At 68.3% G+C, this 54,414-nt stretch carries 55 protein-coding genes (2 of these 55 running past the window's edge); 33 read left to right on the forward strand and 22 right to left on the reverse strand.

Features of this window, described 5'->3' with window-relative positions; all coding sequences use genetic code 11:
* On the forward strand, positions 1 to 552 hold the 3' portion of the coding sequence (locus CEW88_RS06160) for an AraC family transcriptional regulator (RefSeq protein WP_159099565.1). The gene continues 324 nt to the left of window position 1, outside the view; 552 of the gene's 876 nt are visible here — the last part of the coding sequence; its start codon lies off the left edge, out of view; it ends in the stop codon at positions 550 to 552.
* 40 nt (positions 553 to 592) lie between these two features.
* On the opposite strand, the gene CEW88_RS06165 is transcribed toward CEW88_RS06160, so the two are convergent.
* From CEW88_RS06165 to CEW88_RS06180, 4 genes are read right to left on the reverse strand one after another with little or no spacing between them, the layout of a single operon-like run.
* Entirely contained in the window at positions 593 to 1,642 is a 1,050-nt protein-coding gene (locus CEW88_RS06165) for a dihydropteroate synthase (protein WP_108965168.1), read from the reverse strand.
* A gap of 24 nt (positions 1,643 to 1,666) precedes the next feature.
* The gene (locus CEW88_RS06170) at positions 1,667 to 2,317 is read right to left on the reverse strand and encodes an HAD family hydrolase (RefSeq protein ID WP_108965169.1); all 651 of its coding nucleotides are present in this window, start codon (positions 2,315 to 2,317) and stop codon (positions 1,667 to 1,669) included.
* A gap of 41 nt (positions 2,318 to 2,358) precedes the next feature.
* The gene (locus CEW88_RS06175; protein WP_108965170.1) at positions 2,359 to 3,279 is read right to left on the reverse strand and encodes a 5,10-methylenetetrahydrofolate reductase; all 921 of its coding nucleotides are present in this window, start codon (positions 3,277 to 3,279) and stop codon (positions 2,359 to 2,361) included.
* Positions 3,276 to 3,602 (reverse strand): virulence factor, encoded by a 327-nt coding sequence (locus tag CEW88_RS06180; protein WP_108965171.1) that lies wholly within the window; start codon positions 3,600 to 3,602, stop codon positions 3,276 to 3,278. The genes CEW88_RS06175 and CEW88_RS06180 overlap by 4 nt, the downstream gene beginning before the upstream one ends.
* 270 nt (positions 3,603 to 3,872) lie before the next feature.
* Between CEW88_RS06180 and CEW88_RS06185 the strand changes: the two genes are divergently transcribed.
* From CEW88_RS06185 to CEW88_RS06210, 6 genes are all read left to right on the forward strand, one after another.
* Positions 3,873 to 4,985: a Ppx/GppA phosphatase family protein gene (locus CEW88_RS06185; RefSeq protein ID WP_108965172.1), complete on the forward strand. Its 1,113-nt coding sequence runs from the start codon at positions 3,873 to 3,875 to the stop codon at positions 4,983 to 4,985.
* Between the two features lie 146 nt (positions 4,986 to 5,131).
* Positions 5,132 to 5,848 carry an RlmE family RNA methyltransferase gene (locus CEW88_RS06190; protein WP_108965173.1) on the forward strand — a complete coding sequence of 239 codons (717 nt, stop codon included), beginning with the start codon at positions 5,132 to 5,134 and terminating at the stop codon, positions 5,846 to 5,848.
* 83 nt (positions 5,849 to 5,931) lie between these two features.
* A complete protein-coding gene (locus tag CEW88_RS06195) occupies positions 5,932 to 6,405 on the forward strand; it encodes a lipocalin (RefSeq protein WP_108965174.1) in 474 nt (157 codons plus the stop codon).
* A 133-nt stretch (positions 6,406 to 6,538) separates the two neighbouring features.
* Entirely contained in the window at positions 6,539 to 8,254 is a 1,716-nt protein-coding gene (locus CEW88_RS06200; RefSeq protein WP_108965175.1) for a hypothetical protein, read from the forward strand.
* The gene (locus CEW88_RS06205; RefSeq protein ID WP_108965176.1) at positions 8,251 to 9,519 is read left to right on the forward strand and encodes a glycerate kinase type-2 family protein; all 1,269 of its coding nucleotides are present in this window, start codon (positions 8,251 to 8,253) and stop codon (positions 9,517 to 9,519) included. Before CEW88_RS06200 ends, CEW88_RS06205 begins: the two co-directional genes overlap by 4 nt.
* Before the next feature lie 461 nt (positions 9,520 to 9,980).
* Positions 9,981 to 10,946, forward strand: a complete 966-nt coding sequence (locus tag CEW88_RS06210) for an isopenicillin N synthase family dioxygenase (protein ID WP_108965177.1) — start codon at positions 9,981 to 9,983, stop codon at positions 10,944 to 10,946.
* 26 nt (positions 10,947 to 10,972) lie between these two features.
* Here CEW88_RS06210 and CEW88_RS06215 read toward each other — a convergent pair whose 3' ends face one another.
* Positions 10,973 to 12,496, reverse strand: a complete 1,524-nt coding sequence (locus CEW88_RS06215; RefSeq protein WP_108965178.1) for an MDR family MFS transporter — start codon at positions 12,494 to 12,496, stop codon at positions 10,973 to 10,975.
* Between the two features lie 171 nt (positions 12,497 to 12,667).
* Between CEW88_RS06215 and CEW88_RS06220 the strand changes: the two genes are divergently transcribed.
* Complete coding sequence (locus tag CEW88_RS06220; RefSeq protein WP_254694453.1) at positions 12,668 to 13,288, forward strand: MarR family winged helix-turn-helix transcriptional regulator; 621 nt, start codon at positions 12,668 to 12,670, stop codon at positions 13,286 to 13,288.
* Positions 13,289 to 13,558: 270 nt separating this feature from the next.
* Entirely contained in the window at positions 13,559 to 14,170 is a 612-nt protein-coding gene (locus CEW88_RS06225; RefSeq protein WP_254694454.1) for a 2-hydroxychromene-2-carboxylate isomerase, read from the forward strand.
* A gap of 10 nt (positions 14,171 to 14,180) precedes the next feature.
* On the opposite strand, the gene CEW88_RS06230 is transcribed toward CEW88_RS06225, so the two are convergent.
* Together CEW88_RS06230 and CEW88_RS06235 are read right to left on the reverse strand one after the other, a co-directional pair.
* Positions 14,181 to 16,793 (reverse strand): AAA family ATPase, encoded by a 2,613-nt coding sequence (locus tag CEW88_RS06230; RefSeq protein WP_108965180.1) that lies wholly within the window; start codon positions 16,791 to 16,793, stop codon positions 14,181 to 14,183.
* Positions 16,790 to 17,926, reverse strand: coding sequence for a metallophosphoesterase family protein (locus CEW88_RS06235; protein ID WP_108965181.1), 1,137 nt, complete (start codon positions 17,924 to 17,926; stop codon positions 16,790 to 16,792). Before CEW88_RS06235 ends, CEW88_RS06230 begins: the two co-directional genes overlap by 4 nt.
* 226 nt (positions 17,927 to 18,152) lie before the next feature.
* Here CEW88_RS06235 and CEW88_RS06240 point away from each other — a divergent pair, with 226 nt between their 5' ends.
* Genes CEW88_RS06240 through CEW88_RS06275 form a run of 8 tightly spaced genes read left to right on the forward strand, consistent with a single transcriptional unit; the run spans position 18,153 to position 24,174 of the window.
* Positions 18,153 to 18,332: a hypothetical protein gene (locus tag CEW88_RS06240; protein ID WP_108965182.1), complete on the forward strand. Its 180-nt coding sequence runs from the start codon at positions 18,153 to 18,155 to the stop codon at positions 18,330 to 18,332.
* Positions 18,332 to 18,490 (forward strand): hemin uptake protein HemP, encoded by a 159-nt coding sequence (hemP, locus tag CEW88_RS06245; protein WP_370457288.1) that lies wholly within the window; start codon positions 18,332 to 18,334, stop codon positions 18,488 to 18,490. Before CEW88_RS06240 ends, hemP begins: the two co-directional genes overlap by 1 nt.
* Positions 18,491 to 18,544: 54 nt before the next feature.
* Complete coding sequence (locus CEW88_RS06250) at positions 18,545 to 19,807, forward strand: imelysin family protein (protein WP_108965184.1); 1,263 nt, start codon at positions 18,545 to 18,547, stop codon at positions 19,805 to 19,807.
* 14 nt (positions 19,808 to 19,821) lie between these two features.
* A complete protein-coding gene (locus tag CEW88_RS06255; RefSeq protein ID WP_108965185.1) occupies positions 19,822 to 20,118 on the forward strand; it encodes a (2Fe-2S)-binding protein in 297 nt (98 codons plus the stop codon).
* A complete protein-coding gene (gene bfr / locus CEW88_RS06260) occupies positions 20,066 to 20,551 on the forward strand; it encodes a bacterioferritin (protein WP_108965186.1) in 486 nt (161 codons plus the stop codon). The genes CEW88_RS06255 and bfr overlap by 53 nt, the downstream gene beginning before the upstream one ends.
* Positions 20,511 to 22,085, forward strand: coding sequence for a di-heme oxidoreductase family protein (locus CEW88_RS06265; protein WP_108965187.1), 1,575 nt, complete (start codon positions 20,511 to 20,513; stop codon positions 22,083 to 22,085). Before bfr ends, CEW88_RS06265 begins: the two co-directional genes overlap by 41 nt.
* The gene (locus CEW88_RS06270; RefSeq protein WP_108965188.1) at positions 22,086 to 23,093 is read left to right on the forward strand and encodes an imelysin family protein; all 1,008 of its coding nucleotides are present in this window, start codon (positions 22,086 to 22,088) and stop codon (positions 23,091 to 23,093) included.
* A 4-nt stretch (positions 23,094 to 23,097) separates the two neighbouring features.
* A complete protein-coding gene (locus tag CEW88_RS06275) occupies positions 23,098 to 24,174 on the forward strand; it encodes a DUF1513 domain-containing protein (RefSeq protein WP_108965189.1) in 1,077 nt (358 codons plus the stop codon).
* Between the two features lie 122 nt (positions 24,175 to 24,296).
* Here CEW88_RS06275 and CEW88_RS06280 read toward each other — a convergent pair whose 3' ends face one another.
* Positions 24,297 to 24,845 carry a peroxiredoxin gene (locus CEW88_RS06280; RefSeq protein ID WP_108965190.1) on the reverse strand — a complete coding sequence of 183 codons (549 nt, stop codon included), beginning with the start codon at positions 24,843 to 24,845 and terminating at the stop codon, positions 24,297 to 24,299.
* Positions 24,846 to 25,126: 281 nt separating this feature from the next.
* Here CEW88_RS06280 and lipA point away from each other — a divergent pair, with 281 nt between their 5' ends.
* Entirely contained in the window at positions 25,127 to 26,077 is a 951-nt protein-coding gene (lipA, locus tag CEW88_RS06285; RefSeq protein WP_108965191.1) for a lipoyl synthase, read from the forward strand.
* Positions 26,078 to 26,258: 181 nt separating this feature from the next.
* Here lipA and CEW88_RS06290 read toward each other — a convergent pair whose 3' ends face one another.
* Positions 26,259 to 26,687: a hypothetical protein gene (locus tag CEW88_RS06290; protein WP_159099566.1), complete on the reverse strand. Its 429-nt coding sequence runs from the start codon at positions 26,685 to 26,687 to the stop codon at positions 26,259 to 26,261.
* A 432-nt stretch (positions 26,688 to 27,119) separates the two neighbouring features.
* On the opposite strand from CEW88_RS06290, the gene CEW88_RS06295 reads away from it, so the two are divergent.
* The 5 genes from CEW88_RS06295 (at position 27,120) to mltG (ending at position 32,638) form a co-directional block, all read left to right on the forward strand.
* Complete coding sequence (locus CEW88_RS06295) at positions 27,120 to 27,818, forward strand: YoaK family protein (RefSeq protein ID WP_108965193.1); 699 nt, start codon at positions 27,120 to 27,122, stop codon at positions 27,816 to 27,818.
* Positions 27,819 to 27,941: 123 nt separating this feature from the next.
* Positions 27,942 to 29,225: a DUF3422 family protein gene (locus CEW88_RS06300; protein ID WP_108965194.1), complete on the forward strand. Its 1,284-nt coding sequence runs from the start codon at positions 27,942 to 27,944 to the stop codon at positions 29,223 to 29,225.
* A gap of 85 nt (positions 29,226 to 29,310) precedes the next feature.
* Positions 29,311 to 30,105, forward strand: coding sequence for a glycosyl transferase (locus CEW88_RS06305; protein WP_108965195.1), 795 nt, complete (start codon positions 29,311 to 29,313; stop codon positions 30,103 to 30,105).
* 111 nt (positions 30,106 to 30,216) lie between these two features.
* Complete coding sequence (gene fabF / locus CEW88_RS06310; protein WP_108965196.1) at positions 30,217 to 31,476, forward strand: beta-ketoacyl-ACP synthase II; 1,260 nt, start codon at positions 30,217 to 30,219, stop codon at positions 31,474 to 31,476.
* Position 31,477: 1 nt separating this feature from the next.
* The gene (gene mltG / locus CEW88_RS06315; protein WP_108965197.1) at positions 31,478 to 32,638 is read left to right on the forward strand and encodes an endolytic transglycosylase MltG; all 1,161 of its coding nucleotides are present in this window, start codon (positions 31,478 to 31,480) and stop codon (positions 32,636 to 32,638) included.
* A 92-nt stretch (positions 32,639 to 32,730) separates the two neighbouring features.
* On the opposite strand, the gene rsmA is transcribed toward mltG, so the two are convergent.
* The 6 genes from rsmA to lptF all read right to left on the reverse strand — a co-directional run bounded on the left by rsmA (position 32,731) and on the right by lptF (position 40,214).
* Positions 32,731 to 33,570 (reverse strand): 16S rRNA (adenine(1518)-N(6)/adenine(1519)-N(6))-dimethyltransferase RsmA, encoded by an 840-nt coding sequence (rsmA, locus tag CEW88_RS06320; protein WP_108965198.1) that lies wholly within the window; start codon positions 33,568 to 33,570, stop codon positions 32,731 to 32,733.
* 66 nt (positions 33,571 to 33,636) lie between these two features.
* On the reverse strand, positions 33,637 to 34,620 hold the full coding sequence (gene pdxA, locus CEW88_RS06325; protein ID WP_108965199.1) for a 4-hydroxythreonine-4-phosphate dehydrogenase PdxA: 984 nt from the start codon (positions 34,618 to 34,620) through the stop codon (positions 33,637 to 33,639).
* On the reverse strand, positions 34,617 to 35,843 hold the full coding sequence (locus CEW88_RS06330) for a peptidylprolyl isomerase (RefSeq protein WP_108965200.1): 1,227 nt from the start codon (positions 35,841 to 35,843) through the stop codon (positions 34,617 to 34,619). The genes pdxA and CEW88_RS06330 overlap by 4 nt, the downstream gene beginning before the upstream one ends.
* Positions 35,834 to 38,002 (reverse strand): LPS-assembly protein LptD, encoded by a 2,169-nt coding sequence (locus CEW88_RS06335; RefSeq protein WP_108965201.1) that lies wholly within the window; start codon positions 38,000 to 38,002, stop codon positions 35,834 to 35,836. Before CEW88_RS06335 ends, CEW88_RS06330 begins: the two co-directional genes overlap by 10 nt.
* On the reverse strand, positions 37,999 to 39,093 hold the full coding sequence (gene lptG, locus CEW88_RS06340) for an LPS export ABC transporter permease LptG (protein ID WP_108965202.1): 1,095 nt from the start codon (positions 39,091 to 39,093) through the stop codon (positions 37,999 to 38,001). Before lptG ends, CEW88_RS06335 begins: the two co-directional genes overlap by 4 nt.
* Positions 39,090 to 40,214 (reverse strand): LPS export ABC transporter permease LptF, encoded by a 1,125-nt coding sequence (gene lptF / locus CEW88_RS06345; protein WP_108965203.1) that lies wholly within the window; start codon positions 40,212 to 40,214, stop codon positions 39,090 to 39,092. The genes lptG and lptF overlap by 4 nt, the downstream gene beginning before the upstream one ends.
* A gap of 164 nt (positions 40,215 to 40,378) precedes the next feature.
* On the opposite strand from lptF, the gene CEW88_RS06350 reads away from it, so the two are divergent.
* The 3 genes from CEW88_RS06350 to CEW88_RS06360 all read left to right on the forward strand — a co-directional run bounded on the left by CEW88_RS06350 (position 40,379) and on the right by CEW88_RS06360 (position 43,594).
* The gene (locus tag CEW88_RS06350) at positions 40,379 to 41,851 is read left to right on the forward strand and encodes a leucyl aminopeptidase (RefSeq protein WP_108965204.1); all 1,473 of its coding nucleotides are present in this window, start codon (positions 40,379 to 40,381) and stop codon (positions 41,849 to 41,851) included.
* A 75-nt stretch (positions 41,852 to 41,926) separates the two neighbouring features.
* A complete protein-coding gene (locus CEW88_RS06355; protein ID WP_108965205.1) occupies positions 41,927 to 42,385 on the forward strand; it encodes a DNA polymerase III subunit chi in 459 nt (152 codons plus the stop codon).
* 549 nt (positions 42,386 to 42,934) lie between these two features.
* Positions 42,935 to 43,594, forward strand: a complete 660-nt coding sequence (locus CEW88_RS06360) for a Crp/Fnr family transcriptional regulator (RefSeq protein ID WP_108965206.1) — start codon at positions 42,935 to 42,937, stop codon at positions 43,592 to 43,594.
* A 3-nt stretch (positions 43,595 to 43,597) separates the two neighbouring features.
* Here CEW88_RS06360 and CEW88_RS06365 read toward each other — a convergent pair whose 3' ends face one another.
* From CEW88_RS06365 to abc-f, 3 genes are read right to left on the reverse strand one after another with little or no spacing between them, the layout of a single operon-like run.
* Positions 43,598 to 44,182 (reverse strand): retropepsin-like aspartic protease family protein, encoded by a 585-nt coding sequence (locus CEW88_RS06365; protein ID WP_193989059.1) that lies wholly within the window; start codon positions 44,180 to 44,182, stop codon positions 43,598 to 43,600.
* Between the two features lie 57 nt (positions 44,183 to 44,239).
* Complete coding sequence (locus CEW88_RS06370; RefSeq protein WP_108965208.1) at positions 44,240 to 44,866, reverse strand: MarC family protein; 627 nt, start codon at positions 44,864 to 44,866, stop codon at positions 44,240 to 44,242.
* A 51-nt stretch (positions 44,867 to 44,917) separates the two neighbouring features.
* Positions 44,918 to 46,777, reverse strand: coding sequence for a ribosomal protection-like ABC-F family protein (abc-f, locus tag CEW88_RS06375; protein WP_108965209.1), 1,860 nt, complete (start codon positions 46,775 to 46,777; stop codon positions 44,918 to 44,920).
* A gap of 319 nt (positions 46,778 to 47,096) precedes the next feature.
* On the opposite strand from abc-f, the gene ndk reads away from it, so the two are divergent.
* Entirely contained in the window at positions 47,097 to 47,519 is a 423-nt protein-coding gene (gene ndk, locus CEW88_RS06380; protein WP_066106256.1) for a nucleoside-diphosphate kinase, read from the forward strand.
* A gap of 72 nt (positions 47,520 to 47,591) precedes the next feature.
* Here the strand turns inward: ndk and CEW88_RS06385 are convergent, their stop codons facing one another.
* The 4 genes from CEW88_RS06385 to CEW88_RS06400 form a co-directional block, all read right to left on the reverse strand.
* Positions 47,592 to 48,002: a DUF4112 domain-containing protein gene (locus CEW88_RS06385; protein WP_108967589.1), complete on the reverse strand. Its 411-nt coding sequence runs from the start codon at positions 48,000 to 48,002 to the stop codon at positions 47,592 to 47,594.
* 5 nt (positions 48,003 to 48,007) lie between these two features.
* Entirely contained in the window at positions 48,008 to 48,187 is a 180-nt protein-coding gene (locus tag CEW88_RS06390) for a YqaE/Pmp3 family membrane protein (RefSeq protein WP_108965210.1), read from the reverse strand.
* A 119-nt stretch (positions 48,188 to 48,306) separates the two neighbouring features.
* Positions 48,307 to 48,657, reverse strand: coding sequence for a TfoX/Sxy family DNA transformation protein (locus CEW88_RS06395; RefSeq protein ID WP_108965211.1), 351 nt, complete (start codon positions 48,655 to 48,657; stop codon positions 48,307 to 48,309).
* Positions 48,658 to 48,661: 4 nt separating this feature from the next.
* On the reverse strand, positions 48,662 to 49,849 hold the full coding sequence (locus CEW88_RS06400) for a pyridoxal phosphate-dependent aminotransferase (RefSeq protein ID WP_108965212.1): 1,188 nt from the start codon (positions 49,847 to 49,849) through the stop codon (positions 48,662 to 48,664).
* 331 nt (positions 49,850 to 50,180) lie between these two features.
* Here CEW88_RS06400 and CEW88_RS24865 point away from each other — a divergent pair, with 331 nt between their 5' ends.
* From CEW88_RS24865 to CEW88_RS06430, 6 genes are all read left to right on the forward strand, one after another.
* Positions 50,181 to 50,522, forward strand: coding sequence for a hypothetical protein (locus CEW88_RS24865; protein WP_235939476.1), 342 nt, complete (start codon positions 50,181 to 50,183; stop codon positions 50,520 to 50,522).
* The gene (locus tag CEW88_RS06410; RefSeq protein ID WP_254694455.1) at positions 50,500 to 51,804 is read left to right on the forward strand and encodes a DNA-packaging protein; all 1,305 of its coding nucleotides are present in this window, start codon (positions 50,500 to 50,502) and stop codon (positions 51,802 to 51,804) included. The genes CEW88_RS24865 and CEW88_RS06410 overlap by 23 nt, the downstream gene beginning before the upstream one ends.
* A gap of 273 nt (positions 51,805 to 52,077) precedes the next feature.
* On the forward strand, positions 52,078 to 53,268 hold the full coding sequence (locus CEW88_RS06415) for a phage portal protein (protein ID WP_108965215.1): 1,191 nt from the start codon (positions 52,078 to 52,080) through the stop codon (positions 53,266 to 53,268).
* Complete coding sequence (locus tag CEW88_RS06420; RefSeq protein WP_108965216.1) at positions 53,261 to 53,485, forward strand: GTA head formation protein, RCAP_rcc01685 family; 225 nt, start codon at positions 53,261 to 53,263, stop codon at positions 53,483 to 53,485. The genes CEW88_RS06415 and CEW88_RS06420 overlap by 8 nt, the downstream gene beginning before the upstream one ends.
* 27 nt (positions 53,486 to 53,512) lie before the next feature.
* Complete coding sequence (locus CEW88_RS06425; RefSeq protein ID WP_108965217.1) at positions 53,513 to 54,067, forward strand: HK97 family phage prohead protease; 555 nt, start codon at positions 53,513 to 53,515, stop codon at positions 54,065 to 54,067.
* A 27-nt stretch (positions 54,068 to 54,094) separates the two neighbouring features.
* Positions 54,095 to 54,414, forward strand: the 5' portion of a protein-coding gene (locus tag CEW88_RS06430; protein WP_108965218.1) for a phage major capsid protein. Its footprint extends 865 nt past the window's final position; the window shows 320 of its 1,185 coding nt (coding positions 1–320); the start codon lies at positions 54,095 to 54,097; the stop codon falls past the right edge of the window.

Here is a 54,414-nt window from a genome sequence, read left to right on the forward strand (position 1 = left end):
GTCCTGGCGGCGGACCTTTCGGTGGCGCTGGCTGCGCAGCGCGAGCGCGTTGCCCGGCGCATGGCCGAACTGCGCGAGGAACTGGCCGAGAGCGCGCCGGGGGTCGAGATCATGGCCGGGCACATGCTGTCGATGCTGCTGATCCAGCTCTGGCGCGGGGTGAAGGAGGGCCGGGCGCGGCCCGATGTGGCGACGGGCGGGCTGGTGCAGGGCTTCGTGCAACTCGCGGGTCTGCACCTGCGCGAGCACTGGGAGGTGGGCGATTACGCGCGGGCCCTGGGCGTGTCTCGGGACCGGCTGGCGGGGGCGGTGCGCCGCGCCACGGGACGCTCGCCGCAGACCTGGCTGCACGAGGCGCTGCACCGCGAGGCGGCGGAGTTGCTGACGAACTCGGGGCTGCAGGTGGCGCAGGTGGGGTTCCGGCTCGGGTTTTCCGACCCAGCCTATTTCAACAGGTTTTTCAAACGGATGGAGGGCGTTCCTCCAAGCCGATTCCGGCGCCGCATGGCCAAGCGCAGTGCCCCGGCGACGTCTTACGCGGCCTGGCCGTGACGGAGGGCGCTCGGCGCCGAGCCGCCCGGCTCGCGTTGCGCTAGGCCCGCCGCCGGCGCCCGCCGCGCCGACCGCCACGGGGCTCGCCGGCGCCTTCCTCGCCCTTGTTCATCGCGATCCAGGCGGTGCCGTGCGGGTCCTTGTTCATCAGGAAGTTCGCCGCACGGATCGCCCGCATCTCGGCGCCGGGACCGGCGCTCATCGCCCCCAGCCCGAAGAGCCGCACGAACGCCGCATCCTCCAGCGGCGGCAGGATCACCCCGGCGGCCTCCAGTTCGGCTTTCTTCGCGGCGATCTTTGCCTGGGTCGCCGGCATGGCGACGGGGTTCATGATCGCCGAGGTCATCCCCGCGCCGATCGCCATGGGCAGAAAGGCGGTGTTGATCCCGTGCCGGTCGGGCAGACCGAAAGAGATGTTCGAGGCGCCGCAGGTGGTGTTCACCCCGAGTTCCTCGCGCAGCCGCCGGACAAGGGCAAAAACCTGCTGCCCGGCGCTGGCCATTGCCCCCACCGGCATCACCAGCGGATCCACCACGATGTCCTGCGCCGGAATGCCGAAATCCGCCGCCCGTTCGACGATCTTGCGCGCCACCGCGAAGCGCACGTCGGGGTCTTCGGAAATGCCGGTGTCGTCGTTCGAAATCGCCACCACCGGCACGCCGTATTTCTTCACAAGCGGCAGCACGCGCTCGAGCCGCTCCTCCTCGCCGGTGACCGAGTTCAGCAGCGGGCGGCCCTCGGCGGCCTCGAGCCCGGCCTTGAGCGCACCGGGCACCGAGCTGTCAATGCAGAGAGGCACATCCACCACGCCCTGCACCAGCTCGATCACCTGCCGCATCAGCGGTGGCTCGGTGACATTCGGGTCGGGGTTGGAGTTGTAGACCACGCCCGCGTTCACATCGAGCACTGCCGCGCCCGCCGCCACCTGCGCCAGCGCATCGGCGACAACGGTGGAGAAATCGCCGGCCTCCAACTCGGCCGCCAGCTTCTTGCGCCCGGTGGGATTGATCCGCTCGCCGATCACGCAGAAGGGCTCGTCGAAGCCCATGATCACGGTGCGGGTCTTCGACTCGAGAACGGTGCGGGTCATGGGCTCTCCTCCCTTGGATGTGTCCTATTCCAGCCTGGTCAGCAGCTCGGCGAGCGCGGGGTCGGTGTAATCGGTGATGACGGTCTGCGCCCCGGCGTCCCGCAGCTGCGAGACGCTCAGGCCCGACGAGCGGATCCCGACCGTGTGCGCGCCCGAGGCGGCAGCGGCGCGCATGCCCGAGGGGCTGTCCTCGAAGGCGATGCAGGCGCGGGGAGCCACGTCGAAGGTGCGCATGGCGGCGATATAGGGCTCGGGGTCGGGCTTGGCGCGGCGGCATTCGTCGCCGATCACCAGAAGCTCGATCCGGTCCCGCAGCCCGATGGCGTCCAGCATCACCTCGGCGTTGGCGCGCGGCGCGTTGGTGACCACGGCGATGCGCCAGCCCCGTGCCTGCGCGTGATCCAGCAGCGCCTCTGCCCCGGGCATCGGCGCATGGCCGGCCACAAGCCGGTCACGGAAGCGGGCCTCCTTGAGGTCTGACAGGGCGTGGGCATCCTCGCCGGGGAAGATCTCGGGGAAACTCTCGAGATTGTGCCGCCCGTGGATGTCCGACAGGTACCCCGCCTCTGTCAGCTCGCGCCCGCGTTCGGCGTAGAGATCGGCGAAGACCTCGAAATGCAGCGGGTCCGAGTGAAGCAGCGTGCCGTCGAGGTCGAAGAGGAGTGCCTTGATCATGCCTGTCCCTTGCGCGTTATGTGGCTCGGCGGACAGGCCCCTCAGACGGCGCGTGCGGCCGGCTGCGCGGCGGCGCCGCCGTGGCGGGCGGCCCAGTCCGTCGCAGCAGGGATGCCCCCGAGCGGGAAGAGATGCAACCGCGCGATAGGCAGGTCGGGCTCGGCGGCACAGGCGCGGGCGATCTCGGCGACGAAGTCGGTGGGCTCGTAGGGCAGCAGCAGCTTGCTGACGTCGCGGGCGCGCTTCTGCAGCACCTTCATCGAGGGTCCGACGCCGCAGGTGACGGCGAAGCGGATCAGCGTCTGCAGCTTGGCAGGCCCGGCGATGCCGAGATGGACGGGAAGCGAGATGGTCTCGGCGCGCAGACGGCGCGCCCAGTCCAGCACCGGGGCAGGGTCGAAGGCGAATTGCGTCACCAGCCCCATCTGCGCATCCGTGCGCTCCGCGAAGGCCTGTTTCCAGCGCAGTGCCTGCATCACCGTGCGGTCGGAGCCGTCGGGATCGATGTCGCGGTTGCCCTCCGGGTGGCCGGCGACGTGCAGCCGGGTGAAGCCGGCGCGGTCGAAGAGCCCGGTCTCGAGCAGTTGCATGGAGGCGTGAAAGTCGCCGCGCGGCGCGGGGATGCCGCCGGCGAGGATCAGACCCTCGTTGATCCCGGCTTCGCCCTGGTAGCGGGCGATCCAGTCCTGGAGCGTGGCGGCATCGGGGATCGAGCGGGCCGGGAAATGCGGCATGACGCTGAAGCCCTCGGCGACGAGACGGGCGGCGGTGGCCACCATCTCGTCGATCGGGGTACCGTCGATATGGGCGATGTAGATGCGGGTGGATTCGGGCAGCAGGGCGCGGAAGTCGCCGATCTGCGCCGCGGTGCGCGGCATGACCTCGATCGAGTAGCCCTCGAGCGCCGAGGGTGGCAGCTGCGGGGCGGAGGGGCGTCGGCGACGGAAGTTCAGCAGCGTCATCTGGGTCCTTTCCCCTCGGTCGGGCGATCTGCCCAGCCGTCCTGATCGACCAGCGTGGCGAGACGCTCGGGGCCGAAGTCCTTGTCCAGCCGGGCAGCGAGCGCCGCGGCGATCTGCTGTGCGTCGCCCTGCTGCGGCGGTGCCGGGCCGCGGCGCCAGGCCGACAGGTAGGAGTCGGTTCCCTTTGCGCCGCTGCGCATGGCAGCGCGGTCGATGGCGGCCTCGAAACGGGCGGGCAGCACGCATTTTGCCGCGCGGCGACCGGAGCCGACGATCACCTGCGCAGGGATGTCGCGCCAGTAGAGGAGGGTGATTTCGGTCATACCGCCGGGGTCCGCAAGGCCTGTTGCCATCAGTCTAGGATGCGCGCGCCCGGCGCCGCGGTCGGTTTTCGACGGCATGAGGGCCGGGAGCGACGCAGGACAATTCCGCGCGGGCCGCCGGTGCCGCGCGCGTCCCGCCTCTTGTCCCCGCGAACGAATATGTGAACGCCCGCTTCGACAGACCGTTCAAACCGGGCGGAAGGTTCTCTTGCGCCGCCTCCTTGCGCCGCGTATCCTGAGCGCAACTAGATATACGGAAAGGCGCAGAACATGGCGCCAAGGCGTCCCAGAGGTGCGGGCGCTTTCCCGAAACCGGTCGAGAGCCCCGCGCCGAACAAACCCGATCCGAATGCGCTCTATGCGGCGCTGGATCTGGGGACCAACAGTTGTCGCATGCTGATTGCCCAGCCAAAGGGCAGCCAGTTCCATGTGATCGACTCGTTTTCCAAATCCGTCCAGCTCGGGCATGGCCTCGAGCGGAGCGGACGGCTGTCGCGTGCCTCGATGGCGCGCACCGTCGCCGCGCTGCGGGTCTGCCAGCAGAAAATCCGCCGCCACGAGGTGGTGCGCATGCGGTTGGTCGCGACCGAGGCCTGCCGGAGGGCAAAGAACTCCCGCGACTTCATCCGCCAGATCAAGCGCGAGACCGGCCTCGAGATGGAGATCATCCAGCCCGAGGAGGAAGCCCGTCTCGCGGTGATCTCTTGCGCGCCGCTGGTCTCGACCCGCACCGAGCAGCTTCTGGTGGTGGACATCGGTGGCGGCTCGACCGAGCTGGTGTGGATCGACCTGTCGTCGGTGCCCAACCGCGACCGGCCGCGCGCCATCATGCGGCTCCATTCAGGATTCCATCCGCCGGAAAGCCCGTTTCCCGCCGCCAAGGTGGTCGACTGGATCTCGGTGCCGCTGGGGGTGGCGACGCTGCGCGACCAGTTCAACGATGTGCAGGACGACGCTGCGCGTTACGCGTTGATGAGCTGGTTCTTTGAGGAGAACCTTTCGGAATTCGCGCCCTACAAGGATGCGCAGAGCCGCGAGGGCTTCCAGATCATCGGCACCTCGGGCACGGTGACCACCGTGGCGGCCTCGCACCTGGGGCTGCGGCGCTACGACCGGACCAAGGTGGACGGGCTGCGCATGTCCTCGGACCAGATAGAGGCGGTGATCGGCAAGTACCTCGAGATGGGTCCGGCGGGGCGGCGGCGCGACCCGCGGATCGGCCATGACAGGCAGGCGCTGATCATGTCCGGCGCGGCGATCCTGCAGGCGCTCTTGCGGATCTGGCCGACCGACCGGCTGTCGGTGGCTGACAGGGGGCTGCGCGAGGGGCTGCTCTACGCGCAGATGTCGGTGGATGGTGTTCTGGAGGACGGGCCGCTATAGGAGCGGCTTGACTTCGTGGTCCATGCCCGGAAAAGGGGGCGCTGCCCCCGTCTGCCCGTGGCAGACACTCCCGGGATACGCGGGCCGGGAAAATATCTGTAGAAACGACCCCGGACGATAAGTTTGGCTGCAAGAAGAGCGGGACGATGGCGAAGAAACCGGACGGAAAGAACACTTCGGGACGTGGCCAGCGCGATCTGAAGGTCAAGGTGAAGTCGGCGCGCGGGCGCAAGCTCAGCTCGACCCGCTGGCTGCAGCGGCAGCTCAACGATCCCTACGTGAAGCGCGCCCAGACCGAGGGTTATCGGGGCCGCGCCGCCTTCAAGATCCTTGAGCTTGACGAGAAATACCGTTTCCTCGTTCCCGGCGCGCGGGTGGTGGATCTCGGCTGCGCCCCCGGCGGCTGGTGCCAGGTGGCGGTGCCGCGGGTCAACGCGCTCGGCGAGAAGGCGGGCAAGGCGGTGGGCACCGTGCTCGGGGTTGACCTGCAGGAGGTCACGCCGATTGCCGGGGCCGAGATTCACCAGCTCGACTTCATGGAGGATGGCGCCGACGACAAGGTCAAGGAGTGGCTCGGCGGCAAGGCCGACGTGGTCATGTCCGACATGGCGGCGTCCTCTTCGGGACACAAGCAGACCGACCACCTGCGGATCATCGCGCTCTGCGAGGCGGCGGCCTATCTTGCCTTCGATGTGCTCGAGGAGGGCGGCACCTTCGTCGCCAAGGTGCTGGCGGGCGGGGCCGAGGGCTCGTTGCAGCAAATCCTCAAGCAGCGTTTCGACAAGGTCGCCAACGTGAAGCCGCCGGCGAGCCGTTCGGATTCGTCGGAGAAATTTGTCGTCGCCACCGGGTTCCGGGGCTGATTTCCGCCGCAGGCCGCCCGACCGCTTGCCCTGCGGCTGCCGCTGCGACAGGCTGCGCCCGAGGTTTCGGGAGTGTGTCGGGTATGCGCATCCATCGTGTTTCAAATTCCCTCGCGGCGCTGCTGGCGTTGGCGCTGCTGGGCGCCTGCGCGGCCAAGGCGCCACCCGCGGCGGTGGCGATACCGCTGCGCAATCCGACGGCGCCCGTGGGCTCGCAGGCCGATGCCGGTCTGGCCCGGTTGCAGGGGGATTGGACGGTGACCGAAGGCGCCGGCATGCCCGCGGGGGCGCGGATCGAGATCAACGGCTCCGAGCTGCGCATCGACGGGGTCGCGCTGCCGCTGACCGAGGAGATGCCGGGGCGTCTTCGGGTCGGGCAGGAGGTTCTCTGGGTCCACTGGATCGACGCCGACAACCGCACGGCTGCCCTGGGCGAGCCGGGCGGCGGCCGGGTCTGGATCATGGATCGCCGCGGCGCTCCCGGTGAGCGCAGAGCGGCGGCGCGCGAGATTCTCGACTGGTACGGCTACGATCTATCGCGGATGGGCGCGGGCTGAGGCGGCCTCGGCCAGCGTCGGGCGCTGCAATGCTGCGCGCCACGCCGGGATTGCGGCGGTAAAACCCGGATTTTTCTCGCAATTTGCCAAGGTTTCGGGTGACACTTCCCGAGTAGAAGCCGGTGTCTGTATCATGTCCGAAGCCCTGTCCCGCAGCCTCTCGCCGCGGTCCATCGCGATGATTGGCCCCGCCGACGAGCTGTCGGCGGTGATCGGGGCGCTGCGCGCCTTCGGATACGCGTGGGATCTCTGGCCGGTGACCGAAACAGGGACGGCCGTGGCGGGCCTTGCCTCGGTGGCCGGCATCGCGGCTTTGCCGGGAGCCCCCGATCTTGCCTATGTGGGGCTGCGGGGCGCGGCGCTGCGCGCGGCGCTGGAGGCCCTCGCGGAGCGCGGAGCCGGGGGCGCCGTCTGCCCGCATCTCGACGCCGCGGGCCTTGCCGAGCTTGCCGACCTCGACCCATTGCCTCTGCCGGTCTTTGCGGGGGGCCTGCTCTCGGCCTTGAGCCGCCTGCCGCTCTGGCCCGGCGTGGAGGCCATTCGGCCGAGCGCGCGCGGCCCGGCGCTGCTCCTGTCGGAGACCGGGCGCCTCGCACGGTTTCTGTCGCTGCGGCACGGCCTTCCGCTGGCCTGTGCGGTTCCTTTGGGCGGGGCCGCGGGGCCGGGGCTGCTGCCGCTGGCCGCGCAACTTCTGGCGGACGAGCGGGTGACGGTGCTGGCGATCCAGGCGGACGGCCCGCCAGCGCCGCCGGACTGCCTCGAGCTTGGCCGGCTTGCGCGCCAGCACGGCAAGGCGGTGATTTACTGGAGCCGGAGGCTGGGGCCGGGGCCGGTGGCGCTGCTGCAGCGCGCCGGGATCGCGCATGTCGAGGGGCCCGCGGCGCTGGTCGAGGCCCTGTGGATCCTGCATCTGGTCGGCCCGCTGCCCGCCAATGCGCTGGCCGCCATGGCCTGCGGTCCGGGGCTGGTGGACTGGGCGAAACGGCTCGCCGCCGCGCAGGGGCTGTGCTTTGCGCCGCTGGGGCCGCGGCAGCGCGAGGGACTGGCCCGCGCGCTGCCTCCGGGCCGCGCCGTGGACAATCCGCTCGACTGCGCCGGGCTGACCGATGGCGATGCCGTGGCGCTGGCCCGGGTCTTTACCGAGATGATGCTGGGCGACGCGGTGCTCTCTCTGGCGGTGATCCGCCATGTCGGCGAGGGGGGCTGGACCCGGGCGGCGCAGGCCGCGGCGCTGGCGCGCGAGCATGTCGGCATGCCGCTGGCGCTGCTGGCGCCGAACCGGGCCGAGATGACCGAGGCGCGCGCGCTCGAGCTGCTGAAGGCGGGGGTGATCCCGCTGGCCGGGCTGAGCCCGTCGATCGAGGCCTTGCGCGCCGCGATCGAGGCGGGCCGTCTGGCACCCGGAGGCGAGGCTTTGCTGTTGCCGCGCCCGGGGGCGGAGCCCCCGGTGGTGACGGGCGGCGCGGCGGTCGGGGCGCTTTTCGGTCTTGAACTGCAGCTCGGTGAGCCCGGCGTCGCGCCGATGCATCTTGGGCTGAGTGCCGATCCGGGCTTTGGCTATCTCGCCGAGCTGGTGACCCCCGCGGGTGCGCGCGCCGCGGGCCTCCTGCCGCTTTCCCCGCGCGCCTGCCGCGATCTGGCCGCGCAGCTTGGCCTCGGCGCGGGGCAGGCGGAGGCGCTGGCCGGGCTGTTGGGCGCGGTGCAGGCGCATGTCGCCGCCTCGGACGGGGCGGTGGCGGGGCTGGAGATTGCGCTCGACCTGGGCCACAACGGTCTGGCCCGGGCTCGGCACATCGAATTGCGCGCCTGGAGCGACACGGACCACGCGCGGAGGAGGACCCCCGAGTGACTGACGAAAAGACCTTTCTGACCGGGCTCTTCGAAGCCGCGGTGGCTGCCGCGGATCCCGAGCAGGCCTTGCGCGCCGCGCTTCCCGAGAAGCCCGAGGGGCGCACCGTCGTGATTGGCCTCGGCAAGGGCGCGGCGCAGCTCGCGCGCGCCTTCGAGATGCTCTGGGACGGTCCGATCGAGGGGGTTGTTGTGACCCGCTACGGGTATGCCGTGCCCTGCGCGCAGCTCAGGGTCATGGAGGCCGCCCACCCGGTGCCCGACGCGGCCGGGCTCGAGGCGAGCGCGGCGCTCTTCAAGGCGGTCGAGGGGCTGACCGAGGCGGATTTGGTCGTCGCGCTTGTCTGTGGCGGCGGCTCGGCGCTGCTGCCCGCGCCGCCCGAGGGTCTGACGCTGGCCGACGAGCAGGCACTGAACGAGGCGCTCTTGGCCTCGGGGGCTCCGATCGGGGTGATGAACGCCATCCGCAAGCACGCGAGCCGGATCAAGGGCGGGCGGCTGGCAGCCGCCTGCGCCCCGGCAAGGGTGGTGAGCCTCATCGTCTCGGATGTGCCGGGGGACGATCCCGCGCAGGTGGCCTCGGGTCCGACGGTGCCCGACGCGGTGGACGGGGCCGCGGCTTTGGCGATGATCGAGGCCTGGAACATCGCGCTGCCCGACAACGTCCTTGCGCATATCCGCAGCGCGGCCGCTGCCGCGCCGCGGCCGGACGATCCCGTCTTTGCCCGCAACGAGGTGAAGGTTGTCGCCTCGGCCCGGCTGTCGCTGGAAGCCGCCGCTGCGAAGGCCGAGGCGGCGGGCCTGCCGGCGGTGATCCTGTCGGACGCCATGGAGGGCGAGGCGCGCGACGTGGGACGGGTGCATGCGGCGATGGCGCGAGAGGTGGCGACGCGAAACCGGCCCTTTGCCGCGCCGGTGGTGATGCTCTCGGGCGGCGAGACGACGGTGACCCTGCGCGGCAAGGGCGGGCGCGGCGGGCGCAACACCGAGTTTCTGCTCGCCTTTGCCCATGCCATCGACGGGGTGGAGGGCATCCACGCGCTTGCCGCCGACACCGACGGGATCGACGGCACAGAGGAAAATGCCGGGGCCTTTGCCGATGGCAGCAGCGCGGCACGGCTGCGCGCGGCGGGGGGAGATGCCATGGCGGCGCTCTCGCGCAACGACGCCTGGGGGGCTTTCGACATGATCGGCGATCTCTTTGCGCCGGGGCCGACCGGCACCAATGTCAACGACTTCCGCGCGGTGCTCATCAAGGGGCACTGACGGCGTCCTTCGAAGCACCTTGCAAAAGCCCTTTCGGGGCTGTCTTTCCAACGGGTTGCAGCGTCACCGTACCGTCATTTGGGCGTCACGAATCCGTGATGCCGCCGGGGCATCCTGCGGGTGTCGGGGCAAGGGGACGCCTCGGCGCTTCAACCCCGGGGACACGTGCCATGATGGTCATCGATCCGTTTCGTTTCGTGCTGACCTGCTGCTTCCTGCCAGCGCCGAACGGCCGCTTGGCGCAGCTCCTCCGCCGGGGACGCGGTTGAGCCCATCCAGGCGGCGCATCGCGGGCGTTTGGCCCGATTGCTCGGCCCGGTCCGGGTGAGTTGGCACAAATCCGCGCAACCGTGCGAGCCAAACCGCTTGCGAAGCCCTTCGGAAGGTGGAGAATTGTCGGAACCTGCCCGGACCGCGACCTGAGGCCACCGGGTGGCTCGGTCCACGGAGGGAGAGCGGCGATGATCCCCGTCCTCGATTTCGAAGATCTCAGCGACGATCCCGAGGGATTTGCCTTCGCACTCGGGCAGGCCTGCCGCGAGGATGGCTTCTTTCTGCTGGCCAACCCGCCGATCTCGCCGGAGCTGCTCGCGCGGGTCTTTGCCGCCTCAGCCGCCTTCTTCGCTTTGCCCGAGTCCGCCAAGCTGCCGCTGTCGATCGAGGGCAATCCGCGCAACCGGGGCTGGGCGCGCGTCGGCTCCGAGCAACAGGACGGGGCGGATCATCCCGACCGCAAGGAGGCCTTCAACATCGGGCTCGAACTGGCGCCCGACGACCCGCGGGTGCTCGCAAAGGAACCCTTCCGGGGGGCGAACCTCTGGCCGGCGGTGCCGGATTTCCGCGACTCGATGCTGGAGTATTACGCCGAGATGTGGGCGCTGGGGGCGAAGCTGCACGAGGCGGTGGCGATGGACCTCGGGGTGCCGCTGGATTTCTTCTCGCCGCATTTCAGCGAACCGATGGCGACGCTGCGGCTGCTGCGCTATCCGCCCGGCACCGGGGCCGCGGACGAGCGCGGGGCCTCGGCCCACACCGATTACGGTGCGTTGACCCTGCTCGCGACCGACGGCGAGCCGGGGCTGCAGGTGCGCCCCCGAGGTGGGCACTGGATGGATGTGCCGCAGCTGCCGGGTGCGCTCATCGTCAATATCGGCGACTGCCTGATGCGCTGGACCAATGACATCTATGTCTCGACAACCCACCGCGTTCTGCCGCCGGTCCGTCCGCGCCACTCGGTGGCCTTCTTCCTCGATCCCAATCCCGAGAGTCTGATCGCGGCGCTTCCCGGCACCGGGGCGCCGGTCTACCCGCCGGTTCGGGCGGTGGACTACCTGCGCTCGCGGCTGGAGAGCACCGCGCCCGACGAGCCGTGGTCTGCGGATACGGAAGATGACGCCAGTGGGCAGGCCGCGGGCCTTGCCTCCTGACTTGGGGCCGCGCGGGCTTCGGCGCGTCAGTCCTCGAGCGGGCGCTCCTTCAGCAGGAATCCCACTGCGCAGGCCAGTGCCGCCCCGGCCGCCGCGATGAAGAACACCGGGTGCAGGGCGGCGCTGAAGCCCTCGATGATCGCCTGCTGCTGCGCCGCGGGCAGCGCGTGGACCATCTCGGCGCTCATGCTGCGGATGCCGTCGCCCATGCCTTCGGGCAGCTGCCCCTCGAGGTTGCGCGCGAGGCCGAGGCCAAAGATCGCGCCGAAGCCCGCGGTGCCGATCGAACCGCCGATCAGCCGGAACATGTTGGCGCTGGCGGTGCCGACGCCGATCATGCTGCGCGGCACCGAATTTTGGATCGCCGTGACGCCGACGCTGAACACCGGGCCGAGGCCGAGCCCCACGCCCGCCATGTTGAGCGCCAGCAGCCAGAGCGGCGTGTCGCCCGACAGCCGTGTGAGCGCCAGCATCGACAGGCAGAGCAGCGCGGTCGACAGGATCGGCATCACCTTGTACGTGCCGCGCTTCGACATGATCCGACCGGCGCCGATCGAGCCGCCCAGCAGCCCGCCCATCATCGGCACGAGGAACAGGCCGGACTGCGTCGGCGAGATGCCCTTGGCCACCTGGAGGAAGAGCGGCAGGAAGGTGATCGTCCCGAACATCGCCATGCCGATGAGAAAGCCCATGGAGTTTACCGTCACGAAGGCGTTGTTCCGGAACAGCGACAGCGGCAGGATCGGCTCGGGCGCGCGCCGCTCGACCAGCACGAAGCCCGCAAGCGCGGCAAGGCCGAGCGCGGCCAGCGCCAGCACGCCGGGGTGACTCCATGCCAGCACGCTGCCGCCCATGTTCGAGATCAGCACTGCCGAGGCAAGGATCGTCGCCAGCAGCACGGCGCCTGCGTAATCCACCGATTTGCGGCTGCGGTCCGTGCGCGACGGCAGGGCCATGCCCAGCACCACGAAGGCGAGCGCGCCGACGGGGAAGTTGACGAAAAAGATCCAGTGCCATGACCAGTGCTGCACGATGAAGCCGCCAAGCAGCGGGCCGATCACGGTCGACACCCCAAAGGCCGCGCCCATCAGCCCCTGCGCCTGGCCGCGCTGGCGCGCGGGCAACAGATCACCGACCACGGCCATCGAGGTCACGATCAGGGCGCCTGCGCCCGCGCCCTGGATCAGGCGCCCGGCGATGATCATCCCCATGCCCGTGGCAAAGCCGCAGAGCACGGCGCCGGCAAGGAAGACGCCGATGGCGCTCTGCAGCACCGCCTTGCGGCCGTAGAGATCCGAAAGCTTGCCGGCGATGGGCGCGCCGATGGTCGAGGCCATCAGGTAGGCGGTGATCACCCAGGTGATATGTTCCATGCCGCCAAGGTCGGCGACCATGATCGGCATGGCGGTCGACACGATGGTCTGGCCCAGCGAGGCGAAGAGCAGCGTCGCCGCCACCGCGATCAGCGCAAGTCGCACCACGGCCGGATCGTGCGTGGCGGGGGCGGCGCCGGGCTCGGACAGATCAACGGGATCGGCGCGGTCACTCATGAGCGGGGCTCCTAAGGGCTGGATGGCCCGGCGGCATGGCAGGGCGGGCAGGGCGCGCACGATCGACTGTCGGGCGAGTCACGAGGGCACCTTGCGAAAAATGATTGCTGAGGGCATATATGTGCCGAAGGCATATACATGTCAACAGCACGTAATTTGGAGCGCGCCACCATGCCGGACAAGGACGCGAGAATCCGGGACCACCTGCGGCAGGCGGGGATAGACGATACCTCGGCGCAGGCGGCGATCGAGATCGACGTGGCGCTGCAGAAGTGGCGGCGGCGGGTGATGAAGCGCGAGCTTGGCGAGCGTGCGCTGGTCGATCTCGGGCTGTCCATCGACCTTGCGCAGCTCGACGTCCTGCTCGCGGTGCGTGCTCCCGAGGGAGAGTTTGATGATGCCTCTGCCTGTGCGGAGGATGCCGAGACCATGGTGTCGACTGTCGCCGCGCGGCTGCGGATCGATCCCTCTCGCGCCAGCCGTATCGCCTCGGAGCTTATCCGCATGGGGCTGATCCGCCGCGCGGTGAGCCAGCAGGATGCCCGCCGCTCGGTGCTCGAGCTGACCCCGCCGGGTGCCGAGATCGTCTCTGCGGTGCGGGCCTACAAGTTCCTCGTGCTGGGCAGCTTCCTGAGGGACTGGAGCGCCGAGGAGATCGCGCTCTTCCTGCCGCTGCTCGACCGCTTCAGCGCCTGGTCTGACCGCGCCGGGCAGCACAGCCCGGAGGTCGCCGAGCGCGTTGCCGCATTGCGCAAGGCGCTTGCGGCGCTGCCCTCCGAGGACCTCGGATAGGGCTGGTCAGGGCCGCGCTCAACACGTTTCAAAACTGCGGAGAATGCGGGCTTTCGCGGGCCTCTCTTGGCGGGATCTTGCCGCTCGCCTTGGGCAGTCGCGGTGTCTTGAGCGCGTCACCGGCCCGTTATGAGGCAGCAGCGTTGACCGTTTCGCCGGCATTTGGCCTCATTGACACAGAGTGTCCGGCCCCGCGCGGCCCTGCCAGCCGAGATCCCCGCCGGGCGTGATCGCATTGATGCTGCCCACCAAGCCATCCCGGAGTCCCGAATGAGCCTGTCTCCCGTGATCGACTACTTCTTTGCACCGATGTCGGGCTATGCCTACCTCGGCCACCAGGAGTTGATGGGGATCGCGCGGCGGTGCGGAGCGAAGGTGCGTTTCCTGCCGATGGAGGTGGCGCGTGTCTACGAGGCCGCCGGGGTGACGCCGCCCTACGACCACTCCGACCCGCGCCGCAGCTACCGGATCGAGGATCAGGCCCGCTGGGCGGCGATCCGGGGATTGCGCATGGCCGCCATGCCGCCGAGTTGGCCGACCGACCCGCGGCTGGCATGCCGCTGCATCCTTGCCGCCGGGCGATTGGGGCTGGATCAGGACGCCGTGACCTTTGCCTGTCTGCGCGGGGTCTGGGCCGAGCACCGCAACATCGCAGACCCGGGCGATCTGCAAGAGGCCTTTGAATCCATCGACCTTCCGGCAGCGCGAATCCTCGCATTGGCGCAAACCGAAGAGGTGCGGGACGAAGCCGAGGCGGTGACCGACGACGCCATCTCCAAGCAGATTTTCGGCTCGCCCACCTACCTGCTGCACGGCAAGCGCTACTACGGGCAAGACCAGTTCGACTTCCTGCGCGAGGCGCTGCAGCGCGCGGCCGCCTGACCCTGACGGCCTAGCGCGCTTCTTCGGGAAGCTCCCCGCTTTCGTAGCTCAGCATCTGCCCGCCAAGATCGCGGAAGGCGCGCTGGCGGCAGGTGAGCACGAGGATCTGAAGATCGCCCGCCTGCCGGTGCAGCGCGTCGAACATCCGCTCGATGCGCGTGTCGTCGGTATAGACCAGCGCATCGTCGAGGATCACCGGGGCATGCCGCCCGCCGCGGGCCAGGAGCCGCGCAAAGGCCAGCCGGACCAGCAGCGCGATCTGCTCACGGGTTCCGCCCGAGAGCACTTCCATTGGCTCCTCCTGACCGCCGCGCAACAGCGCACGCGGCAGGGCGCTGTCCTCATCGAAGACCAGCTCGGCCTCGGGCCAGAGCAGGCGCAGCAGCGGCGCAAGCTCGCGGGTGACCGGCTCGAAGTAATGCTCGCGCGCCTCCGAGCGGGCGGTTTCCAGCGTCTCCTTCAGCAGCACCAGCGTGTCGCGCTCGAAGCCGTAGCGCGCCGCCCGCTCGCTGGCCTTGCTCAGGGCTTCCTCGGTGGCGGCAAGCTCTTCCTCGACGCCTTCGCCGGCGCGCAGGGTGATCTCGGTGTCGAGCGCCGCCTTGCGTTCGGAAAGCTCGCGCTGGCGTTTCGCGGCCTGGTCAAGCACCGCCTGCGCCCGGGTCAGCGTGGCCTCGGCACTGGTCAGGTCTGGGGCCTCGCCCTGCAGAGCCGCGAGCGCATCGCGGGCGGTCGCGAGCGCGGACTCGACCTCGGCCTGCGCCTCGGCGAGCGCGGTGGCGGCGGTATCGGGGTCCTCGGGGAGCGTCTCGCGCAGTTCGGCGAGGCGCGTGGCGGCGGCCTCGCGCGTGGTGAGGGCGCGGATCTCGGCGAGCCGGGCCTGTTCGTCGCGGCCCCGGGCGCTCTCGAAGGCGGTCTCGGCGGCGGCGAGCGCGTCTTCGGCCCGGCGCAGCGCCTCTGCGGCGCTCTCGGGATCGGGCGCGCCGACGATCTCGCGCGGGGCGGGCAGGGCGGCGAGAGCATTCTCCAGCGCCCGCAGCCCCTCTGGCGCCACGCCGCGCAGCGCGGCGCGGGTTTCCTGCCGCTGGGCTTGCGCCCTGCGGCGGGCACGGGCTGCCTCGCGCGCGCCCTCGGGACTGTCGCAGCCTGTGGCGGCGAGTGCGGCTGCCAGGGCCTCGCGCGCGATGTCCAGCGCGCCGCTCTGCGCTGCGGCGCCGGGATCGAGCGACAGGCGGCCGATGCCGGGCAACTCGAGCGTTGCGGGGCCATCGAGGGGGCGCTCGCTGGCATCGGGCAGGGGCGTGCCGTCGAGCAGCACCTCGGCAGCGCCGGGGGCGTAGTCAAGCCGCAGCTTGGGGGCGGTGCGGGCGTGGAGTTCCTCCTGTACGCGCAGTTCGGTCAGCGCGCGGTCGAGCGACTCCATCGCTGCTGTGTCCGGGCCGCGCAGCGCGGCGGTGTTTGCGGCCTGCTCGGCCTGCGCCAGGGTGCGCGCTTCGGTCAGGCGCTTTTCCAGCGCCGAGCGCTCGGCCTTGACCCGCGCCTGCTGCGCCGCCTCCTGCGCGGCGGCCTGATCCTTCTGCGCGGCGCGCTGCGCGTCGCGGGCGGCGTCGCGGGTGGTGGTCGCCTCGGCCAGCTTTGTCTTCGCGGCGGTGGCGGTCGCGCTGGCCTCTGCCTCTGTCTCGACAAGCCCCGCAAGCCGGGTCTCGGCCTCGGCGACGGCGGCGCGGGCGAGGGTCAGCGCCACGGCTCTCTCGGCGGCGGCGTCGCGGCGCGCCTCGAGCGCGGCGACCTGTTCGGCGGCGCGTTTCTGGCGCTCGGCAAAGGCGCGGGCGGTCTCGGCGGCGGCGCGCGCCTCGGTGAGCCGCGCCTCGCGGGCGGCCTGCGCCTCGGGGTCCTGCAGCTCGGAAAGCTCGCTGCGCAGCCGGCGGCGGTCGGCGATGGCCTGCTCCAGCGCCTGTGCAGTGTCGGTCAGCGTGTCGCGCCGGGCGCTCAGCTCCGCCACCTCGTCCTCGGCGGCCTTCAGCGGCCCGCCCGCCTTGGGTTTGCCCGAGGCGGTGACCAGCTCGGCAAGCGCGGCCTCGGTCTGAGCCAGCGCGCGATCCATCCGGCGGCCGCCGGTCAGCGCCTCGACCTCGCCCGCAACCGAGGAGAGAAGGTCGCGCCGGGCCTTGTGGGCATGGTCCTGCTCGCGCCTCTCGCCCTGGTCGAGCGCCACGAGCCCTTGCCGCACCCAGAGCAGCCCTGCGGGGCCCCCGTCCTCGGGCGATTGGGTGAGGGCCGAGAGCCACTCTTCCGCTGCCTCGCCCTTGGCGACGAGGCGGGTGCCCTCGTGGACCTCGGCCATGGGGCGCGAGAGCCAGCGCTTGGTGAGCCGGTAGCGGCGGCCGTCATCCTCGATCTCGGCAGAGACCATGGGCGCGCCGCCGGCGTGCGGGCGCAGCGCGGAGACTTCCTTGGCGCGGCTGCGGTGGGGGACAAAGAACAGTGCCTGCAGCGCATCGAAGAGCGTGGATTTGCCGTCCTCGTTGGGCGCGGACAGCACGTTGAGACCTGGGCCGAAGCCCTGCACCGTCACCGGGCGGGCAAAGCGGCGGACGTCCGAGAGGGTGACCGAAAGCAGCTTCATGCCTTGCCCTCCTGCAGCAGCCCGTAGAGGCGGTTGAGCGCTGCGGAGGCGACGGCGCGCTCGCGCGCGGCGTCGTCGGTGTCGTCGGCCGCCGCGGCCAGCCGCTCGGCGGCGATGCGCAGCGCTCCGGCGCGGTCGATGGCATCAAGGTCCGACAGCTCGTGCTCGGTGCCAAGCGCGGTCGTGTCGAGCTCGAAATAGCCGAAGTCGGGGGCGACCTCGCGGGCGGCCTCTTCCAGAGCAGCGCGCCCGGCGAGCGTGGTGCGACCCTCGGCGCGCAGGCGCAGCAGGTGGTCGCGGCGGGCCGCACGGCCCTCGGGCAGGGCGTCGTGCAGGGCCTGAGTCGCGTCCTGAACGGGCAGCAGCGGCAGGGCGATGTCCTGCCAGTGGTAGAGACCGGTCTCGATGGAGTCGATCCGGGGAGGCTCGCCGGGGCTGGTGAGGGTGATCGAAAGGCAGGCGCCGCGGCCCTCGTGACGGAAGCCGTCGCGCTCGGGCGTGCCGGAGTAACGGGTGCGCGGGCCGAGGGCGATCTGCCCATGCCAGTCGCCGAGCGCGAGGTAGTCGAGACGGGCGCTCTCGGCCCGGTCGGGCGGAATCACCTCGGAGGCGCGGGCGTCGTCCTCGTCGAAGCTGCGCACGGCGCCATGCGCGAGACCGATGCGCAGCGCGCCTTCGGGCGTCTCGGCGTCGGGCATCCAGGCGGTGAGATCGTAGCCCGGGAACTTGCGCGGCAGGGGCGCGGGCAGCAGCCAGGCGCCGGGCGCCATCTCGATCGGTTCGGCTGTGTCCAGCAGGCGCAGGTTGGCGGGGGCGCGGGCGGCGACCTCGGACCAGAGTGCCTCGGCCCCGAGGCTGTCGTGGTTGCCGGGCAGCACCCACCAGGTGAGGTCTTCCTCGGCTCCGAAGGCATGGAGCGCCTGCACGAGCACCCGCGGGCTCGGGGTGGGCGTGTCGAAGAGATCCCCGGCGATCAGCACATGCGCTGCGCCCGCCGCGCGGGCGGCGCCCGCGAGCCGCGGGATCGCGCCGTGGCGTGCCTCGGCAAGATGCGGACGGATCTCCTCGGGCATGGCGGCGAAGCGCCGGCCCAAGTGAAGGTCGGAGGCGTGGATGAAGCGGAAGTCGGCCATGATGTCCCCTTTGCGCAAGTGATTGCGCATCTCATCGGCGACCGCAACGCGAACAGGGTGGAATTTCGCCGGGGCTTCTGAACTTGTGATGTCCGACGAAATTTGTCGGATTGACAAACCCGATCTATTTGCTCAGTTTTGTCGGCAAGCAAGCCACCTCGTGCCGATTACGATCCGGTGCCCGGGGGAGCCGACAGTCGAAGCCACTGGAAGAGAAGGGGCCGTCGTGAAGCACGAGATCGGGTATTCGACCACGGCCGAGGCCTGCGGGGCGCGGGCCGACCTTCTCGCCATGGTCTTCGGTGCCTTCTGGCCGGCGGAGGGGGCGCTCGAGGCGCTTCTCGACCGCGTGGAAAATTCGCGCGACGAGCCGCAGGCGCGTTCCGCACGAGGAGTGAGACAATGATGATTGACCGGTTCAAAACCGACGTAGCACAACCTGTAATTCCGCGTCACGATGCGCGCCTGCTGACCGAGAGCGGCAACCTTGCCGAGATCGAACTCGATGGGCAGGTCTACACGCTCCGCATCACCAAGGCCGGCAAGCTGATCCTGACCAAGTAAGACGTCGCCGCCAGCCGCAACACCAATAATAAAGCCACGAGGGGACAGACCTAGATGAAATTCCTGACCACATCCGCACTCGCGCTGACCATCGCCGCTCCGGCGCTGGCCGCGACCGACAAGGCCGCCGTCATCGAGACCTACGCGAACATCGCGCAGGCCGGTTACGAGGACAGCCTGAGCACCGCCAAGGCGCTGCAGGACGCGGTAGCCGCACTGATCGCCGCGCCGTCCGAGGACACGCTGGCGGGCGCGCGCGAGGCCTGGCTGGCTGCGCGCAACCCCTACCAGCAGACCGAGGTCTTCCGCTTTGGCAACCCGATCGTCGACGCGTGGGAAGGCAAGGTGAACGCTTGGCCGCTGGACGAGGGTCTGATCGACTACGTGGACGAAAGCTACGGCGGCGCCTCGGACGAGAACCCCTTCGCGGCCTCCAATGTGATTGCCAACCCGACGCTGGAGCTGGCGGGTCAGGAAGTCGACGCCTCGCTGATCACGCCCGAGCTGATCGCCGACACGCTGAACGAGGCGGACGGCATCGAGACCAACGTGGCGCGCGGCTATCATGCCATCGAGTTCCTGCTCTGGGGGCAGGACCTCAACGGCACCGAGGCGGGCGCTGGGGATCGTCCCTATACCGATTACGTCGTCGGTGATGACTGCACCGGCGGCAACTGCGACCGCCGCGCGGCCTATCTCACGTCTGTCACCCAGCTGCTGGTCTCGGACCTCGAGGAAATGGCGGCGAACTGGGCCGAGGGCGGCGCGGCGCGCGAAGAGGTCAGCGCCGATGCCGACGCGGGCATCGTGGCGATGCTGACCGGCATGGGCTCGCTTTCCTACGGCGAGCAGGCGGGCGAGCGCATGCGCCTCGGGCTGATGCTCAACGACCCCGAGGAAGAGCATGACTGCTTCTCGGACAACACCCACAACTCGCACTTCTACGACGGCAAGGGCATCCAGAACGTCTATCTCGGCAGCTACACCCGCGTCGACGGCAGCACCGTCGAGGGCGCGTCGCTGAGCGATCTGGTGTCCGAGACATCGCCGGATCTCGATGCCGAGATGAAGGCCAAGCTCGACGCCACGATGACCGCGCTCGGTGCGATCAAGACCGCTGCCGAAGAAGAGGGCTTTGCCTATGACCAGATGCTCGAGGCGGGCAACGAGAAGGGCGAGGCGCTGATCATGGGCGGCGTCAACGGTCTTATCGACCAGACCCGGACCATTGAGCGCATCGTCACCTCTCTGGCGCTCGAGGGCATCGAGTTCGAAGGGTCCGACAGCCTCGACAGCCCCACCTCCGTCTTCCAGTAAAAAGGACCGGAACGATGATCGTCTGCCACTGCATGGGTATCTCGGATCGCGACATACATGCGGCGATCGACTGGATGCGGCACTCCGACCCGCAGACGATCATCACGCCCGGAAAAATTTACCACGCCTTGGGTAAAGCTGCCGATTGCGGGGGGTGCATGCCGCTGTTCTTGCAAACCATGCGACGCAACGACAATCTGGAGGTACCCATGCACCTGCGCAACCTGCGCGGAGGCAGATCAACACAGGAAGGCGCTTATGAAGGGCGACGAGAAAGTCATCGAGTACCTCAACAAGGCACTGCGTTCTGAACTCACCGCGGTCAGCCAGTACTGGCTGCACTACCGGCTGCAGGAGGACTGGGGTCTTGGCCACATGGCCAAGAAGAGCCGCGAGGAAAGCATCGAGGAGATGCACCATGCGGACAAGCTGATCACCCGGATCATCTTCCTCGGCGGTCACCCGAACCTGCAGAAGCTCGACCCGCTGCGCATCGGCCAGACTCCCAAGGAGACGCTCGAGGCCGATCTCGCCGCCGAGCAAGAAGCCCGCGCGCTCTACAAGGAAGCCCGCGAGTACTGCAATTCCGCCGGCGACTACGTCACGATGAAACTCTTCGAGGAGTTGCTGATGGACGAGGAAGGGCATATCGACTTCCTCGAGACACAGTTGGACCTCTACGAAAAGCTCGGAGAAGAACGCTATGCGCTTCTCAACGCGTCCAAGATGGACGAAGCCGAGTAGCCTCGCGCTCTGCGCCGTCCTCGCGGGCGGCGCGTCCCTTGTTGCCGAGGGCTCACCCGCTGACGGGACAGCGCCCGGGCTGCAGGACCTGCATCTTCACATCCTTCCCCGCACCGAGGACGAGACCAAGCGCATCGCCGCGGTGACCGCCTGGGCGCAGGACTTCTCGGCCCCCGAGCAGTTCGAGGAACTGCCCGCAGGGGCGGCCACCGTGCGCCCTTTGCGCAGTGCCGAGGCCTTTTCGCAGCCCTCGGGCAACATGGAGTTCGACCGCGAGCTCGAGTTCAAGGTGGGCAACGGGCTCTTTCGCAAGCTCTGGGTGTCCTCGCCCTCGTCGACCCGCGCCTCGGACGGGCTGGGGCCGCTCTACAACGCGCGCGGCTGCCAGAACTGCCACTTGAAGGACGGGCGCGGCCATCCGCCCGCGGGGCCGGACGACGGCGCGGTGTCGATCTTCCTGCGGGTCTCGGTGCCCGCCGATCCCGGTGCCGAGATGCCGCGGATCGCCGAGTGGATCGCCACTGACCCCGACCCGGTCTACGGCAACCAGATTCAGGATTTCGCCACCGTCGGGCAGGGCGGCGAGGCCCGCTTCGAGGTGAGCTACGAGGAACGCCCGGTGCCGCTTTCGGGCGGCGAGAGCGCCTCGCTGCGGGTGCCCAGCTACGCGGCGGGTGATCTCGCCTATGGCCCGCTCGGCGAAGGCGCCATGCTCAGCCCGCGCGTCGCGCCGCAGATGATCGGCCTCGGCCTGCTCGAGGCGATCCCGGCGCGGGACATCCTCGCGCTGGCCGACCCCGAGGACGCGGATGGCGATGGCATTTCCGGCCGAGCCGCGATTGTCTGGTCGCTGGAGCACGATGCCCCCATGCTTGGGCGCTTTGGTCACAAGGCGGGGATGGCGACGATCCGCGAGCAATCCTCGGCAGCCTTTGCCGGCGACATCGGCATCTCGACACCGCTGCATCCCGACAAGTGGGGCGATTGCACCGCCGCACAGACCGCCTGCCGCGCGGCGCCGGGGGGCGACGATCCCGAGCGCGGCGGCTTCGAGGCGGATAACACGGCGCTTGAGCTGGTCACCTTCTACAGCCGCAACCTCGGCGTGCCGGCGCGGCGCGACGTGGACGACCCGCAAGTGCTGGAGGGCAAGCGCGTCTTCTACGAGACCGGCTGCCCCGCCTGTCACACCCCGAAATTCGTCACCCACAGGCTCGACGCTCAGCCCGAGCAGAGCTTCCAGCTTATCTGGCCCTATTCCGACATGCTGCTGCATGACATGGGCGAGGGGTTGGCGGACCATCGCCCCGAGGGCCGCGCCACGGGGCGCGAATGGCGCACCGCGCCGCTCTGGGGCATCGGCCTCACCCAGCGGGTGAGCGGCCACACCACCTATCTGCACGACGGACGGGCCCGCAGCCTGCTGGAGGCGATCCTTTGGCATGGCGGCGAGGCCGAAACGCAGCGTGGCAAGGTGGTTTCCATGGTGCCGGCGGACCGCGCGGCGCTGATCCGGTATCTGGAGAGTTTGTGAATGAAGATCTGCCTGACCCTTTGCGCCGCCCTTCTGGCGGTGCCCCTTGCCGCGCCGCTTGCCGCCCCTGCCGGAGCCGGTGTGCCCGAGGCCCTGAGCGCGCATATCCTGCCCGCCTTCGCCGGCTTCGCGCAGGCCACCGAAACGCTCGCCGGTGCGGCGCAGGCCGATTGCACCGCCGCGTCGCTGCAGGACCCCTGGATGCATGCCTTCGACATGTGGAACGCGGTGGCCGATATCCACATCGGCCCTTCCGAGACTGGGGCCCTGCCCGTGGCCTTCTGGCCCGACAGCCGCGGCTTCACCCCCAAGACGCTGAAGCGGCTGATCGCGGGCGAGGAAGAGATCGGCCGCGATCCGGTGGCCTACGGCGATGTCTCGATCGCCGCGCGCGGGCTCTACCCGCTGGAGTATATGCTCTACGATCCGGAGTTCTCGGACTACGAGAAGGGCAGCTATGCCTGCACGCTGGTGCAGACCATGACCCGCGATCTGGCCCGGCAGGCTGCGTCTCTGGATGCCGGCTGGGAGGGGCAGTTCGCCGACGTGCTGCGCACCGCCGGGCAGGAGGGCAACGCCACCTACATGGCCGAGGACGAAGCGATCCGGGCGCTCTACACGCAGATCCTTACCGGGCTCGAGTTCACCGCCGACACCCGCCTTGGAAGGCCCCTCGGCACCTTCGAGCGGCCGCGCCCGACCCGCGCCGAGGCCTGGCGCTCGGGCCGCAGCCTGCGCAATGTGCTGCAGGATTCGCAGGGCGCCTACGACATGGCTGCCGCGCTGGCTGATTGGGAGCTTCCGCAGAGCAAGGCGGCGCTTGAGCGGCTGTACGAGCTGGCGCAGCGGGTCGAAGATCCGAGCTTCCAGAAGGTCGACGACCCGACGGAGCGCCTGCATGTGGAGATCCTCCAGCAGCAGGTGCGCGCCCTGAGCGATGCGTTGGAGCTCGAGATCGGCACGCGGCTCGGCATCCAGCCGGGCTTCAATTCGGGCGACGGGGACTGATCACATGACAACACGGCGCTCTTTCATCGCCAGCCTTCTGGCCGTCTCTGCCACCCCCGCGACCGGCTGGGCGGCGGTGGGCGATCCCAGCTATCTGGCGGCGGCAAGGCAGGCCGACGGCAGTTTCGTTCTCGTCGGCCTGCGCGAGGGCGGCGAGGAGGCCTTCCGCGTGCCGCTGCCCGCGCGCGGCCATGCCGCCTGCGCCCATCCCACCCGCGCCGAGGCCGTGGGCTTTGCCCGCCGCCCGGGCACCTACGCGCTGGTCATTGACTGCACGTCGGGCGAAGTGCTGCACGAGCTGAGTGCCCCCGACGGCCACAGCTTCAACGGCCACGGGGCATTCTCGGCCGACGGCACGGTGCTCTTCACCTCCGAGCAGGTGGCCGAGGGCAGCGCCGGGCGCGTCGGCATCTGGGACGTGGAGGCGGGCTACCGGCGGGTCTCGGATTTCCCGACCCATGGCCTTGGCCCGCATGAGCTGCGGCTGATGCCGGACGGGCAGAGCCTCGTCATCGCCAATGGCGGCATCCAGACCGATGCCTTCGACCGCAATCAGCTCAACATCGACACGATGCAGCCGAACCTCGCCTACGTGGGCCTTGACGGCGCGCTCTTGGAGATGGTCGAACTCGCGCCCGAGCTGCAGCAGAACTCGATCCGGCACCTCGCGCTGCGGCCCGACGGGCTGGTGGGCTTCTGCATGCAGTGGCAGGGCGAGGCGGGGGCGGCGACGCCGCTTCTGGGGCTGCACCGCCGGGGCGAGGCGCCGGTGCTCTGCGACGCGCCGCTCGAGGATGAGCTGGTGATGAAGGGCTACGCGGGCAGCGTCGCCTTCGCCGGCGAAGGGCGCGAGATCGCCATCACCTCGCCGCGCGGCGGCCGGATGCACCGCTTTTCGGAGACGGGCGATTTTCTCGGGGCGGTGTCGCGCACGGATGTTTGCGGGCTGGCAACCCACGACGGCGGGTACATGGCCAGCGACGGGCTCGGCGGGCTGATGCTGGTGCAGGGCGAGACGCCGAAGCCGCTGCGCCGGGCGGAGGTGGCTTGGGACAATCACCTGGTCCGTATCTCAGGGTGAACCCGTGCGCCCGATGGCTTTGACCTGGGGTCGGCTGGGGCTGGGCTGGCCCGGGCGGGTGCAGCCCAAAATGAAAAAGCGGGCCGCAATGGCCCGCTTTCCGCATCGCTTCGGCGAAGGGCTTACGCCGCCGCTTCGCTCTTTGCGTTCGCCAGGTACTCCAGCAGGTTTTCCGGGCTCGACACGCCGTAGGGATCCTCGCCGTGGTTGTCGCACAGGCCCGGCTCCTCGAACCATGCCTCGACCACGCCGTCGTCGATGATCGCCGCATAGCGCCAGGAGCGCATACCGAAGCCCAGGTTGTCCTTGTTCACCAGCATGCCGATGCGGCGGGTGAACTCGCCCGAGCCGTCGGGGATCACCTTGACCGCATCAAGGTTCTGCGATTTCGCCCATTGGTTCATCACGAAGCTGTCGTTGACCGACATGCAGTAGATCTCGTCGATGCCCTGCGCGCGGAAGGTCTCGGCGTTCTTCTCGAAGCCGGGCAGCTGGTAGGTCGAGCAGGTCGGGGTGAAGGCGCCCGGCAGCGAGAAGAGGATCACCCGCTTGCCCTTGAAGTAATCCGCCGTGGTCATGTCCTGCCAGCGGAAGGGGTTCGGGCCTTCGAGGGACTCGTCGCGGACGCGGGTACGGAAGGTGACATTGGGCAGCGCAACGCCGGTTCTCATTCTGGTGTCCTTTCAGAAACAATCAAAGTCGGGTCTCTTCCCTTGAGGTGGGGATAGGAGGGCCGAGCGGCGGGCGCAAGCAGAAGCCTGGGGTTGCGGCGCCGGCGGGCCCGGAATGGCCGCGGCCTGCCCGCCGATTGCGCTTTGCGCAGGATCGGCGTAGGGGAGGCGGCGATACGTGCAGTCCCGGCGGCGGGACCGAACCGGGGGCGGGGCTGGAACCTCTCGCGGAAGAGGTCTATCCTCCGGGGCAACCTGACCCACATCGCGGGGGAAACGCTTTGCGAGACCTGAAGATCCCGGCGCAGCGCCATCCGGAGAAGGCGCATCGTCCCGACAATGCCCAGCCCAAGAAACCGGACTGGATTCGCGTGAAGGCGCCCGGCGGCGCGGGCTACAACGAAACCCGCCGCATCATGCGCGAGAACAAGCTCGTCACCGTCTGCGAAGAGGCCGGCTGCCCCAACGTGGGCGAATGCTGGAGCCAGGGCCACGCGACCATGATGATCATGGGCGATATCTGCACCCGTGGCTGCACCTTCTGCAACATCGCGACCGGCCGTCCCGAGACGCTCGACGTCTTCGAGCCCGGCCGGGTTGCCGACTCGGTTGCCAAGCTGGGCCTGAACCACGTGGTGATCACCTCGGTGGACCGCGACGATCTCGACGACGGCGGGGCCGAGCATTTTGCCCAGACCATCCGCGCGATCCGGCACCGCTCGCCCGAGACCACCATCGAAATCCTGACGCCCGACTTCCTCAAGTCCAAGCCCGGCGCGCTGGAGATCGTGGTCGCTGCCCGCCCCGACGTGTTCAACCACAACCTCGAGACCGTGCCCGGCCTCTATCCTACCGTGCGCCCCGGCGCGCGTTACTTCCACTCGCTGCGCCTGCTGCAGCGGGTCAAGGAGATGGACCCGCATATCTTCACCAAGTCCGGCATCATGGTCGGCCTCGGCGAGGAGCGTCAGCAGGTCGTGCAGGTGATGGACGACATGCGCGCCGCCGACATCGACTTCCTGACCATCGGCCAATACCTGCAGCCGACGCCGAAGCACCACCGGGTGGACCGCTTCGTCACCCCGGACGAATTTGCTTCCTACGAGAAGGCGGCCTTCGGCAAGGGGTTCCTGATGGTCTCGGCGACGCCGCTGACCCGCTCGAGCTACCACGCCGGCGACGACTTCGCCCGCCTGCGCGCCGCCCGCGAGGCGAAACTCGCCAACGGCTGAAGCGCCGGGCAGCGATTTCGAAAGACAGGGAGGGGCGGGGCCGAAAGGCCGCGCCCCTTTTCCTTTTGCCTGCTCCTTTGGCCTGCCAGCCACAGGAAAGCACCCGATATCCCCTGCAATTCGCTGCGGGGCCAATAGACCCGCGAACTTCACAGACGGTTAATTGGCAGGGGCGCGACTATTATCTTTCGCAGACGAGATCTCTCACGATGGATAGGTCGGTATATCTGTCGTAAAGCGTGATCATATAGCGGACGCTGGACATTGCCTTCTGGTCGCCATGCGACAGCGGATTGCGCGAGAAAGCGCCAAATACTGTCCCGGTGGCGTCGACCACGACAAGCCCGGCGCCTTTCGCGTTCCAGGGGCTGTCCGGGCTGTATTTCGAGCCGAAGGGGCCATGGATGTTCCAGAGGCTTTTCGACAGGTGGCGCGAGCCATAGCTGCCCGTCTCGTTGCAGATGGAGTCCGGTTCCTGCGGGGCGCACGTCAGGCAGCCAGCAAATCTGCTCTGCGTGTCCGCGTCAAAGAGCAGGAGGTCGATGTCTTTCGCTTCGACGAAGGAGGCCGCAAACATGAACAGGAGCGGCAAAATCTTTAATATGGCCATGCAACAAAACCCGAGGCACAGAAAACACAAACTAGCTTACCATATTAGAATTGGGCCTGACCGCGGGGCTGTCCATATTAATTTGGAAGAATGTGAATTGATATATGGAGTGGCGTAATTTTGCGACGCCGTTCTTGGTATTCAGGTTGCAACTTTTTGTCGCAGGGCGGAATTGGAGCTGCCTCGGAGTCGGTCTCGCGAGGGGCGGTTCGGGCGGGCGAAGGCAGCTGGAAAGCTTCCTGGGTGTAAGTATCCGTAACTCCTCCGTAATTCCGATAGATTCCACACCATTGCAGAACCGGGAAATGCCGGGAAACAGCGGCACGGGTCACGTCGCGCAGGATCTTCGGTCAGGCTGACCCGCCGCAAGGTCTTTGCGCTCCGCCACCGCGCGTCCTAGGATCCCGAGGTCACGAGGGGAATGGGTGAGACATGCTGATCCGGGTCGGGGATGATCGCAGCGGGGTCATCGATCTTTTTCTAGCCGGTCTTCTGTCGTCCGTCTCGGGCGCACTGAATGCGGTCGGCTTTCTTATCGCGGGGTCGTTCACCGCAAATATGACGGGCAATATCTCGGCCTTCGCCGATCACCTCGCAAGCGGCGCGGTCCTGCTGGCGCTGTCCTTCCTGGGGCTGGTGGCGGCCTTCATCTTCGGCGCGGGCCTGGCGGCGCTGGCGATCCAGACCGGCGAGGCGCGGGGGCGGCGGGGGATCTATGCGCAGGCCATCGCGGTCGAGGGCATGCTGGTCCTCGCCCTTGGAGCGTTGCTCCTGATCTGGCCCGCCGCGCCGCAGGCGCTGCTGGTCATCGTGCTGAGCTTCGTGATGGGGCTGCAGAACGCGGTGACGACGATGATCTCGCGGTCACGGGTGCGCACGACGCATGTCTCGGGGATGGCGACCGACATCGGCATCGGGCTGGCGGTGCTCTTCACCAATATCGGCGCGCGTCGTGACACGCTGGCGAAGCTGCGGCTGCACAGCCTGACGCTGGCCTGCTTCGCGGGGGGCGGCGTGCTGGGCGCCGTGCTCTTCGGCAGCGTCGGGGCTTGGCTCTTCGCCATCTGTGCCGCGGTGCTCCTGCTGATCTCGGTCCCCGAGGCGCTGCGGGCCCGGCGTGGGTGGGGCTGAGCCGCCGCGGGACTTCAGGTTGTATACGAATGTATTCATTTAATTGCCTGATATAGCAGGATTAATTCCTTTACATTACCTTGGAGCGCGATAGTGTCGCCGCACCATCCCGGAGCCACCGCAATGCCGCCGATCAAAGACCACCCGCTGCGCTACGAGCTTGCCAACGAGCTTCATGCCCGTCCTTTCCCCTCGCTCGACGTGCCCTGCCGGGCGGTCTATCTTGCAGTCAAACGCCCGCATGATGCCGCCTCGCGCGATCGCGACGAGGATATCGCGCATCTGATCGAGCTGCTCGACCGCCACGGCGCGCAGCATCCGAAGCCCGATGCGCGGCACTACGCCGGGCGGATCGGCAAGGCCGAGATCAAGTGGGAGCTGCACACCGAGTTCGTCACCTACACCGCCTTCCTGCCGGGACTCGGCGATGTGCCCTTCGATCCGCGCGACTTCGGCGTCTTTCCCAAGGACTGGCTCGCGGCGATGCCCGGCGTTCGGATGACCTCGGCGATGATCCGCATCGTCGAGCGTCCGGCCGATCCCGCGCGGATCAAGTCCGACCTCGCCGACTGGTTCGTCACCGACAGCGTCGCGGTGAGTTCCATGCTCGACGGTGCGCTGGTGGCGGCGGGGGATTTCCATATCGACCCGGCGGGACACCAGCGCTTCGCCGTCTTCTCCAGCGAGGGCACCGGCGCGCAGCGGGTGGGGCGCGTCGTGCAGCGGATCTGCGAGATCGAGGTCTACAAGACCATGGCCATGCTCGGCTTTACCCGGGTCAGCGCGATCCGCGCCGATCTGACGCGGATCGACGAAAATCTCACCCGGCTATCCACCGAGATGACCAGCGGCGCCACCCCCGAGGAAGAGGTGCTGAGGGCCTTGCTCGGGGTCTCGGCAGAACTCGAGACGGTACAGGCGCAAAGTGCCTTCCGTCTTTCCGCCACGGCCGCCTACGAAGCGCTGGTCAACCAGCGTATCTCGGTGCTTCGGGAAGAGCGCTTCGAAGGGCGGCAGACCTTCCGAGAGTTCATGTCGCGGCGCTTTGATCCGGCCATGCGGACCGTCAAGAGCAGCGAGAAGCGGCTGGCAGAGATGTCGGCGCGGGCGATGCGGGCGGGCGAGCTTCTGCGCACCAGCGTCGAGGTCAAGCGCTCGGCGCAGAACCAGGAAATCCTCGCCAGCCTCGACCGCCGCGCCGACCAGCAGCTGCAATTGCAGACCACGGTCGAAGGGCTCTCGGTGGTGGCGATCTCCTATTATGCCGTCTCTCTGGTGGGGTATCTGCTCTACCCGGTTTCCGAGGCGGTGGGGGTCTCGAAAGGCACGCTCACGGCTCTGGCCGTGGTGCCCGTGGCGCTGCTGGTCTGGGCGGGCGTCCGGCGAATCCGCCATTCGGTGCAATAGCGGCGAAAGCGACTTTTCCCGCGAGAGGTTGGCACTTGCCCGCGCTTTGGTCTAAAGCGCAGGCAAGACCGACCCGGAGAGCATCATGCGCGCCAATATCTTCTGCATCAAATGGGGCACCGCCTTTGGCCCGGAATACGTCAACCGGCTGTATTCCGGCGTGCGCCGCCACATCGACCGCCCGGTGCGTTTCTTCTGCATGACCGAGCACGCCGAGGGGCTGCACCCGGATATCGAAATCATCGACCTGCCGGTGGAACCTTTCGCCGAGCCCATGGCCGCAGCGCTTGCCGTGGCCAACCGACAGGGCGCGATGCGCAAGGTCTCGCTGTTCCGCCCCGGGCTCGTGCCCGACCTCGACGGGCCGGTGCTGGGCTTCGATCTCGATGTCGTGATCACAGGGCCGCTGGGCGAGCTCCACGATCTTGCGCCGGGCACCGTCGCCATGCGCCACGACTGGACCGAAAAGCGCAAGGGACGGCCCACCGGCCACGGCTCGGTGTTCCGCTTCGATCCGGCGCAGCACGGGTTCCTTTACGAGGACCTGGCGGCGAACGCCTATGCCGAGGTCGAGAAAGCCCGCGGATCGGAACAGCGCTACACCTCGCACAAGGCGATGGATTGCGAAGTTTTCACATATATTCCGGACCCTTGGGTCGTTTCGTTCAAGTATGACTGCAACCCGTTCCCGGGAAATTGGCTGCATGCACCGCGCCTCCCCGAGGATGCCCGCGTGGTCTGTTTCCACGGCCATCCCAAGATGTCCGAGGCGCTCGAGGGCTATAACGGAAGCTTCATCCGTCATTCCAAACCCTGCGACTGGCTGCGCGAGCATTGGATCGACCGGGCGCAGGCGGATCTCGGCGCAGACTGGGCCTGAGGGCATTCCGGGTCTAAACCCAGACCGAAATTAACCGTTATGCTTGCCGAGCAAGCCGCCCGCGCGGTATGAGCGGCGTCAACATTGGGAACTTGATAGAGAGGCAGAGCAATGCGTCGCGTTGTGGTTACCGGGCTGGGGCTTGTTACGCCGCTGGCGGATGGGGTCGAGAAAAGCTGGGAACGTATTCTGGACGGGCAGTCGGGCGCCGGGCCGATCAAGGGCTTCGACACCGAGGGACTGACCACCACCTACGCCTGCGAAGTGCCGCTGGGCGACGGCTCTGACGGCACCTTCAATGCCGACACATACATGGAGCCGAAGGAACAGCGCAAGGTCGACACCTTCATCCTCTTCGGCATGGCCGCCGCGCAGCAGGCCGTCGAGGATTCCGGCTGGCTGCCGACCGAAAAGGAAGATCAGGAGCGCACCGGCGTTCTGATCGGCTCGGGCATCGGCGGGCTCAACTCGATCGCCAACACCGCCGTCATGATGCAGGAAAAGGGCCCGCGCCGCGTGTCGCCCTTCTTTGTGCCGGGCGCGCTGATCAACCTGATCTCGGGTCAGGTCTCGATCAAATACGGCTTCAAGGGACCGAACCACTCGGTGGTCACCGCCTGCTCGACCGGCGCACATGCCATCGGCGACGCGATGCGCCTCATCAAGTACGGCGATGCCGACGTGATGGTCGCGGGCGGCGCCGAGGCGGCGATCTGCAGGATCGGGATCGCCGGCTTCAACGCCTGCAAGGCGCTGTCGACCAAGCGTGCCGACGATCCGACCAAGGCCAGCCGCCCCTATGACGCCGACCGTGACGGCTTTGTCATGGGTGAGGGCGCGGGCATCGTGGTTCTGGAAGAATACGAGCACGCCAAGGCACGCGGCGCGAAGATCTACGCCGAGGTGATCGGCTACGGCCTTTCGGGCGACGCCTACCATATCACCGCCCCGTCCGAGGATGGCGACGGCGCCCTGCGCTCGATGGGCGCAGCGCTGAAGTCGGCGGGCCTCGAGCCGGGCCAGATCGACTACATCAACGCCCATGGCACCTCGACCATGGCCGACACCATCGAACTCGGCGCGGTCGAAAAGCTGCTCGGCGATCACGCCGGCAACGTCACCATGTCGTCGACCAAGTCGGCCACCGGCCACCTGCTCGGCGCCGCCGGCGCCATCGAGGCGATCTTCTCGATCCTCGCGATCCGCGACCAGGTCGCGCCGCCGACCATCAACCTCGACAACCCGGCGGTCGAGACGCCGATCGACCTCGCGCCCAATGCCAAGCGCGCGCGCAAGATTGAATATGCGCTGTCCAACAGCTTCGGTTTTGGCGGGACCAATGCGAGCGTGATCTTCGGGAAGGTCAGCTGAGATGTGGCGCAACATCGCCTCCAACGCGATGACCTTCCTGGTCGTGCTCGTCTTCCTCGCCGGGGGTTTTCTGCTCTGGGCGCAGAACGAGTACAGCGCGGAAGGGCCGCTGGCGCAGCCCATCTGCCTGCAGGTGCAGCGCGGCTCTAACTTTGGCCGCGTCTCGCGTGATCTCGCAGAGCAGGGGGCAGTCAGTTCGGACATGCTGTTCCGGCTCGGCGCGGATTACACCGACAAGACCGGTGCGCTGAAGGCGGGCTCCTATCTGGTGCCCGAGCGCGCCTCGATGTCCGAGATCACCGAGATCGTCACCAAGGGCGGCGCTTCGACCTGTGGCACCGAAGTGGTCTACCGCATCGGCGTGAACAGCGCCGAGGTGCAGGTGCGCGAGCTTGACCCCGAGACCGGGCGCTACGTCGAGCGGATCGAGTTCGATCCGGCCAGCGAGGAGCCGCGTCCCGAGGGCTACGATGAGGTCAAATCCGAGGTCGGGACGCGCTTCCGCGTGGCGCTGGCCGAGGGGGTGACGAGCTGGAAGGTGGTCGAGGAGCTGGGCTTGATTGACATCCTCGAGGGCGAGGCCGGCGACCGGCCCGCCGAGGGCTCGCTGGCGCCCGACAGCTACGAGATCAGCCCCGGTGACACGCGCGCCGACCTGATTGCCCGGATGACCCAGGCGCAGGAGGCGATCCTCGCGCAAGCCTGGGCCAACCGTGCCGAGGGCGTGCCCTATGCCAGCCCCGAAGAGGCGCTGGTCATGGCCTCCATCGTCGAGAAGGAAACCGGCGTCGCCGACGAGCGTCCGATGGTGGCCTCGGTCTTCGTCAACCGGATCGAGCGCGGCATGCGCCTGCAGACGGACCCGACGGTGATCTACGGGCTGACCAATGGCGAGGGTGTGCTGGGCCGTGGGCTGCGGCAGTCCGAGCTCCGCAAGCAGACGCCCTACAACACCTACGTCATCGACGGGCTGCCGCCGACCCCGATCGCCAACCCGGGCCGCGCCAGCATCGAGGCGGCGCTGAACCCGGCGCAGTCGGAGTATCTCTACTTCGTGGCGGACGGATCGGGCGGCCATGCCTTCGCGACGACGCTGGATGAGCACAACCGCAACGTCGCCAACTGGCGCAAGATCGAGGCGGAGAAGGCCGAGGGCAACTGAGGGCTGATCGGCGGAAACAGAAAAGGCCGGGCGCATTGCCCGGCCTTTTTCGTTCTGGCATCGCGCTGTGCTGAGCCGTGCGGCTCGAAGCCTCAGCCCTTCAGCACGCGTGCCAGTGCGCAGAATTGCTCGAGCGAGACCTGCTCGGCGCGCTCGGTGGGCTCGATGCCCGCCGCCAGCAGTTTCTCCTCGATGTCCGGTGCCAGCCCCTTGAGCGCGGCGCGCAGCATCTTGCGGCGCTGGTTGAAGGCCATGGCGACGACCCGCTCCAGCGTCTTGGCGTCGGCGGGGTAGCGCGGCTCGGGCAGGGCCTTGAGATGCACCACGGCCGAAGAGACCTTGGGCGGCGGGGTGAAGGCCGAGGGCGGCAAGCTGATCACGATGCGGGCCTCGCAGCGCCATTGCGCCAGCAGCGCCAGACGACCATAGGCCTTGGAGCCGGGCTGCGCCACGATGCGCTCGGCGACCTCGCGCTGGAACATCAGCGTCAGCGTCGACCAGAAGGGCGGCCAGTCGGTCGGGGTCAGCCAGCGCACCAGAAGCTCGGTGCCAACGTTGTAGGGCAGGTTGGCGCAGATCGCGATCGGCGGGGTCAGCTTCTCGAGCGGGTCGACCTGCAGCGCATCGCCGTTGATCACCTCGAGCCGGCCCTCGTAGTGCCGCGCGATTTCGTCGAGCGCCGGCAGACAGCGCGCGTCCTTCTCGACCGCGAGCACCCGGCGCGCGCCCTCGGCAAGCAGCCCGCGCGTAAGACCGCCCGGGCCGGGGCCAACCTCCAGCACGTCCATGCCCGACAGATCCCCCGCCGCCCGTGCAATCTTGGCAGTCAGGTTGAGGTCGAGCAGGAAGTTCTGGCCCAGCGACTTCTTGGCGCTGAGCTGATGCGTCGCGATCACCTCGCGCAGCGGAGGAAGGCCGTCGATCCCGCTCATGCTGTCATCTTTCCTTGAATACTTCGGGGTGGGCCCCAGAGCGAGGGGCAGAGCCCCTCTATACCCTTACCCCCGTGCCACGCCAGCCGAAAGCTCGGCGGCCATGCGCAGCGCCGCCAGCGTCGAGGAGGGATTGGCGAGCCCTTTGCCCGCGATGTCGAAGGCGGTGCCATGGTCGGGTGAGGTGCGCACGAAGGGCAGACCGAGGGTGACGTTGACCCCCTCGTCGAAGCCCAGCGTCTTGACCGGGATCAGCGCCTGGTCGTGGTACATGCAGACCGCCACGTCGTAGCGGGCGCGGGCCGCGGCGTGAAACATCGTGTCGGCGGGCAGAGGGCCGAGAAGCTCCATGCCTTCGGTGCGCAGCCGTTCGAGAAGCGGCGCGATCATCTCGATTTCCTGCCGTCCCATGCGCCCGCCTTCGCCGGCGTGCGGGTTGAGACCGGCGACCGCGATGCGCGGGTGGGCGATGCCAAAGCCCGCCATGGCATCATGGGTGATCCTCAGTCGCGCCTCGAGCAGCGCCGCGTCGAGCGCCTGCGGCACGTCCTCGAGGGCAATGTGGATGGTGGCGGGCACAACCTTCAGCTGGGGGCAGGCGAGCATCATCACGACCTCGGGCACGTTCCCGAGATGGGCGAGGAACTCGGTGTGACCGGGGAAGGCGAAGCCGCAGCCCTCGGCCAGCGCCTGCTTCGAGATCGGCAGGGTGCAGAGCGCCGCAGCCTCTCCGGACTGGCAGAGCTGCACGCCTCGCTCGATCGAGGCCACCACGCTCGCCGCCTGCGCCGGTTGCGGCACGCCCGGCACGCGGGGGCCGGGGAACTCCTGCGTCAGAACCGGCAGGCCGCGGGCCGCGACGTCGGCGGCCTCGGAGGGATGCTCGATCCGCACGTGCGGGACGGTGCCGGGCAGGTGACGCGGCTCGCCGATCCAGAAGAAGGGCAGCGAAGCGCCAAGCTCGGCCCAGCAGGCCTCGGCCAGTTCAGGGCCAATGCCCGCGGGCTCGCCGCAGGAGAGCGCGATCGGCAGGGCCCGGGCCGCGCTCATTTCTCCACGATATGGGCGTTGGCGCGCAGCTGCGACAGGTAGGCCTCGGACATCTGGTTGAGGCGCTGGTTGCGCAGCCCGATGGTCACCTGCTGGCGATCGGCATCGGCGGTGACCGTCGGGGTGCGGTTGCACAGCATGAGCACCATCAGCGTCTGGCCGTTCGAGCGGGTGAGCGCGGTCGAGATCTCGCCCGGGTCGAGCTTCGAGAGCTCATAGGCGACGTCGGTCGGCAGCTCGGACGGGGGGAGCGACTGGCGCTGCAGCACCTCGGCGGGCTGGCCCTTGGCAAAGGCGTAGAGATCGTCGCAGCGGTCGACCTTGCTGGCCAGCACGCGGGCCTTGGCCAGCGTCTCGGGAGTGCGGCCGCCGGCCATGTAGTAGGTGGCATAATCGACCGAGGCGATCTCGGGTGCAGCGTAGCCCGACTCTTCGAGCTGGCGCATCTGGAAGAGCGCCACGGCACCCTGGATCGGGATCGGCGCGGTGACCTCGCCCGGCGAGAGACCGATCACCAGCGGCCGCAGCACCGGCGGCAGCGCCGAGAGATCCTGCCAGGGCAGGCGGCCACCCTCGCCGCGGGTGGCGGTGGCGGAATACTCGCGCGCCGCGGCGGAGAACTCGGCGGTGGAGCGGTAGCGCGAGATGCGCTCGGCGAGGCTCTGCACCTGCGCTTCGGTACCCGGACGGATCGGGATGATGATCTCGGAAAGCAGCACGCGCACGTTGGAACCGGTGCCGCTGCCGGAGAGGGCTCGGTCGACCTCCTCGTCGCTGACGGTGGCGCGGGACTGGAAGCGGACCTGGACAAGCTGGCGCCAGGAGAGGCCGGCCGTCACGAAGTCGCGGAAGGTCTGCTCGTCGACGCCATTCTGGCCGAGCACGCCGACGAACTGCTCGAGGCTGAGATTGCCGCGCTGCGCGAATTCCGCCATGCCGTCGGTGACTTCCTCTGCCGACGGATCGATGCCCGCATCCTTTGCGGCCTGCAGGCGCAGGCGGTCGTCCACCAGCTGCTCACGGGCGAGCTTCATCGGATCAGAGCCGGAATTCAGCACTTCGATCATCCGCGCGCGCTGCTGGATCTCGTAGTTGGTGATCACCATCTCGTCGACAAGGATCGCAGGCGAGAAGAGCCCCTGCGCAAGCAGGGCTGCCGGGGCGAGCGCTAGGCCTGCGGCACAGACGACGGCGCGGAGGAAACGGGAGGGGATCACTTGCATGTGCGTCGATACTCCTTGGCGCTTTCCGAGGTGCCGAAGCCAGTCAGCGCCACGGAGAGGCCGTAATCGGTGGACGGTTCCAGGTTGGTCGAGGACGCGTACTTGCGCGTCACCGAGAAGTCGACCTGGACGCATTCATTGCGGTATTGCAGGCCCATGCCCGCGCGGTCAAGCCGTTGATCGGCAAGGTCGTAGCGCCATTCCGCCGAGCCGGTCCAATTGGTGGCGAAACGGTAGCTGCCTTCGAGCGACCATTCCGACTGGGTCTCGTCGCGTTCCTCGGCGGCGTCCTGCACCAGGAAGAGGTAGGAGGCGCCGAGATCGATCCAGTCGTTGGACCAGTCGACCCGCGCTTCTGCCTTGGTGAGATCGCTGATCCCGGCGAGCAGTCCGCGCGCCGAGATGGTCAGCCCGGTGTCATTGCTGAAGCCGGCGGCGACGAGCCAGTCCGACAGCTGGCTGTCGAGACCGGAGGACTGGCTGAAGTCCGGGTCTGCCTCGTCCTGCCAGACGCGGCCCAGGGTCATCCCGGCGCGCCAGCCCTCGGGCGCCTCGTGCAGCCAGCGCAGGCCGGTGGCAAGGGTCTGGCCGTGCTCGCGCCGGTCGGCGGCGGGAAAGCGCGAAAGCGCCAAAAGATTGGCCTCGTCGAATTCGACGCGGGTGCTCTCGTCGGCGACGATGTTGACTCGCGTGCCGCCCACCAGCCCGTATTGCATCACCGGCTCGAGCAGCGTGTGGCCGCCACCCGCGTCGTGGCGGACCAGCGGCCAGCGCAGCTCGAGCGCGGTGCCGCCCATAGCGCGCGACACATCGCTGTCCGAGCTGCTGTCCTGCCGGTAGGCGTAACGGTCGAACCACAGCTCGGTGGTCAGCCCGAAGCGCAGCCCGCCGTCGAGCGTCCAGCGCCGGCGCCAGCTCGCCTCGGCGGTGAGCCGGGCCACGTCGCGCCCGTCGATGTCCCTGGAAGAGGTGCGGTAGTGCCCGTGCACCTCGGTGCCGAGCCGCAGCTCGCCGCCGAGCCGTCCGCCGGGGAAGAAGCGCTTCTCGTAGGTGCTGTCAAAGATCCACGACGGCAGCAGCGCATCCTTTTCCGAGGCGCGCAGCGACTGGTAGTGCGACAGCCCGAGCCGCAGCAGGTCATCCGAGCGCGCCCGCGAAATCTCGATCGTGCTGTCGAGACGGTCGAGGTCGTCGTAGTCGTAATCGTTGAGATAGGCCTCGTCGCTGACCATCTTGAGGTCGAAGTCGAGCTGGAACTCGTTGCGCAGGCCGAAATTGCCCTCGGCGAAGAGGTAGCCGCGGGTCTCGTCGGTGGTCAGCGTGTCGCGGGTCAGCGCGCCGTTGAGCTCGATATCGCCGTTGGCGAAGGCGCGGCGGTAGCGCGTCTCGAGCGTCTTTGTGACCGGTGAGATATAGGGGGTGAGCGTGACGTCCTGATGATCGCCGATCGGGATGAAATAGGGGACCTTCACGCCGAAGCCGAGTAGGGTGGTCGTGCGGTACGAAGGAACCAGGAAGCCGCGGGTCCGTTCGAGCGTGGGGTCGGGCAGGCGCAGGCTCGGGACCCAGAGGATCGGCACGTCGAGCACCCGCAGCTGCGCGCCCTCGAAGTAGATCTGCTGCGCCTCCTGATCATGCACCACCCGGTCGGCGCGGATCGACCACAGCGGGACCTCGTCGGCGCCGCAAACCTGGCAGGAGCTGACCGCGACGCGGCTGAGCTGGGTGAAGCGCCCCTCGGCCCGGCGCGCCTCGACGGCGGCGAGCTGGAGCTGCTCTTCCATGACCATGCGCGCGCCGGTGAGGATGCCGTCGCGCAGGCCCTCTTCCAGCTCTGCGCTTTCGGCCAGCAACAGGTTGCCCGAGGCGTCGGTGATCCGCACGGGCCCCTCGATATGCAGGGTTCCGGCTTTCTGGTCGTAGACGATCCGGCTTGCCGCCAGCCGCGTGCCATCCTGCAGCGCCTCGACATTGCCCTGCGCGATCAGCCGGTTGCCATTCTCGACAAAGACCTCGTCGGCGACGAGGATCGCCGGGCCCTGGCCCTCAGCGGGGGCGGTCGTGGTGCTGGTCTGGGCGCGCAGCGGCAGGGGCAGCGCGGCGCTGAGTGGCAGGCTCAGGGCCAAGGCCGCCGCGAGCAGTCGGGTCTGGGGGGTCATCCTTCCTCCATCTGGAGCACCAGCCCGAGGGCCAACAGAAGCGCGGCGACGGGCGGCACCCACGCGGCCAGCATCGGGTTGAGCTGGCCATTCTCGCCGAGGATCTGCGCGAAGTTCCGCACGTAGTAAAGCCCGAAGCCGAGCATCACCGCAGCAAGCACCGACAGGCCGGTGTTGGCCAGCCGCGCCGGGCGCATGGTGAAGCCCGCGGCGACGAGCACCATCGCCACGAGGAAGATCGGCTGGGCCAGCTCGGACTGTAGCCAGACGATGTGGCGGCGGGCCGAGAAGCCGGCCTCTTCCAGCCCGCGGATGAAGGCTGGCAGCTCCCAGATGGGGATCGCCGAGGGCTGGCCGAAACGGTCGCGGATCCCGTCCTGCGTCAGGTTCGAGGGCAGGCGCATCTCGTCGAAGGTCTGGGCGGATTGCTCGGGGTTGCCGACATCGCCCAGCGGCCAGACCTTGGCCTTTGTCAGCACCCAGTCTCCGGCCTCGAGCTCGGCGCGCTCGGCGATGATCCGCTGCTCGGGGCCGCCTCCGGGGGCGTAGCTGACGAAGCTCACGTCGAAGAGCACCGTGGCATCGGGGTTGGTGCGGCTGGCACGGATGACGGTCTGCGCGCCGTCGGCGCCCTGCCGCAGCCAGAGCCCCTCGGCGCCGATCGACAGCACCGAGCCGCCGTCGCTGTCCCATTCCTGTTCGAGATCGGCCGCGCGCTTCGAGGTGGCGGCCACGATCGGGTTGAGCATGCCCACCGCGAGCCCGGCGATCACCAGCGCCACGCCCACCGGCCCCATCAGCGCGGCGAGTCCCGAGCGCCCGGCGGCGCGGCTGACCACCAGTTCGGAGCTGCGCGCCAGCGAGATGCACATGGAGATGGCGGCAAGGATCGTCACCAGCGGCAGGATCGAATAGGTGCCGCCGGGCAGGTTCAGAAGGGTCATGTGAACGACCTGCCCGAAGCTCACCTCATCGCCGAACTTGCGCAGCTGCTCGACCAGATCGACGAGGAAGAAGAACAGCGCGAAGATCAGCGCGATGGCGAGGAAGAACCGCAGGAAACGCCGGGCGAAGTAGAAATGCAGGATCATGCCGCGGCTCCGGGAGCGGGGGATTTGCGCGCGGTCCGGCCCGGGCGGCGCATGCGCGAGGCCTGCCAGAGCATGGCGCCGGTGATCGCGAAGCCGGTGAGGCTGGGCAGGTAGATCAGCGGCCAGAGCGCGCCATTGGCCCGCACGGGGGTCGAGACCGAGCTTTCGATGATCTTGATCAGCACCAGCAGGAAGATGGCCCCGATGATCTGCCGGGTGACCCCGAAGCGCGAGAAGCTGCCGGTCATCAGCGCGGCGTAGCCGATCAGCGCGGCCACGACGCAGAGCAGCGGCTGCTCGAAGCGCATGTGCGCCTCCTCGAGCACTTCGCCGACCGAGTCGTTGACCTCGATGGCCACGGCCTCGGTATCGGTCAGCAGCTCGAGCGTGCCGATCTGCCGGGCGCGGCGGCCGGGGCGGCGGTCGGGGGTGATCAGGCTGGAGATGTCGTAGGTCAGATCCTCGAAGGTCGTGGTCGACAGCGCCTTGTCCGAGCGGCGCAGGGTCTGGGCGGTGCCCTCGACCATGGTCAGCATCGTGGTGTCGGACTCGCTGCGCACGATATAGGCGGTGCGGGCGGTGTAGATCACCTCGCGGTCCTTCAGACGGCGGTCCGACAGGAAGACGTCGCGCAGCTCGCCTTCGGGCGAGATCTCGCGGATGTAGAAGGTCACGCCCTTGGCCGGGTGCAGGAAGGTGCCCTCGTGCAGCAGCCGGGCCGAGACCGAGCCCGAGATTTCCGCCTCGCGCTCGCGCAGCTGGCCGTAAGAAAGGGGCACCAGAACATGCGCCAGCACCGCCATCATTGCGCCGATGATAAGCCCGAAGACCAGCACCGGCCGCGCCAGCCGCCAGGGCGAGTAGCCGGTGGCCTGCACCACGGTCAGCTCCGAATCGTTGCTCGAGCGGTTGATCACGTAGACCGAGGCGGCAAAGGCCGCGATGGGCAGCACGATGGCGATCACCGCCGGCAGGCTGAGCAGGGTGAATTCGATGAAAATGCCGCCGGAATGGCCATCGGCGATCAGGTCGCCGAACAGGTTCACCGCGCGGTTCACCCAGTAAACCATCACCAGCACCAGCGAGAAAAACCCGAACAGGACCATGAGCTGCGACAGCATGTATCTGTCGAATCTCTGCACTTCACTTCCCCCGGTTTTCCGTTGGCGACGACCCTAGACGATCGCTCTTCGCGGGAAAAGGTGCCTCTGGTCAAGCCGATTGCGGCGCTCTAGGAGTCTTGGACCGGACACAATGACGACAGACAAGCAGGGAAGGCGGGCGAATGACCCAGTTGCGCACATTCGAATTTTCGGCGGTGGACCTCGACGGGCTGGCGGAGCGGCAGGGCAGGATCGCGCTGCTGGTCAATACCGAAGGCCGGATGAGCCCCGGTGCGCGCCGGCTGAACCGCCTGACCAAGGGGGCGCTGGCGCGGCTGCTCGAAGCGGAGCGTTGGGAAAAGGCCAAGGCGGGCGAGGTGATCTCGCTGGCCTATCCGGCCGGGCTGGCCGCCGAGGCGCTGGACGTGGTGAAGCTCGAGCGCCGTCCCTCTGTTGCCGAGGCGCGCAAGGCGGGCGCGGCACTGGCCTCGGTCGCAGGCGGCAAGGCGCTGACCCTGGTCGGCGAGAGCACCGCGCGGCTGGAGCATCTGGCGCTCGCGTTGGCGCTGCGCGGCCATGCGGTGGTCAATCACAAGTCCGAGAGCGCCGAGGCGCCCGAGCCCGCGACCATCCTCTGTGCCAAGCCTGAAGAGACCGGCAAGGCCGCGGCCTCGCTGCTGGCGGTGGCCGAGGGCGTCGCCTTTACCCGGGATCTCGTGAGCGAGCCGGCCAACGTGTTGACCACCGAGGAATTTGCCGCGCGGCTCGAGGCGCTCACCGAGCTCGGCGTCGAGGTCGAGGTTCTCGAAGAGGAGCGCATGGCCAAGCTTGGCATGAACGCGCTGCTGGCCGTGGGGCAGGGCTCTGCCGCGCCGTCGAAAATGGTGGTGATGCGCTGGAAGGGTGCCGAGGGCGATCCGCTGGCGTTGGTCGGCAAGGGCGTCGTCTTTGACACCGGCGGCATCTCGCTGAAGCCGGGGCCGGGCATGGAAGACATGACCATGGACATGGGCGGCGCGGGCACGGTGGCAGGCGTGATGAAGGCGCTGGCCCTGCGCAAGGCCGCGGCGCACGTCGTTGGCCTCGTCGGCCTCGTCGAGAACATGCCTTCGGGCACCGCGATGCGCCCGGGCGACATCGTGACGTCGATGAAGGGCGATACGATCGAGATCCTCAACACCGACGCCGAGGGCCGGCTCGTGCTCTGCGATGTGCTGTGGTACGCGCAGGAACACGTGAAGCCCGCCGCGATGGTCGATCTGGCGACCCTCACCGGCGCCTGCATCGTCGCGCTTGGCCATGAGAACGCGGCGGTATTCTCCAACGAGGACGGCTTCGCCGAGGACTTCCTCAAGGCCGCCAAGACCGAGGGCGAGGGCGCCTGGCGCATGCCGCTGGGCCAGGCCTATGACGACATGCTCAAGTCGCCGCTGGCGGACATGAAGAACATCGGCGGGCGGCCCGCGGGCTCGATCACCGCGGCGCAGTTCCTCAAGCGGTTCGTCAGGGATGACATGCCTTGGATCCACCTCGATATCGCCGGGGTGGCCAAGTTGAAGTCCGCTTCGCTGCTGGCGCCTGCCGGGGCGACCGGCTGGGGCGTGTTGTCGCTGGACCGGATGATCCGCGACCGCTTCGAGCGCAAGGATGGCTGAGCCAGGCGCGCTGCCGCCCCGGGCGCCCCGCGCCCGGGTGCGAAACATTGATCCGATGACAGGAGGCTGGCGCGCATGGGTGTCGCGATGTTCTACCACCTGACCCAGAGACCGGTCGAAGAGACCCTGTCGATGCTGCTGGAAAAATCGCTGGCGGCGGGCTGGCGCGTGGCGGTGCGCGGCGGCGATCCGCAGCGGCTCGACTGGCTCGACGAACGGCTCTGGTTGGGCCGGGACGACAGCTTCCTGCCGCATGGCCGCGCCGGTGGTCCGCATGACGCGCTGCAGCCCGTGCTGCTGACCGATCGCGCCGAGATGCCCAACGGCGCATCCTGCCTGATGTCGGTGGATGGGGCGGAGGTCTCGCCCGAGGAGGTGGGCGCGATGGAGCGGGTCTGTATTCTTTTCGACGGCATGGACCCGCGGGCGCTTGATGTGGCGCGTGGGCAGTGGCGGGCGCTCACCGGCGCCGGAGTGACCGCACAATATTGGTCCGAGGAAAGCGGGCGCTGGGAAAAGAAAGCCGAGTCCTGAAAGTTTGGCTGTCACGAAATCATCACGCATTTGGCGTGGTGGCAAATGTGTGACTCGCCTTTAGGATGATCCTATTTGACATATGCGCTAATTTCCGCCCATTCTGCCAATTGAGAGGCAGGATTGCAGTCTCTGGAAAAATGGCAAAAAAATAGAAAATTTCTTGAAAAATATGACAGCACTGTCGCCCCGCTTACACAGATCGGCGAGAATCCTCCTAAACCGTGATTGCACGCCCGACCGCTGCGAGTTGTATCCTAGGGCTTGGGCGTGTCTTACACGGTGTTTTCCGTGTGAGGGTGAGGGTTACCAAGTAACGGCCATTCCAGAGTCGTCCTCCGCCGCACCCCATGGACCGGAACGTTCCGGTCCGGGGTACGGCAGACGCGGCTCTGGAATGGCCATTTCCCGTTTTCATCCCGCGCGGCGGATGTTTTCGCCGATGAGCCGACGGATTTCCGCCGAGACGCCCGCCTGTGCCGGTGCTCGCGACAGATTTATGTGTTTTGCCCTTGCGTCACTTGACCAAGCGGCTATCGGACTGACTTCATGACAACTCCTATCGAATACGGGCCTTTGCTCGACTGCCCGCTGTTTGACGGCCTCAGCCGAGAGCAGAAAGAAACCCTTCTTTCCGAGTGCACCCTGCAGCGCTTCGACGCGCCGACCGATATCCTGCGGCAGGGAGAAACGACGCCGGTCATGTACCTGATCCTGAAGGGCCGGGTGGAGGTGATCTACCTCGACAAGCAGGGCAATGCCGCGGTGCTGCATGTCGCCGGACCAGGCGAGGTGCTTGGCGAGGTCGAGGGCCTGTCGGGCACCCCCTGCTCGTCGAGCTGCCGGACCCTGCCGGAAGCGATGGTGCTGGCTTGCTCCTTTGAGCTGCTGCTCAAGCACATTCCGCCGGCGCTGTTGCTGCGCAATTCCGCCGCGATCATGCAGACCCGGCTGACCCGCGACAACGAGCTTCGGGCCATCGCGCAGTTCTTCTCGGTCGAGGAGCGGCTGCGCATGTACTTGCACCAGTTCACGACCGAGGCCCACCGCGAGGCCCGGCTGAGCCAGTCCTACCTCGCCTCGATGGTGGGCTGCTCGCGGCAGACGATCAACAAGCTGCTGGGCGACCTGCGGCGCGACGGGGTCATCGAGATCCGTCGCGGCGCCATCGCGGTGCTCGACCGCGAGCGGCTGAAGATCGAGGTCTGACGCTTAGCGCCGCTCCAGCACCATCTTGCCACCCGCGATCTCGAGCCGGTCAAAGCGCTGCAGGTAGCTCATGCCGAGCAGCGAGTTGTCCATCTCTCCGCCGTTGACGAAGGCAGGCAGGTTGCGGTCCTCGAAGCTTCCAAGGGTGACGGTACCGAGCCGGACCGGCGCGGTCTCGACCGCGCCATTCGCGGTGCGGGCGCTGGAGTGGAAGGCAAGGTCCGCGGTGGCGATGCCGATGCGCGCGGCGTCCTGCCGGTTCAGCACCACGCCGGTGGCGCCCGTGTCGACCACGAAACGCACCGGCGTGTCATTGATCTGAAGCGTCAGGTAGTAGTGCCCGTCGGACGCTCGCGGCAGCTCGATCCGGCCCGCCTCGGCAAAGACCGATTGCTGCGGGCTCACCGTGTGGCGGATGTCGTCCCAGAGCCCGAAGGCCGCGATCACCCCGAGAAAGATCAGCCCCCAAGCCGCCAGTTGCTGCAGCTTCTGCATCAGCCGGCCGCGCTGCTGTATGAACATCCACAGGACCAGCGCCGCCAGAAGCAGCCCGAGGTACCCCAGCCGGCCGATTTCGAATTCAGACAAATGCGCGCCCCCCATGCTTGGGACCAATGTAGGGGCTGCGCCCGCGCTCTGCGAGTCTCAGCCGAAAACGCCCGACCAGTCTATGCCGCGGATGCCGTCGATGACGAATTGCACCGCGAGCGCCGCCAGCAACATGCCGAAGAGCCGGGTGACGACGACGATCCCCACGTGGCCCAGAGCGCGCTCGATGGGGCCGGCGACGAAGAAGCAGGCGAGGGTCATCAGCAGCACGATCACCAGCACGCCGAGGATCATCGCGGTCTCGAGCGGACCGGGTGAATGTCCGACCAGCAGGATGATCGTGGCGATGGCACCGGGGCCGGCGATCAGCGGGATGGCGATGGGGAAGATCGACGGATCGGGCATGACCTCGTCCTCGACCTTGTCTTCGCGCCGCTTGGTGCGGCGCTCGAAGAGCATGTCGAGCGCGGTGATGAACAGCAGCAGCCCGCCCGAGATGCGGAAGGCCGACATGGAAATGCCGATGAATCCGAGCACCGCCTCGCCGAAGAAGGCGAAGAGCATGAGGATCGCCAGCGCGGTGATGCAGGCCCGGATCCCGACCGCGCGCCGATGCGCGGCATCGGCGCCCTGGGTCAGCGCGATGAAGACCGGGGTCAGCCCGATGGGGTCGATCACCACGAAAAGCGTGGCGAAGGCGCTGATGATCAAGGCCATGTCCATGGGTACTGGCTAGGGCCTCGCGCGGGCGCTGTCCAGAAAAAGCCTGCCGGCTCAGCCGGCTTCCGCCGTTTCGAGCTTCTCCATTGCCGCTTCCCAGAGCGCCTCGGCGCGGCGCAGCCCGTCCATGACTTCGGCGTACTTGCGGTTCCAGGTCTCCAGCTCGCCCGCTCGGGTCGCCTCGTAGAGCTCGGGGTTGGCGAGCTTGGAGGCAAGCTTCTCGCGCATCTCCTCGATCTTGGCGACGCGCTCTTCGCACTTGCGCGCCTCCGAGCGCAGCGCGAGGACCTCGTCACGGCTGGCGCGCTTCGGCTTCGGCGCGGCCTTTTCGGCCTTGGCGGGCTTTGCCGGCTTGTCCTGCGTCAGCAGCATCTTGCGGTAGGCCTCGAGGTCTTCCTCGTAGGGGGTCACCGTGCCGTCCTTGACCAGCCACAGACGGTCGGCAACCAGCCCCAGCAGGTGCATGTCGTGCGAGACAAGGATCACCGCGCCGGAATAGGCGGTCAGCGCCTCGACCAGCGCTTCGCGGCTCTCGATGTCGAGGTGGTTGGTCGGCTCGTCGAGGATCAGCATGTGCGGCGCATCGAGCGTTGCCAGCAGCAGCGACAGGCGCGCCTTCTGCCCGCCCGAGAGGCGCCCGACCTCGGTCTCGGCCTGGTTGGCACCGAGGCCGAAGCCCGCCAGCTGCGCGCGCAGCTTCGAGGGGGCACTGTCGGGACGCTCGCGCTGCAGGTGCTGCAGGGGCGTTTCGTCGAGGTGCAACTCGTCGACCTGGTGCTGGGCGAAATAGCCGATGCGCAATTTCGAACTGGACGTCATCTTGCCGTCCATCAGCGCCAAACGCCCGGAAAAGAGCTTCGACAGTGTCGACTTGCCCTGGCCGTTGCGGCCGAGCAGCGCGATGCGGTCGTCCTGGTCGATGCGCAGCGAGAGCTTGCGCAGCACCACCTTGTCGCCATAGCCGGTGGAGGCATTCTCCAGCGCCAGGATCGGCGGCGAGAGTTCGTCGGGCTGCGGGAAGGTGAAGACGCGCTTGGCGGCCTCCTCGGGCGGGGTGATCCGCTCCATCTTCTCCAGCATCTTCACGCGTGCCTGCGCCTGACGGGCCTTGGAGGCCTTGGCGCGGAAGCGGTCGACGAAGCTCTGCAGGTGGGCGCGGCGCTCGTCCTGCTTCTTGGCCGCTGCCGCGAGCACGGCGCGGCGTTCGGCGCGGGTGCGCGCGAAGGTGTCGTAATTGCCCTGGTAGAGCACCAGCTTGCGCTCCTCGAGGTGGAGGATCGCGCCGACGGCCCGGTTCAACAGGCCGCGATCGTGGGAGATCACGATCACCGTGTGCGGGTAGCTCTGCAGGTAGCTCTCGAGCCAGAGCGCCCCTTCGAGGTCGAGGTAGTTGGTCGGCTCGTCGAGGAGCAGCAGGTCAGGCTCGGCAAAGAGAACGCCGGCGAGCGCAACGCGCATCCGCCAGCCGCCCGAGAAGTCCGAGCAGGGGCGCTGTTGGGCCGCCTCGTCGAAGCCGAGGCCCTTGAGGATCGTCGCGGCGCGCGCCTCGGCGGACCAGGCGTCGATGTCCGCGAGACGGGTCTGGATGTCGGCGATGCGGTGCGGGTCGGTGGCGGTCTCGGCCTCGGCCATCAGCGAGGCGCGCTCGAGGTCGCAGGCCAGCACGGTCTCGATCAGGGAGACATCCGAGGCAGGCGCCTCCTGCGCCACGCCGCCGATCTTGGCGCGGGCGGGCAGCTCGATCTCGCCGCCATCGAGCGTGAGCTCGCCGCGGATGAGCCGGAAGAGCGTGGTCTTGCCCGCGCCGTTGGGACCGACGAGGCCAACCTTGTGGCCCGCGGGAATCACGGCGGAGGCCTCCTCGAGCAGAGGGCGGCCTTCGACGGAATAGGAGATGTCTCGAATACTCAGCATGGCGCCGCCATAGCAGAGCCTTCGGGCGGGCAACATCCCCCTTCGTGCATATCGCGCTTGCCCGGCGTTTCTGCCTACGCCGATGACGCGATGTGCGTATTTGGAAAGGGAAGAAAGGTGGCACTGCCTAGCGTCTTGTCTTTCCAAAATGCGCCGGGGTGAATTGGCCGTGGGACAAGAGGGGCAGAGCCCCTTTCTGCCTGTGGAAGAGGCAGCGGGGGCCACGGGGTCTTCCCAATTCCTCAACCCCATGGTAACGCCCCCACCAGAGAATGCTGGCCGGGCCGTTGCCCGGCCTTGTGACATTGGAGAGACCAAAATGGCCGTCGAACGCACCCTTTCGATCATCAAGCCCGACGCAACCCGCCGCAACCTGACCGGCAAGATCAACGCCAAGTTCGAGGAAGCGGGCCTGCGCATCGTTGCGCAGAAGCGCATCCAGCTGACCCCGGCGCAGGCTGGCGAGTTCTACAAGGTGCACGCCGAGCGCCCGTTCTACGGCGAGCTGTGCGAATTCATGGCCTCCGAGCCGGTTGTCGTGCAGGTGCTGGAAGGCGAAGGCGCGATCGCCAAGAACCGTGAAGTGATGGGCGCCACCAACCCGGCCGACGCCGCAGAGGGCACCATCCGCGCAGAGTTCGCCGAGTCGGTCGGCGAGAACTCGGTGCACGGCTCGGACGCTCCGGAAACCGCGGCCGAAGAAATCGCCTATTTCTTCTCGGGCCTCGAGCTCGTCGGCTGAGCCTGACGCTCAATCACCGCAAATAGAAAGGCGCCCCGCGGGGCGCCTTTTTGCTGTCCGACCGTCTGGGCCTCAGGCAGCGACCTCGTTGGGTTCGGCTGAGCCTGCGCCGCCGGGCGCGTGGCGGCTTTCCAGCCAGCGTCGCAGCAACCCAGCGTTGCGGGTGTTGGCGCGATAGCCGACGTCAAAGATGTCGCCCACCAGAGGCACGAGACCCACCAGCCAGTCGACCGCGAGGTTTGCGCCCATCTGTCCGAGCAGCGGCTTGGGCGCGCCCATGGCGTGCGCCTCCTTGACGATCCAGACCGCCGGAGCGAGCGCCAGCGTGTCGCCGATGCCCGGAACAAGGCCGAACACCGCGTCCCAGCCGAAGCGGATCGGGGTGAAAGGAATGCGGTACGCCCGATCCATCCGCCGTGCCCAGCGGTCGATCTTGTCGAGCCGCTGGAAGTCGGGGTGGAGCGTGTGTTCGCGGGCGGCCATGGCGATCACACGTGCTGTTGTTTCGGCCCGGTGCGGGCGATGATCCAGATCGCGTGCACGATGCCGGGGATGTAGCCAAAGATCGTGAGCAGGATGTTGATCCAGAAATGCTTGCCGAGGCCGACCTGCAGGAACACGCCGAGCGGCGGCAGCAGGATGGCGAAGATGATGCGGATGAGGTCCATGTCGGCCTTCCTTTCAGATGAAGGATGTGTTGGCAGATCAACACGCAGACCCACGGCAAGGTTCCTGTGCCCGCACGGAGGCGCGGGCCAAGAGCTTGTTTCTGATGGGCAGAAAGGCGCTATTTGCGGGGGCGCCTGCTCGGGTCGATGACCCCGATCTCGTCGAGGATTTTCTCGATGCCGTCCAGCGGCGCGTTGCCCTTTCGTTCGGCAACCAGCGCGTCGAAGCGGCTGCGCAGCTCTTCCTTTTCTTTGCCGCGGGCGTCGTTCCATGGGCGCCCCTGCAGCGCCATGTGCAGCACGTAGAAGCCGATGAAATGCGGCCTCGTGCCATGGGCGAGCAGGCGGCGGTAGGTCTCGTCGGCGCCGAGCGCGCGCAGCGTCTCGGCATCCGCGATCCCGGCGCGCCGGCAGGCCGATTCCACCGCTGGCCCGAGGTTGCGGATGCTGGAGATCGGCGTGCCGGACACGGACTCAGGCTGCCTTGGCGAGCGTTGCGGCAAAGCCGGTGAGGGTCGTGAGCGCCTCGGCGAATTCTGCGTCGGGGATGGTCAGCGCGACGCGCAGGAAGCCCGCGGCGGAGGGGCCGAAGCTTTCGCCCGGCATCACCGCGATGCGGTGGGTGTCGAGCAGGGCGTCGGCAAAGGCGATGCCCGAGAGGCCGGTCGCGCGGATGTCGAGGAAGAGATACATGGCGCCGCCAGAGGGCACGAGGCCGACGACGCTCTGCCGGGAGAGGATCTGCTGCGCCAGCGCGCGGCGGCGGCGGAAGGGCTGGGCGACGCGCGGCTCGAGCTTGGCGTCGGCAGTCAGGGCGTAGAGCGCGGCGTCCTGGATGTAGCCGGGCACCCCGTAGGTGGTGTTTGTCGCCAGATCGATCAGCGCTGCGATGGCGGGCTCGGGGGCGATGAGCCAGCCGATGCGGCTCCCCGTCATCGCGTGGCTTTTCGACAGCGAGCCGATGACCATGGTGCGCTCGGCCATGCCGGGCAGGGCGCGGGGGCTGAGATGTTCGCCCTCCCAGATCTGCGTGTCGTAGACTTCGTCCGAGATCAGCCAGAGATCTTCGTCGCGGGTGACTTCGGCGAGGCTCTCGAGCACCGCGCGGGGGTAGACGGCACCGGTGGGATTGCTCGGCGAGTTGACCAGCAGTGCCGAGGCACCGGTCTCGCGCGCCTTGCGGCGCACCTCGCCCGCATCCGGGAAGAAACTGTGCTCGGGGCGCGTGGCGATGGTGTGCGGCACGGCGCCAGCGGCGCGGAGGGTGCCGGGGTAGGTGACGTAATGCGGCTCGATCATCAACGCGGCGTCGCCGGGATTGCAGGCGGCCATATGCGCGGCAAAGAGCGCCGATTGGCCGCCGGGGGTGACCAGAACATTGTCCCGCGTGGTGGCGACGCCGGTGCGCGCGGTGACGCGGGCGGCGATGGCGTCACGCAGGGCCGGGATGCCGGGCACCACGGCATAGCCGGTGTGGCCGGCGGTGGCGGCGCGGTGCATCTCGGCCAAGATCGACGGGTCGGTGCGCTCGTCGGGCTCGCCGATGGTCAGCTCGGTGACCCGAACTCCGGAAGCACGCAGGGCGCGGGCCTTGTAGAAAATCTCCCATCCGTCGCCGCCCCCGGCGTTGAGTGAGGTGATGCGACGGGAGAGAGAAGGCATGGCGGGCTCCGCGAACTCGAATATCGGACCGTTGTGCCAGAGCGCGAAAGGGGCGGCAAGAGAGGCCGGGCGCGGCGCCGGGCGCGCGCTGTGTTCATGGTGTATTGTTTATTGTTAACAGTTGTTTAGGATATGCCGCGCGGCCTGGTCATCTTGACTTTTCGGACGCTCTTTGGTAGCGTTCGTGCATGCTGGACGAAATGGGCAGGCGGCCCCGGGGTGACCCCGGTGGCCGTTTTTTCGTTTGGCGGCAGGGTGCCACGACCCCGGCAAAGACCGGCGCGAGCCCCCTGCGAGGCATGACACCTACAGGCAAGAAAGGTATCGAGCGATGATCCTCATCCATCTCGAAGAAGAACTCTCCCGTCTCGAAGAGGAACGGGAGCAGCTGGCCGACATGCTGCGGCATCTCGGAAGCGACATGCGGCGCCTGCGCGACCGCTTCGACGAAGACGGCACCTTGGACAAACCGGAGACCAGCAAGGCCGCGGCGGATCTGCGCTATTGGCTGAAGGTCGCCCATGAAACGGAGGCTCAGATCAGGAATGTCAGACGCAAGCAGAAGGGAATTGCCGGAGACTGGGCGCTCGATCTCGAGCGCGCAAGGGTTGAAATCGGCTGCCGCATGGCTCGCCTCCGCCGGTGCTGCGGTGCAGGAGAGTTTCCTCAGTGACCTTTCCGAGGGGGAGCGCCTGGCGCTCCCCTTTCTGTTCGAGTTCTGGGCGCTCGAGCACCAGTTGCCGCCGGCGGGGGACTGGCGCAGCTGGGTGATCCTGGGCGGGCGTGGCGCGGGCAAGACACGGGCTGGCGCGGAATGGGTGCGCGCGTCGGTGGAGGGCGCGCTGCCGCTCTCGCCGGGGCGCTGCCGCCGGGTGGCGCTGGTCGGCGAAACCCTGGACCAGGCGCGCGAGGTGATGGTGTTCGGCGACTCGGGGCTGCTCGCCTGCTCGCCCCCCGACCGGCGGCCGGACTGGAGCGCCACGCGGCGCTGCCTCACCTGGCCCAACGGCGCCGAGGCGATGGTCTTTTCCGCCCATGACCCCGAGGCGCTGCGCGGGCCTCAGTTCGATGGTGCCTGGGCCGATGAGCTCGGCAAGTGGCGCAAGGCGCGCGAGACCTGGGACATGCTGCAGTTCGCGCTGCGGCTGGGCGAGCATCCGCAGGTCTGCGTGACCACCACGCCGCGCAACATTGGCGTCCTGAAGGAGCTGCTGGATCTGCCAAGCACGGCGGTGACCCGCGCGCCGACCGAGGCAAACCGGGCCAACCTCGCGGCCAGCTTCCTCGATGAGGTGCGGGCACGCTACGGCGCGTCCCGGCTGGCACGGCAGGAGCTCGACGGTGAAATGGTCTGCGACGTCGACGGTGCGCTCTGGACGCAAGAGATGCTGGAGCGCGCGCGGTTGCGGGCGGCACCGGAGCGGCTCGATCGCATCGTTGTCGCCCTGGATCCGCCTGCGGGCGATGGCGCGGGCTCGGACGCCTGCGGGATCGTCGTCTGCGGCGTGAGCTGCGAGGGGCCGCCGCAGGGCTGGCAGGGGGTGGTGCTCGAGGACGCCTCGGTCCAGGGACTGGGGCCGAGCGGCTGGGCACACGCCGCCGTCGACGCCTTCGAGCGCTGGCAGGCCGACCGCATCGTCGCCGAGGTCAACCAGGGCGGCGCCATGGTGGAGGCGGTGCTGCGACAGGTGGCGCCGTCGGTGCCGCTGCGAAGGGTCAGTGCCACACGCGGCAAGGTGCTGCGCGCCGAGCCGGTGGCGGCGCTCTATGAGCAGGGGCGCATCGCCCATGCCCGGCGTTTCGATCTACTCGAGGAACAAATGGGGCTGATGACCTCCTCTGGCTTCCAGGGTCAGGGCTCTCCGGACCGGGTGGATGCGCTTGTCTGGGCGCTCACCGAGCTGATCACCGCGCCCGCCGAGGGCTGGCGACGGCCCCGGGTTCGAGTTCTGTGAACATGGAAAAGGGGGGCGTTGCCCCCCACATCGGCCCCCCTTGGCCTGCGGCCTCACCCCTGGCGTCTTTCGCAAGAGAAGAAGCGGCGTGGGCCGTGGTGCCATCTTCACTTTGCAAATTCGCATGGCGCGGCGGCGGAAGGTGCGGTCGCGGCCGTTGCTCGGGCAGCGCGCGGCGCGGGAGGGCTTGGTTAACGGATGCTGCGTAGCTTGGTCTTCAACGCGAACCGGGGCCGTGAAGGTCTCGGGCCGGAGACCAGCAAGGAGCGGCACATGGGGTTCGACTTTCTGCGGCGGGGACGCGGAGCGGCAGCTCGGCCGGAGACCAAGGCCTCGGCGGCGGGCCGGCTCATCGCGGTGCAGGCCTCGGGACGCGTGGCCTGGTCGCCACGGGACACGGGCTCGCTCACCCGGCAGGGGTTCACCGGAAACCCGGTGGGGTTCCGCGCGGTGAAGCTGATCTCGGAGGCCGCCGCGGCGCTGCCGCTGGTGCTGCAGGATGCCGAGATGCGCTATAGTGCCCATCCCATCCTGCGCCGCATCGCTGCGCCGAACCCGGTGCAGGGCAAGGCGGAACTGCTTGAGTCCCTCTACGGTCAATTGCTGCTGTCGGGGGATGGCTATCTCGAAGCGGTTGGCAGCGGCGCCGGGCTGCCGTCCGAGCTGCACGTGCTGCGCTCGGAGCGGATGCGGCTGGTGCCGGGGGCGGATGGCTGGCCCATCGCCTATGAGTACCAAGTGGACGGGCGGGCACATCGCTTCGATGTCGGCGAGAGCCCTGCACCGATCTGCCATATCAAGAGCTTCCATCCTCAAGACGACCACTACGGGCTCTCGCCGTTGCAGCCTGCGGCGCAGGCGCTGGATGTGCACAACAGCGCCTCGCGCTGGTCGAAGGGGCTTTTGGACAATGCCGCACGTCCGTCGGGGGCCATCGTTTGGACCGGTGGCGACGGCCAGGGCTCTATGGCACAGGACCAGTACGAGCGGCTGGTTTCCGAGATGGAGAGCCAGCACCAGGGGGCGCAAAACGCCGGGCGGCCGATGCTGCTGGAGGGCGGGCTCGACTGGAAGCCCATGGGGTTCTCGCCCTCGGACATGGAGTTCCAGCAGACCAAGGAGGCCGCGGCACGCGAGATCGCCATCGCCTTCGGGGTGCCGCCGATGCTGCTGGGGATCCCCGGGGATGCGACCTATGCGAATTACCAGGAGGCCAACCGCGCCTTCTATCGGCTGACCGTGCTGCCGTTGGCGCAGCGGGTGAGCGCGGCGCTGGGCAGGTGGCTCGCGGGGTTCACCGGCGAGGAGGTGGCGCTCAAGCCCGACCTCGACCAAGTGCCGGCGCTCTCCGCCGAACGCGAGACGCAGTGGCGGCGTGTGTCCGAGGCGGCCTTTCTGACCGTGCCGGAAAAGCGGCGCATGCTGGGGCTGCCGCCGCTGTCCGAGGAGGACGAGGGTGACTGAGCGGGCGCCCTACGAGCTTTTCGCCTGTGCCCCGGGGTTGCGGCTCGAGGCGCACGAGCGGCTGAGCGCGTTGCAGATTGCCGCGCTCGAGGATCGCTTGGCGCGGCTGGAACTGGTGTTGGAACGTCTGGAGAAACGGCTCTGGCTGGCGGTCTATGGCGTGGCAGCGGGGCTGCTGGCGCAGGCGCTGCAGGGGCTGAGTGTCATGGCGCCCTGAGGGGTGGAGCAGGGAAGGGAGCGTTGCATGGAACTGGAACACAAGTTCTGCCAGCCCGGTGGGGAGAGTGCCCCGGGGATCATCCTCTCGGACGGGCTGCGGATCGAGGGCTATGCCTCGCTGTTTGGCACGCCCGACCAGGGAGGAGATATCGTTGCACCCGGTGCCTATGCGGCATCGCTGCAGCGGCTGGCGTCCGAAGGACGCGCGGTGCGGATGCTCTGGCAGCACGACCCGGCGCAGCCGATCGGCCTTTGGGAGGAGGTGCGCGAGGACGGGCGCGGGCTCTACGTGAAGGGCAGATTGCTGGAGGCGGTCGAGAAAAGCCGGGAAGCGGCGGCGCTGATTGCGGCCGGGGCCATCGACGGGCTGTCCATCGGCTATCGCACCGTCACGGCGGTAAAGGATCGACAGGGGCGCAGGCTCCTCAGGGAATTGGAGCTCTGGGAGGTGTCGCTTGTCACCTTCCCGATGCTGCCAAGTGCGCGGGTCGCGGCAAAGGGGGAGACCTCGAGCGCCGAGACGCTGCGCGATCTGGCGCTGGCGCTCGACGCCGCGCGCCGTGACCTGGCGGGCGACTGACGCGCGCCACAACAGGGGACCGAGCTGATGAGCAAACCCGAGAACCGTTCTCGGACCGGGGAAGATCTGTCCCCGGTCGCCCGGATCGGCGCCGCGATGGCGGGGCTGACGGCAGACATCAAGGCCATGCGGGCCGACCTTCACGCGAAACTCGACAACCATGAAGAGCGACTGACCATGCTGGACACCAAGACTTCGCTTGCCGCGGCACGCCCGGCGCTGGGCACCATGGCGGACGGCGGGCTGCCGCACCGCAAGGCCTTTGGCGCCTACCTGCGCAGCGGTGATGACGATGGGCTGCGCGGGCTCGTGCTGGAGGGCAAGGCGCTCTCCACCGCTGTCGCCGC

Origin of the sequence: Alloyangia pacifica, assembly GCF_003111685.1 — a bacterium.
Classification (GTDB): domain Bacteria; phylum Pseudomonadota; class Alphaproteobacteria; order Rhodobacterales; family Rhodobacteraceae; genus Salipiger; species Salipiger pacificus_A.

Excerpts from the sequence above, each read along its gene's own strand:
- CEW88_RS06350 (WP_108965204.1), top strand. The coding sequence starts at position 40,379 with ATGACCCAGTTGCGCACATTCGAATTTTCGGCGGTGGACCTCGACGGG.
- CEW88_RS06200 (WP_108965175.1), top strand. The coding sequence starts at position 6,539 with ATGTCCGAAGCCCTGTCCCGCAGCCTCTCGCCGCGGTCCATCGCGATG.
- CEW88_RS06400 (WP_108965212.1), bottom strand. The coding sequence starts at position 49,849 with ATGCCTTCTCTCTCCCGTCGCATCACCTCACTCAACGCCGGGGGCGGC.
- CEW88_RS06270 (WP_108965188.1), top strand. The coding sequence starts at position 22,086 with ATGAAGATCTGCCTGACCCTTTGCGCCGCCCTTCTGGCGGTGCCCCTT.
- lptG (WP_108965202.1), bottom strand. The coding sequence starts at position 39,093 with ATGATCCTGCATTTCTACTTCGCCCGGCGTTTCCTGCGGTTCTTCCTC.
- CEW88_RS06185 (WP_108965172.1), top strand. The coding sequence starts at position 3,873 with ATGGCGCCAAGGCGTCCCAGAGGTGCGGGCGCTTTCCCGAAACCGGTC.
- CEW88_RS06415 (WP_108965215.1), top strand. The coding sequence starts at position 52,078 with ATGGGGTTCGACTTTCTGCGGCGGGGACGCGGAGCGGCAGCTCGGCCG.
- CEW88_RS06280 (WP_108965190.1), bottom strand. The coding sequence starts at position 24,845 with ATGAGAACCGGCGTTGCGCTGCCCAATGTCACCTTCCGTACCCGCGTC.
- CEW88_RS06335 (WP_108965201.1), bottom strand. The coding sequence starts at position 38,002 with ATGACCCCCCAGACCCGACTGCTCGCGGCGGCCTTGGCCCTGAGCCTG.
- bfr (WP_108965186.1), top strand. The coding sequence starts at position 20,066 with ATGAAGGGCGACGAGAAAGTCATCGAGTACCTCAACAAGGCACTGCGT.
- CEW88_RS06255 (WP_108965185.1), top strand. The coding sequence starts at position 19,822 with ATGATCGTCTGCCACTGCATGGGTATCTCGGATCGCGACATACATGCG.
- CEW88_RS06180 (WP_108965171.1), bottom strand. The coding sequence starts at position 3,602 with ATGACCGAAATCACCCTCCTCTACTGGCGCGACATCCCTGCGCAGGTG.
- ndk (WP_066106256.1), top strand. The coding sequence starts at position 47,097 with ATGGCCGTCGAACGCACCCTTTCGATCATCAAGCCCGACGCAACCCGC.
- CEW88_RS06170 (WP_108965169.1), bottom strand. The coding sequence starts at position 2,317 with ATGATCAAGGCACTCCTCTTCGACCTCGACGGCACGCTGCTTCACTCG.
- CEW88_RS06175 (WP_108965170.1), bottom strand. The coding sequence starts at position 3,279 with ATGACGCTGCTGAACTTCCGTCGCCGACGCCCCTCCGCCCCGCAGCTG.
- CEW88_RS06215 (WP_108965178.1), bottom strand. The coding sequence starts at position 12,496 with ATGAGTGACCGCGCCGATCCCGTTGATCTGTCCGAGCCCGGCGCCGCC.
- CEW88_RS06360 (WP_108965206.1), top strand. The coding sequence starts at position 42,935 with ATGACAACTCCTATCGAATACGGGCCTTTGCTCGACTGCCCGCTGTTT.
- fabF (WP_108965196.1), top strand. The coding sequence starts at position 30,217 with ATGCGTCGCGTTGTGGTTACCGGGCTGGGGCTTGTTACGCCGCTGGCG.
- CEW88_RS06290 (WP_159099566.1), bottom strand. The coding sequence starts at position 26,687 with ATGGCCATATTAAAGATTTTGCCGCTCCTGTTCATGTTTGCGGCCTCC.
- CEW88_RS06210 (WP_108965177.1), top strand. The coding sequence starts at position 9,981 with ATGATCCCCGTCCTCGATTTCGAAGATCTCAGCGACGATCCCGAGGGA.
- CEW88_RS06275 (WP_108965189.1), top strand. The coding sequence starts at position 23,098 with ATGACAACACGGCGCTCTTTCATCGCCAGCCTTCTGGCCGTCTCTGCC.
- abc-f (WP_108965209.1), bottom strand. The coding sequence starts at position 46,777 with ATGCTGAGTATTCGAGACATCTCCTATTCCGTCGAAGGCCGCCCTCTG.
- CEW88_RS06220 (WP_254694453.1), top strand. The coding sequence starts at position 12,668 with ATGCCGGACAAGGACGCGAGAATCCGGGACCACCTGCGGCAGGCGGGG.
- CEW88_RS06230 (WP_108965180.1), bottom strand. The coding sequence starts at position 16,793 with ATGAAGCTGCTTTCGGTCACCCTCTCGGACGTCCGCCGCTTTGCCCGC.
- CEW88_RS24865 (WP_235939476.1), top strand. The coding sequence starts at position 50,181 with ATGATCCTCATCCATCTCGAAGAAGAACTCTCCCGTCTCGAAGAGGAA.
- CEW88_RS06190 (WP_108965173.1), top strand. The coding sequence starts at position 5,132 with ATGGCGAAGAAACCGGACGGAAAGAACACTTCGGGACGTGGCCAGCGC.
- CEW88_RS06330 (WP_108965200.1), bottom strand. The coding sequence starts at position 35,843 with ATGCAAGTGATCCCCTCCCGTTTCCTCCGCGCCGTCGTCTGTGCCGCA.
- rsmA (WP_108965198.1), bottom strand. The coding sequence starts at position 33,570 with ATGAGCGGGATCGACGGCCTTCCTCCGCTGCGCGAGGTGATCGCGACG.
- CEW88_RS06235 (WP_108965181.1), bottom strand. The coding sequence starts at position 17,926 with ATGGCCGACTTCCGCTTCATCCACGCCTCCGACCTTCACTTGGGCCGG.
- mltG (WP_108965197.1), top strand. The coding sequence starts at position 31,478 with ATGTGGCGCAACATCGCCTCCAACGCGATGACCTTCCTGGTCGTGCTC.
- pdxA (WP_108965199.1), bottom strand. The coding sequence starts at position 34,620 with ATGAGCGCGGCCCGGGCCCTGCCGATCGCGCTCTCCTGCGGCGAGCCC.
- CEW88_RS06305 (WP_108965195.1), top strand. The coding sequence starts at position 29,311 with ATGCGCGCCAATATCTTCTGCATCAAATGGGGCACCGCCTTTGGCCCG.
- CEW88_RS06250 (WP_108965184.1), top strand. The coding sequence starts at position 18,545 with ATGAAATTCCTGACCACATCCGCACTCGCGCTGACCATCGCCGCTCCG.
- CEW88_RS06195 (WP_108965174.1), top strand. The coding sequence starts at position 5,932 with ATGCGCATCCATCGTGTTTCAAATTCCCTCGCGGCGCTGCTGGCGTTG.
- CEW88_RS06295 (WP_108965193.1), top strand. The coding sequence starts at position 27,120 with ATGCTGATCCGGGTCGGGGATGATCGCAGCGGGGTCATCGATCTTTTT.
- lptF (WP_108965203.1), bottom strand. The coding sequence starts at position 40,214 with ATGCTGTCGCAGCTCATGGTCCTGTTCGGGTTTTTCTCGCTGGTGCTG.
- CEW88_RS06225 (WP_254694454.1), top strand. The coding sequence starts at position 13,559 with ATGAGCCTGTCTCCCGTGATCGACTACTTCTTTGCACCGATGTCGGGC.
- CEW88_RS06425 (WP_108965217.1), top strand. The coding sequence starts at position 53,513 with ATGGAACTGGAACACAAGTTCTGCCAGCCCGGTGGGGAGAGTGCCCCG.
- CEW88_RS06265 (WP_108965187.1), top strand. The coding sequence starts at position 20,511 with ATGCGCTTCTCAACGCGTCCAAGATGGACGAAGCCGAGTAGCCTCGCG.
- CEW88_RS06385 (WP_108967589.1), bottom strand. The coding sequence starts at position 48,002 with ATGGCCGCCCGCGAACACACGCTCCACCCCGACTTCCAGCGGCTCGAC.
- CEW88_RS06390 (WP_108965210.1), bottom strand. The coding sequence starts at position 48,187 with ATGGACCTCATCCGCATCATCTTCGCCATCCTGCTGCCGCCGCTCGGC.
- hemP (WP_370457288.1), top strand. The coding sequence starts at position 18,332 with ATGATTGACCGGTTCAAAACCGACGTAGCACAACCTGTAATTCCGCGT.
- CEW88_RS06300 (WP_108965194.1), top strand. The coding sequence starts at position 27,942 with ATGCCGCCGATCAAAGACCACCCGCTGCGCTACGAGCTTGCCAACGAG.
- CEW88_RS06165 (WP_108965168.1), bottom strand. The coding sequence starts at position 1,642 with ATGACCCGCACCGTTCTCGAGTCGAAGACCCGCACCGTGATCATGGGC.
- CEW88_RS06370 (WP_108965208.1), bottom strand. The coding sequence starts at position 44,866 with ATGGACATGGCCTTGATCATCAGCGCCTTCGCCACGCTTTTCGTGGTG.
- CEW88_RS06355 (WP_108965205.1), top strand. The coding sequence starts at position 41,927 with ATGGGTGTCGCGATGTTCTACCACCTGACCCAGAGACCGGTCGAAGAG.